This is a genomic window from Streptomyces sp. NPDC051563 (assembly GCF_044454225.1).
Lineage (GTDB): Bacteria > Actinomycetota > Actinomycetes > Streptomycetales > Streptomycetaceae > Streptomyces.
Window position 1 is genome coordinate 370,671 of sequence record NZ_JBITDL010000002.1, and the last position, 53,610, is coordinate 424,280.

The 53,610-nt window shown below is 71.2% G+C and carries 62 protein-coding genes and 1 pseudogene (1 of these 63 cut by a window edge); 32 read left to right on the forward strand and 31 right to left on the reverse strand.

Features of this window, described 5'->3' with window-relative positions:
* Positions 1-20 precede the first annotated feature (20 nt).
* Complete coding sequence (locus tag ACIA8F_RS03890; protein ID WP_399376544.1) at positions 21-419, reverse strand: hypothetical protein; 399 nt, start codon at positions 417-419, stop codon at positions 21-23.
* A 220-nt stretch (positions 420-639) separates the two neighbouring features.
* Here ACIA8F_RS03890 and ACIA8F_RS03895 point away from each other — a divergent pair, with 220 nt between their 5' ends.
* Together ACIA8F_RS03895 and ACIA8F_RS03900 are read left to right on the forward strand one after the other, a co-directional pair.
* A complete protein-coding gene (locus ACIA8F_RS03895) occupies positions 640-1,824 on the forward strand; it encodes a polyprenyl synthetase family protein (protein ID WP_399376545.1) in 1,185 nt (394 codons plus the stop codon).
* Positions 1,821-2,462 (forward strand): biliverdin-producing heme oxygenase, encoded by a 642-nt coding sequence (locus ACIA8F_RS03900; protein WP_399376546.1) that lies wholly within the window; start codon positions 1,821-1,823, stop codon positions 2,460-2,462. Before ACIA8F_RS03895 ends, ACIA8F_RS03900 begins: the two co-directional genes overlap by 4 nt.
* Before the next feature lie 70 nt (positions 2,463-2,532).
* Here ACIA8F_RS03900 and ACIA8F_RS03905 read toward each other — a convergent pair whose 3' ends face one another.
* Positions 2,533-3,744 (reverse strand): pyridoxal phosphate-dependent aminotransferase, encoded by a 1,212-nt coding sequence (locus ACIA8F_RS03905; protein WP_399376547.1) that lies wholly within the window; start codon positions 3,742-3,744, stop codon positions 2,533-2,535.
* A 260-nt stretch (positions 3,745-4,004) separates the two neighbouring features.
* On the opposite strand from ACIA8F_RS03905, the gene ACIA8F_RS03910 reads away from it, so the two are divergent.
* Entirely contained in the window at positions 4,005-4,403 is a 399-nt protein-coding gene (locus ACIA8F_RS03910) for a hypothetical protein (RefSeq protein ID WP_399376548.1), read from the forward strand.
* Between the two features lie 101 nt (positions 4,404-4,504).
* On the opposite strand, the gene ACIA8F_RS03915 is transcribed toward ACIA8F_RS03910, so the two are convergent.
* Both ACIA8F_RS03915 and ACIA8F_RS03920 read right to left on the reverse strand, forming a co-directional pair.
* Positions 4,505-4,729 (reverse strand): DeoR family transcriptional regulator, encoded by a 225-nt coding sequence (locus tag ACIA8F_RS03915; RefSeq protein ID WP_399376549.1) that lies wholly within the window; start codon positions 4,727-4,729, stop codon positions 4,505-4,507.
* Positions 4,730-4,731: 2 nt separating this feature from the next.
* Positions 4,732-5,943 (reverse strand): PTS transporter subunit EIIC, encoded by a 1,212-nt coding sequence (locus ACIA8F_RS03920; protein WP_399376642.1) that lies wholly within the window; start codon positions 5,941-5,943, stop codon positions 4,732-4,734.
* 294 nt (positions 5,944-6,237) lie between these two features.
* Here ACIA8F_RS03920 and ACIA8F_RS03925 point away from each other — a divergent pair.
* Positions 6,238-6,477: pseudogene (locus tag ACIA8F_RS03925) on the forward strand (Appr-1-p processing protein); the annotation flags it as partial.
* On the opposite strand, the gene ACIA8F_RS03930 reads toward ACIA8F_RS03925, so the two are convergent.
* A complete protein-coding gene (locus ACIA8F_RS03930) occupies positions 6,474-6,602 on the reverse strand; it encodes a hypothetical protein (protein ID WP_399376550.1) in 129 nt (42 codons plus the stop codon). The pseudogene ACIA8F_RS03925 and the gene ACIA8F_RS03930 overlap by 4 nt on opposite strands.
* Between ACIA8F_RS03930 and ACIA8F_RS03935 the strand changes: the two genes are divergently transcribed.
* Entirely contained in the window at positions 6,601-7,086 is a 486-nt protein-coding gene (locus ACIA8F_RS03935; RefSeq protein ID WP_399376551.1) for a hypothetical protein, read from the forward strand. The two genes, ACIA8F_RS03930 and ACIA8F_RS03935, sit on opposite strands and share 2 nt — an antisense overlap.
* Before the next feature lie 98 nt (positions 7,087-7,184).
* Here ACIA8F_RS03935 and ACIA8F_RS03940 read toward each other — a convergent pair whose 3' ends face one another.
* The 4 genes from ACIA8F_RS03940 to ACIA8F_RS03955 all read right to left on the reverse strand — a co-directional run bounded on the left by ACIA8F_RS03940 (position 7,185) and on the right by ACIA8F_RS03955 (position 10,603).
* On the reverse strand, positions 7,185-7,670 hold the full coding sequence (locus tag ACIA8F_RS03940) for a nitroreductase/quinone reductase family protein (RefSeq protein WP_399376553.1): 486 nt from the start codon (positions 7,668-7,670) through the stop codon (positions 7,185-7,187).
* 124 nt (positions 7,671-7,794) lie between these two features.
* Complete coding sequence (locus ACIA8F_RS03945) at positions 7,795-7,980, reverse strand: hypothetical protein (protein WP_399376554.1); 186 nt, start codon at positions 7,978-7,980, stop codon at positions 7,795-7,797.
* 66 nt (positions 7,981-8,046) lie between these two features.
* A complete protein-coding gene (locus ACIA8F_RS03950; RefSeq protein ID WP_399376555.1) occupies positions 8,047-9,057 on the reverse strand; it encodes a YdcF family protein in 1,011 nt (336 codons plus the stop codon).
* A gap of 268 nt (positions 9,058-9,325) precedes the next feature.
* Positions 9,326-10,603, reverse strand: a complete 1,278-nt coding sequence (locus tag ACIA8F_RS03955; protein WP_399376556.1) for an amino acid deaminase — start codon at positions 10,601-10,603, stop codon at positions 9,326-9,328.
* A 132-nt stretch (positions 10,604-10,735) separates the two neighbouring features.
* Here ACIA8F_RS03955 and ACIA8F_RS03960 point away from each other — a divergent pair, with 132 nt between their 5' ends.
* The 3 genes from ACIA8F_RS03960 to ACIA8F_RS03970 all read left to right on the forward strand — a co-directional run bounded on the left by ACIA8F_RS03960 (position 10,736) and on the right by ACIA8F_RS03970 (position 13,965).
* Positions 10,736-11,509, forward strand: coding sequence for an IclR family transcriptional regulator (locus tag ACIA8F_RS03960; RefSeq protein WP_399376558.1), 774 nt, complete (start codon positions 10,736-10,738; stop codon positions 11,507-11,509).
* Positions 11,506-11,919 (forward strand): RidA family protein, encoded by a 414-nt coding sequence (locus ACIA8F_RS03965; protein WP_399376559.1) that lies wholly within the window; start codon positions 11,506-11,508, stop codon positions 11,917-11,919. Before ACIA8F_RS03960 ends, ACIA8F_RS03965 begins: the two co-directional genes overlap by 4 nt.
* Before the next feature lie 165 nt (positions 11,920-12,084).
* A complete protein-coding gene (locus ACIA8F_RS03970; RefSeq protein ID WP_399376560.1) occupies positions 12,085-13,965 on the forward strand; it encodes a protein kinase in 1,881 nt (626 codons plus the stop codon).
* A gap of 75 nt (positions 13,966-14,040) precedes the next feature.
* Here the strand turns inward: ACIA8F_RS03970 and ACIA8F_RS03975 are convergent, their stop codons facing one another.
* Together ACIA8F_RS03975 and ACIA8F_RS03980 are read right to left on the reverse strand one after the other, a co-directional pair.
* A complete protein-coding gene (locus ACIA8F_RS03975; RefSeq protein WP_399376562.1) occupies positions 14,041-15,378 on the reverse strand; it encodes a M14 family metallopeptidase in 1,338 nt (445 codons plus the stop codon).
* Between the two features lie 110 nt (positions 15,379-15,488).
* Entirely contained in the window at positions 15,489-17,186 is a 1,698-nt protein-coding gene (locus tag ACIA8F_RS03980; RefSeq protein ID WP_399376563.1) for a chitinase, read from the reverse strand.
* Positions 17,187-17,567: 381 nt separating this feature from the next.
* Here ACIA8F_RS03980 and ACIA8F_RS03985 point away from each other — a divergent pair, with 381 nt between their 5' ends.
* From ACIA8F_RS03985 to ACIA8F_RS04050, 14 genes are all read left to right on the forward strand, one after another.
* Positions 17,568-18,491: a hypothetical protein gene (locus tag ACIA8F_RS03985; RefSeq protein ID WP_399376564.1), complete on the forward strand. Its 924-nt coding sequence runs from the start codon at positions 17,568-17,570 to the stop codon at positions 18,489-18,491.
* Positions 18,492-18,530: 39 nt separating this feature from the next.
* A complete protein-coding gene (gene cpaB / locus ACIA8F_RS03990; protein ID WP_399376565.1) occupies positions 18,531-19,235 on the forward strand; it encodes a Flp pilus assembly protein CpaB in 705 nt (234 codons plus the stop codon).
* A gap of 7 nt (positions 19,236-19,242) precedes the next feature.
* On the forward strand, positions 19,243-20,550 hold the full coding sequence (locus ACIA8F_RS03995) for a CpaE family protein (RefSeq protein ID WP_399376567.1): 1,308 nt from the start codon (positions 19,243-19,245) through the stop codon (positions 20,548-20,550).
* A 57-nt stretch (positions 20,551-20,607) separates the two neighbouring features.
* Positions 20,608-20,931 (forward strand): pilus assembly protein, encoded by a 324-nt coding sequence (locus ACIA8F_RS04000; RefSeq protein WP_399376568.1) that lies wholly within the window; start codon positions 20,608-20,610, stop codon positions 20,929-20,931.
* A 1-nt stretch (position 20,932) separates the two neighbouring features.
* Positions 20,933-21,373: a TadE/TadG family type IV pilus assembly protein gene (locus ACIA8F_RS04005; protein ID WP_399376571.1), complete on the forward strand. Its 441-nt coding sequence runs from the start codon at positions 20,933-20,935 to the stop codon at positions 21,371-21,373.
* A complete protein-coding gene (locus ACIA8F_RS04010; protein WP_399376572.1) occupies positions 21,370-22,752 on the forward strand; it encodes a CpaF family protein in 1,383 nt (460 codons plus the stop codon). The genes ACIA8F_RS04005 and ACIA8F_RS04010 overlap by 4 nt, the downstream gene beginning before the upstream one ends.
* Entirely contained in the window at positions 22,749-23,687 is a 939-nt protein-coding gene (locus tag ACIA8F_RS04015) for a type II secretion system F family protein (RefSeq protein WP_399376574.1), read from the forward strand. The genes ACIA8F_RS04010 and ACIA8F_RS04015 overlap by 4 nt, the downstream gene beginning before the upstream one ends.
* Positions 23,688-23,700: 13 nt before the next feature.
* On the forward strand, positions 23,701-24,591 hold the full coding sequence (locus tag ACIA8F_RS04020; RefSeq protein ID WP_399376643.1) for a DUF5936 domain-containing protein: 891 nt from the start codon (positions 23,701-23,703) through the stop codon (positions 24,589-24,591).
* Positions 24,592-24,594: 3 nt separating this feature from the next.
* Entirely contained in the window at positions 24,595-25,827 is a 1,233-nt protein-coding gene (locus ACIA8F_RS04025; RefSeq protein WP_399376575.1) for a sensor histidine kinase, read from the forward strand.
* A complete protein-coding gene (locus ACIA8F_RS04030) occupies positions 25,827-26,519 on the forward strand; it encodes a response regulator (RefSeq protein ID WP_399376576.1) in 693 nt (230 codons plus the stop codon). Before ACIA8F_RS04025 ends, ACIA8F_RS04030 begins: the two co-directional genes overlap by 1 nt.
* Before the next feature lie 110 nt (positions 26,520-26,629).
* Positions 26,630-26,830 (forward strand): hypothetical protein, encoded by a 201-nt coding sequence (locus ACIA8F_RS04035; protein ID WP_399376577.1) that lies wholly within the window; start codon positions 26,630-26,632, stop codon positions 26,828-26,830.
* 5 nt (positions 26,831-26,835) lie between these two features.
* Positions 26,836-27,435, forward strand: coding sequence for a pilus assembly protein TadG-related protein (locus tag ACIA8F_RS04040; protein ID WP_399376578.1), 600 nt, complete (start codon positions 26,836-26,838; stop codon positions 27,433-27,435).
* A 30-nt stretch (positions 27,436-27,465) separates the two neighbouring features.
* Positions 27,466-28,053 carry a hypothetical protein gene (locus ACIA8F_RS04045; protein ID WP_399376580.1) on the forward strand — a complete coding sequence of 196 codons (588 nt, stop codon included), beginning with the start codon at positions 27,466-27,468 and terminating at the stop codon, positions 28,051-28,053.
* 178 nt (positions 28,054-28,231) lie between these two features.
* Positions 28,232-28,696 carry an OmpA family protein gene (locus ACIA8F_RS04050; protein ID WP_399376581.1) on the forward strand — a complete coding sequence of 155 codons (465 nt, stop codon included), beginning with the start codon at positions 28,232-28,234 and terminating at the stop codon, positions 28,694-28,696.
* 46 nt (positions 28,697-28,742) lie between these two features.
* Here ACIA8F_RS04050 and ACIA8F_RS04055 read toward each other — a convergent pair whose 3' ends face one another.
* The 4 genes from ACIA8F_RS04055 to ACIA8F_RS04070 form a co-directional block, all read right to left on the reverse strand.
* A complete protein-coding gene (locus ACIA8F_RS04055) occupies positions 28,743-29,486 on the reverse strand; it encodes a hypothetical protein (protein WP_399376582.1) in 744 nt (247 codons plus the stop codon).
* Positions 29,459-29,992, reverse strand: a complete 534-nt coding sequence (locus ACIA8F_RS04060) for a serine/threonine-protein kinase (protein WP_399376583.1) — start codon at positions 29,990-29,992, stop codon at positions 29,459-29,461. Before ACIA8F_RS04060 ends, ACIA8F_RS04055 begins: the two co-directional genes overlap by 28 nt.
* Positions 29,993-30,105: 113 nt before the next feature.
* A complete protein-coding gene (locus tag ACIA8F_RS04065) occupies positions 30,106-30,300 on the reverse strand; it encodes a hypothetical protein (protein WP_399376644.1) in 195 nt (64 codons plus the stop codon).
* A gap of 8 nt (positions 30,301-30,308) precedes the next feature.
* Positions 30,309-31,160, reverse strand: a complete 852-nt coding sequence (locus ACIA8F_RS04070) for a helix-turn-helix domain-containing protein (protein WP_399376584.1) — start codon at positions 31,158-31,160, stop codon at positions 30,309-30,311.
* Between the two features lie 250 nt (positions 31,161-31,410).
* On the opposite strand from ACIA8F_RS04070, the gene ACIA8F_RS04075 reads away from it, so the two are divergent.
* Positions 31,411-31,911, forward strand: a complete 501-nt coding sequence (locus ACIA8F_RS04075) for an ATP-binding protein (RefSeq protein WP_399376585.1) — start codon at positions 31,411-31,413, stop codon at positions 31,909-31,911.
* Between the two features lie 27 nt (positions 31,912-31,938).
* Here ACIA8F_RS04075 and ACIA8F_RS04080 read toward each other — a convergent pair whose 3' ends face one another.
* The 8 genes from ACIA8F_RS04080 to ACIA8F_RS04115 all read right to left on the reverse strand — a co-directional run bounded on the left by ACIA8F_RS04080 (position 31,939) and on the right by ACIA8F_RS04115 (position 39,331).
* Positions 31,939-33,975 carry a tetratricopeptide repeat protein gene (locus tag ACIA8F_RS04080; RefSeq protein ID WP_399376586.1) on the reverse strand — a complete coding sequence of 679 codons (2,037 nt, stop codon included), beginning with the start codon at positions 33,973-33,975 and terminating at the stop codon, positions 31,939-31,941.
* Complete coding sequence (locus ACIA8F_RS04085; RefSeq protein WP_399376587.1) at positions 33,972-34,352, reverse strand: hypothetical protein; 381 nt, start codon at positions 34,350-34,352, stop codon at positions 33,972-33,974. The genes ACIA8F_RS04080 and ACIA8F_RS04085 overlap by 4 nt, the downstream gene beginning before the upstream one ends.
* Before the next feature lie 235 nt (positions 34,353-34,587).
* Positions 34,588-34,731 carry a hypothetical protein gene (locus tag ACIA8F_RS04090; protein ID WP_399376588.1) on the reverse strand — a complete coding sequence of 48 codons (144 nt, stop codon included), beginning with the start codon at positions 34,729-34,731 and terminating at the stop codon, positions 34,588-34,590.
* Positions 34,732-34,827: 96 nt separating this feature from the next.
* Entirely contained in the window at positions 34,828-35,973 is a 1,146-nt protein-coding gene (locus tag ACIA8F_RS04095) for an RNA polymerase sigma factor (protein WP_399376589.1), read from the reverse strand.
* Between the two features lies 1 nt (position 35,974).
* Positions 35,975-36,388: a YciI family protein gene (locus tag ACIA8F_RS04100; protein ID WP_399376591.1), complete on the reverse strand. Its 414-nt coding sequence runs from the start codon at positions 36,386-36,388 to the stop codon at positions 35,975-35,977.
* A 187-nt stretch (positions 36,389-36,575) separates the two neighbouring features.
* Positions 36,576-36,980, reverse strand: coding sequence for a hypothetical protein (locus ACIA8F_RS04105; RefSeq protein ID WP_399376592.1), 405 nt, complete (start codon positions 36,978-36,980; stop codon positions 36,576-36,578).
* Positions 36,981-37,256: 276 nt separating this feature from the next.
* Complete coding sequence (locus ACIA8F_RS04110) at positions 37,257-38,621, reverse strand: SH3 domain-containing protein (RefSeq protein ID WP_399376593.1); 1,365 nt, start codon at positions 38,619-38,621, stop codon at positions 37,257-37,259.
* A gap of 131 nt (positions 38,622-38,752) precedes the next feature.
* A complete protein-coding gene (locus ACIA8F_RS04115) occupies positions 38,753-39,331 on the reverse strand; it encodes a TetR/AcrR family transcriptional regulator (protein WP_399376594.1) in 579 nt (192 codons plus the stop codon).
* Between the two features lie 158 nt (positions 39,332-39,489).
* On the opposite strand from ACIA8F_RS04115, the gene ACIA8F_RS04120 reads away from it, so the two are divergent.
* From ACIA8F_RS04120 to ACIA8F_RS04130, 3 genes are all read left to right on the forward strand, one after another.
* Positions 39,490-39,927 (forward strand): nuclear transport factor 2 family protein, encoded by a 438-nt coding sequence (locus ACIA8F_RS04120; RefSeq protein ID WP_399376595.1) that lies wholly within the window; start codon positions 39,490-39,492, stop codon positions 39,925-39,927.
* Between the two features lie 46 nt (positions 39,928-39,973).
* Complete coding sequence (locus tag ACIA8F_RS04125) at positions 39,974-40,375, forward strand: DUF1992 domain-containing protein (protein ID WP_399376596.1); 402 nt, start codon at positions 39,974-39,976, stop codon at positions 40,373-40,375.
* 112 nt (positions 40,376-40,487) lie between these two features.
* Positions 40,488-41,294: a hypothetical protein gene (locus ACIA8F_RS04130; RefSeq protein WP_399376597.1), complete on the forward strand. Its 807-nt coding sequence runs from the start codon at positions 40,488-40,490 to the stop codon at positions 41,292-41,294.
* Positions 41,295-41,309: 15 nt separating this feature from the next.
* Here ACIA8F_RS04130 and ACIA8F_RS04135 read toward each other — a convergent pair whose 3' ends face one another.
* Positions 41,310-41,696: a VOC family protein gene (locus tag ACIA8F_RS04135; RefSeq protein ID WP_399376598.1), complete on the reverse strand. Its 387-nt coding sequence runs from the start codon at positions 41,694-41,696 to the stop codon at positions 41,310-41,312.
* Positions 41,697-41,800: 104 nt separating this feature from the next.
* On the opposite strand from ACIA8F_RS04135, the gene ACIA8F_RS04140 reads away from it, so the two are divergent.
* Complete coding sequence (locus ACIA8F_RS04140; RefSeq protein WP_399376599.1) at positions 41,801-42,154, forward strand: hypothetical protein; 354 nt, start codon at positions 41,801-41,803, stop codon at positions 42,152-42,154.
* A gap of 52 nt (positions 42,155-42,206) precedes the next feature.
* Positions 42,207-42,947: a class I SAM-dependent methyltransferase gene (locus tag ACIA8F_RS04145; protein ID WP_399376600.1), complete on the forward strand. Its 741-nt coding sequence runs from the start codon at positions 42,207-42,209 to the stop codon at positions 42,945-42,947.
* Positions 42,948-42,995: 48 nt separating this feature from the next.
* On the opposite strand, the gene ACIA8F_RS04150 is transcribed toward ACIA8F_RS04145, so the two are convergent.
* From ACIA8F_RS04150 to ACIA8F_RS04160, 3 genes are all read right to left on the reverse strand, one after another.
* Positions 42,996-43,589 carry a phosphohydrolase gene (locus ACIA8F_RS04150; protein ID WP_399376646.1) on the reverse strand — a complete coding sequence of 198 codons (594 nt, stop codon included), beginning with the start codon at positions 43,587-43,589 and terminating at the stop codon, positions 42,996-42,998.
* A gap of 22 nt (positions 43,590-43,611) precedes the next feature.
* Positions 43,612-44,604 (reverse strand): SGNH/GDSL hydrolase family protein, encoded by a 993-nt coding sequence (locus ACIA8F_RS04155; RefSeq protein WP_399376601.1) that lies wholly within the window; start codon positions 44,602-44,604, stop codon positions 43,612-43,614.
* Positions 44,605-44,790: 186 nt separating this feature from the next.
* The gene (locus tag ACIA8F_RS04160; RefSeq protein ID WP_399376602.1) at positions 44,791-45,375 is read right to left on the reverse strand and encodes a TetR/AcrR family transcriptional regulator; all 585 of its coding nucleotides are present in this window, start codon (positions 45,373-45,375) and stop codon (positions 44,791-44,793) included.
* 123 nt (positions 45,376-45,498) lie between these two features.
* Here ACIA8F_RS04160 and ACIA8F_RS04165 point away from each other — a divergent pair, with 123 nt between their 5' ends.
* Positions 45,499-47,088, forward strand: coding sequence for an MDR family MFS transporter (locus ACIA8F_RS04165; protein WP_399376603.1), 1,590 nt, complete (start codon positions 45,499-45,501; stop codon positions 47,086-47,088).
* 263 nt (positions 47,089-47,351) lie between these two features.
* Here ACIA8F_RS04165 and ACIA8F_RS04170 read toward each other — a convergent pair whose 3' ends face one another.
* Positions 47,352-48,545, reverse strand: coding sequence for an Ig-like domain-containing protein (locus tag ACIA8F_RS04170; protein WP_399376604.1), 1,194 nt, complete (start codon positions 48,543-48,545; stop codon positions 47,352-47,354).
* 239 nt (positions 48,546-48,784) lie between these two features.
* Here ACIA8F_RS04170 and ACIA8F_RS04175 point away from each other — a divergent pair, with 239 nt between their 5' ends.
* From ACIA8F_RS04175 to ACIA8F_RS04185, 3 genes are all read left to right on the forward strand, one after another.
* Positions 48,785-49,609, forward strand: a complete 825-nt coding sequence (locus ACIA8F_RS04175; protein ID WP_399376605.1) for a polysaccharide deacetylase family protein — start codon at positions 48,785-48,787, stop codon at positions 49,607-49,609.
* 133 nt (positions 49,610-49,742) lie between these two features.
* The gene (locus tag ACIA8F_RS04180; protein ID WP_399376647.1) at positions 49,743-50,072 is read left to right on the forward strand and encodes a nuclear transport factor 2 family protein; all 330 of its coding nucleotides are present in this window, start codon (positions 49,743-49,745) and stop codon (positions 50,070-50,072) included.
* Between the two features lie 91 nt (positions 50,073-50,163).
* The gene (locus ACIA8F_RS04185) at positions 50,164-50,790 is read left to right on the forward strand and encodes a hypothetical protein (protein WP_399376606.1); all 627 of its coding nucleotides are present in this window, start codon (positions 50,164-50,166) and stop codon (positions 50,788-50,790) included.
* 199 nt (positions 50,791-50,989) lie between these two features.
* On the opposite strand, the gene ACIA8F_RS04190 is transcribed toward ACIA8F_RS04185, so the two are convergent.
* The 3 genes from ACIA8F_RS04190 to ACIA8F_RS04200 all read right to left on the reverse strand — a co-directional run.
* On the reverse strand, positions 50,990-52,300 hold the full coding sequence (locus ACIA8F_RS04190; protein WP_399376607.1) for an extracellular solute-binding protein: 1,311 nt from the start codon (positions 52,298-52,300) through the stop codon (positions 50,990-50,992).
* A gap of 300 nt (positions 52,301-52,600) precedes the next feature.
* A complete protein-coding gene (locus ACIA8F_RS04195; RefSeq protein WP_399376608.1) occupies positions 52,601-53,218 on the reverse strand; it encodes an SMI1/KNR4 family protein in 618 nt (205 codons plus the stop codon).
* Between the two features lie 59 nt (positions 53,219-53,277).
* Positions 53,278-53,610 carry the 3' portion of a DUF192 domain-containing protein gene (locus ACIA8F_RS04200; protein WP_399376609.1) on the reverse strand. 87 nt of this gene lie beyond the right edge of the window, so only the last 333 of its 420 coding nucleotides appear in the window; the start codon falls outside the window, past its right edge; it ends in the stop codon at positions 53,278-53,280.

Here is a 53,610-nt window from a genome sequence, read left to right on the forward strand (position 1 = left end):
GCGGCCCCGGACCGGGGCCGTCAGTGGGCGCCGACGAGGTCGAGCGCGGCGGCGTGCGCGTCCATGCGCTCGGCGGCGAGGATCGCGACCGTGGTGTCGGCGCGGGACGCGGCGACGAGCAGGGCGCGGGCGGCGAGGTCGTGGGCGCGCTGGTGCAGCGCGGCGGCGTCCTCGGTGCCGGGCTCCCGGCCGGGGCGCTGGGCCGCGCGGGCGGGCTGGGAGCCGCGCAGGCGGGTCACCTGGGCGGCGATGACCGCGGCGGCCTCGTCGAGGCCGAGCTCGTCGGTCACGGTGAGCAGCGCCGCGAGGTGCCCGGCGAGCTGGATGTCCAGGGCTTCGGCGCGGCTGCTGCGCGGGTAGTCGCTGCGGTGGGCGCCTATGCGGGGGTCGACCGCCTTGGTGCGAATCGGCTCGTACATGGAGGCCTCCTGCGTGGTCAGGAGACCATCCTACATTGGATTCGTTCTAAAGTTGAGCTGAATCTTGCTCACGTGCGTCAGGTTGAATGTGTCTCGAATCTGCCTTGTGGCGGCCGAAGGGCGCGATCACGCTGCTGCTTTCGGCATCCGTACGGGTGAACCTATTGCGGGCCGACGTTTGTGATGTTCAGAGTGGGTGGGAATGGCTGGGTTTGCGGACATGCCGGGCGTGTCAAAGGTGTCGGACGGATCGGGCATATCCGGGGTCGAGGATCTGGTCAGGAGTGATGCCGCGCTCCTGGAGGACGACCTGGCCGCCTTCCTGGCCTCGCTGACCACCCCGCCCGCGCGGCAGGGGCAGGGGTCGTCCGCGACCGATTCGTTGTACGACGCCGTGCTGGGCCGGTCCCTGTACGCGCCGGTCGCCGACGCCGTCGGCTCCAAGGTGGGCCAGGAGGCGCTGGCGCCCGCCGCGGGGGCGCCCGCGGGCCGGGCCCCGCTGCGGCCCTCGATGGTGTTCTGGGCCTACCGGAACTACCGGGGGTTCCCCGGAGAGGCCGGCGAGGAGGACTCCGGGGCGGACCTGGCCGCCGTGCGCCGCGCGGCCGTGGCCGTGCGCGTGCTGCTGAAGGCGGCGGTCGCCCTCGACGACATCCAGGACGGCAGCGGCATCCGCTACGGCGAGCCCGCGCTCCACGTCACCCACGGCATCCCGCTCGCCCTCAACACGGGCTCGCTGCTGATCACCGCGGCACTGGAGCACGCGGCCGAGCCGGCCGTCGTACGGAGCCTGCTGGAGTCGGTCCGCCGGGGTCTCACGGGCCAGGCCGTCGACGTCTCCACGCGCACCGCGCTCACCCGTGCCGAGCTGGTGGCCGCGCCCCTCGGTGAGCGGATCGCCTTCTGGGAGTCGATGGCCGCGCTCAAGACGGGCACCCTGTTCTGGATGCCGCTGGACGCGGCGGTGGCGGCCCTGGGCGTCGTGGAGGACGAGCGGCGGGTCCTGGACGAGGCCATGCGCGACCTGGGGCTGGCCAGCCAGCTGTTCAACGACCTGACCGACTTCGTGCCCGGGTACGGCGGCCGCCAGACCCACGAGGACTTCGGCCAGCTGAGCAACCGGGTCTTCCTCGAACTGCTCGACTCGGCCCCCGCCGGTCTGCGCTCCTCGGGCGAGCTCGTGGGGGCGCGGCTGAAGGAGTTCGTGCTCGGTCACCCCGACCTGGGCGAGACGCTCCTGCGCCTCGCGGCGGAGGCGGTGGAGCTGAAGCGCTCGGCGATGGAGGCGGTGCGCGGCGTGTGCCGTTCCGAGCGGAGCGCGCGCTACTTCGACGTGACGATCGAACGCAAGGGCCACCTCATCGACCGGCTGCACGCCACGCTGCTGAAGGGCGAAGACGCATGAGTCCCACGGAGGGCCACTCGGTGGTCGAGCGCATACGGGCGAGCACCCGCGGCTGGCACGAGGACCTGGAGGGCACGCCCTTCTCCCGCGCGATGCTCGCCGGAACGCTCCCGCTCGACCGCTACGTCGACCAGCTCGCCGCCTACCGCACGGTCCTGGCGGCCCTGGAGGGCGAACTCTCCCGCGCCGCCGACCCGCGCCTGGCCTCGGTGTGGTCGGCGGACCTGGTCAAGCTCTCCCACATCGACCGCGACCTGATGTACTTCGCCGAGGACGGGGTCTTCCCGGCGTCCACCGCGGCCGCACCCGCGGACGCCTTCGCGCGCGAGATCCGCGGCGCCGCCGCCTCGGACCCGCTGGCCCTGCTCGGGTTCCTCTACGTACTGGAGGGCTCCACGCTCGGCGGCATGATCCTGCGCCGGTACGTTGCCGAGGCCTACGGGCTGCGCGACACGGACGGCGTGGCGTACTACGCCAGCGGTGACCGCGAGCGCTGGGCCGGTTTCACGGCGCGGCTGAACGGGGCGCTCGCCGGGCCGGGGGAGCCGGACCGGGTGATCACCGCCACCGCGCGGGCCTACCACCACGTTGCCGCGATCTCCGTGGCACTGTCCGCGGGACTGCCCGCAGCCCCGTAGAACGGCGCGGCCCCCGCGCGCGGCCCGTGGGTACGGGGCTGCGTGCGGGGGCCGTCGGGCCGGGGCCGTCCTACGGCTGGCTGTAGCCGTCGAGGAAGTTCCCGATGCGGGTGACCGCGTCCGCGAGGTCCTTCGCGTTGGGCAGGGTGACGATCCGGAAGTGGTCGGGCTCGGGCCAGTTGAAGCCCGTACCGTGCACGACCATGATCTTCTCCTCGCGGAGCAGATCGAGGACCATCTGCCGGTCGTCCTTGATCTTGTAGACGGACGGGTCCAGCTTCGGGAACAGGTACAGCGCGCCCTTGGGCTTCACGCAGGTGATGCCGGGGATCTGCGTCAGCAGCTCGTACGCGGTGTCGCGCTGCTCCAGGATCCGCCCGCCGGGCAGCACCAGGTCGTTGATCGACTGCCGTCCGCCGAGCGCGGTGGCGATGGCGTGCTGGGAGGGCATGTTGGCGCAGAGCCGCATGTTCGCCAGGATCGTCAGGCCCTCGATGTACGACGAGGCGTGCTTCTTGGGCCCGCACACCGCCATCCAGCCGGACCGGTAGCCGGCGACGCGGTAGTTCTTCGAGAGCCCGTTGAAGGTGAGCGTCAGCAGGTCCGGCGCGATGACGGCGGTGTTGGTGTGCGTGGCGCCGTCGTAGAGGATCCGGTCGTAGATCTCGTCGGAGCAGACGACCAGGTTGTGGCGGCGCGCGATGTCCGTGAGCCCGCGCAGCATCTCGTCGTCGTAGACGGCGCCGGTCGGGTTGTTCGGGTTGATGATCACGATGGCGCGGGTCCGGTCGGTGACCTTGCGCTCGATGTCGGCGAGGTCCGGCATCCAGTCGGACTGCTCGTCGCAGCGGTAGTGCACGGCGGTACCGCCGGCGAGGCTCACGGACGCGGTCCACAGCGGGTAGTCCGGCGCCGGGACGAGCACCTCGTCGCCGTCGTCGAGCAGCGCCTGCATCGACATCTGGATCAGCTCGGAGACTCCGTTGCCGATGTAGATGTCCTCGACGTCCAGGTCGATGCCCTTGGTCTGGTAGTGCTGCATGACCGCGCGGCGCGCCGAGAGCAGGCCCTTCGCGTCCCCGTAGCCGTGGGCGTTGCCCAGGTTGCGGAGCATGTCCTCAAGGATCTCCGGCGGGCACTCGAAGCCGAAGGCCGCGGGGTTGCCGGTGTTGAGCTTGAGGATGCGATGACCTGCTGCTTCGAGCCGCATCGCCTCTTCGAGGACGGGTCCGCGGATCTCGTAGCAGACATTGGCGAGTTTCGTTGACTGGATCACCTGCATGACGGGAGCTTACGGCTCCGGGTGCGGGCGCGCCCCGCTATTCGTGCCGGAACGGAGGGCCGGGCGGCGGCCCGTTATGTCCCCTTTCGCGCAAAGCTTGGGTGCGGGCGTCGAGACCCCTTGGAAATCGGGGCCGGTACACCGTTCCGGCCTGCGGAATGGGTGGGCCGGGCCGAGGGCGCCGCAACGGTGTTGCGCTCGTCACCCTCTCGGCTCCTAAGGTGACCGCGGCGCGCGACGGTGATCAAGGAGAGCGGGGCATGCGGGAGATGGACGACGCGGGAGCGGGCGGCACGGGAGCGGGCGGCCCGAAGGCGGACCTCGCCTCGGTGCTGCGCTTCGCGACGGAGCTGTGCGCCTGGGTGGCGGCCCCGTGGGCGCTGGCCGGCTGGTCGGTGACGGCGGCGGTGGCGAGCGTGGTGCTGCTGATCGCACTGCCCACGGTGTTCTCGACCCCGGGGGACAAGGCGCAGGTGATCGTCGCGGTCCCGGGCGGGGTGACGATCGCGCTGGTGCTGCTCCAGCTCGTCGTGGCCGTGGCGGCGTCCTGGTCCGCCTGGCCCGCAGGGGCGGCGGCCTCGGTGACGGCCCTCGCGGGGGCCTGCCTGTTCACGGAGCGCTCCCGGTGGCGCGGACTGCTGGCACCGGCGCGGGCCTGAGGGACCTCGGACGCGAAACCCGGGGGCCGCGGACACGCGGAAAAGGGGCGGGGCACCACCGGTCGGTCGGTGGTGCCCCGCCCCCGCTCTCGGGGTGGTGCTCAGGCCGCGACGGGCATCGCGGTGGCGCCGGAGCGGATCCGGCGGACTCGGCCCTGGGCGTCCAGGTGCTGGAGGTCCCGGTGGATGGTCATCCGGCTGACACCCAGCTCCCGTACGAGATCGGCGACCCGTACGCGGCCCCTGGCCCGCACCGCTCCCGCGATCAGCTCGCGCCGCTCCTCGCACGGCGTTCCCTGCCCGGGAGTGCGCTGCGCCGCGGGCACGGTTACTTCGCCTCGGCCTTGAGGATCTCGGCGAGCTCCTCGTCGGACTCGCGGCCCGGCGTCGGCAGGTTCCACTTGGTGATCGCGAAGCGGAAGATGAAGTAGTACAGCGCCGCGAAGCAGAGTCCGATGCCGGCCAGGCCCCACGGGTTCGACGCGATGCCGAGGTTGAGGAAGAAGTCGATCGCGCCGGCCGAGAAGCCGAAGCCGTCCTTCATGCCGAGCGACCAGGTCAGTGCCATGGACACACCGGTCAGGACCGCGTGGATCGCGTACAGCACCGGGGCGATGAACATGAAGGTGAACTCGATCGGCTCGGTGATGCCCGTGACGAAGGCGGTGAGCGCGAGGGAGAACATCATGCCGCCGACGACCTTGCGGCGCTCGGGGCGCGCACAGTGGACGATCGCGAGGCAGGCCGCCGGGAGGGCGAACATCATGATCGGGAAGAAGCCGGTCATGAACTGTCCGGCGGTCGGGTCGCCGGCGAGGAAGCGGGCGATGTCGCCGTGCTTGCCGTCGAACTCGCCCGCCTGGAACCACGGGAAGGAGTTCAGCAGGTGGTGCATGCCGACCGGGATCAGCGCACGGTTGGCGACACCGAAGATGCCCGCGCCGACGGCGCCGGAGTTGACCAGCCACTCGCCGAAGCCGTGGATGCCCTTGCCGAGGACCGGCCAGATCAGGCCCATGACGATGCCGATGACCAGACCCGCGAGGGAGGAGAGGATCGGGACGAGGCGGCGGCCGCCGAAGAAGCCCGCCCAGTCCGGCAGCTTGGTCCGGTAGAACTTCTGGTACAGCAGGGCCACGACGATGCCCATGATCACACCGCCGAGGACGCCGGCGTTGACGGGCGCCTCGACCAGGGCGACCTTGTGGTCGACGACCGCCTCGATCTTCGGCACGTTGCCGTCGGTGAAGGTGCCCAGCACCTTCGAGAAGACCAGGTAACCCGCGACGGCCGCGAGGCCGGTGGAGCCGTCGGCCTTCTTCGCGTAGCCCACCGCGATGCCCACGGCGAAGAGCAGCGCCAGGTTGTCGAAGATGGCCCCGCCGCCGGCGGCCATGTACTTGGCGATCTCGTTGCACCAGCCCGGCAGGGACGCGCTGCCCAGCATGTCCTCCTGGCCGAAGCGCATCAGCAGCGCGGCGGCCGGCAGCACGGCGATCGGCAGCATCAGGCTGCGGCCGAGGCGCTGCATGACCGCCATGGCGGCGGAGTTCTTCTTGGCAGACGGGGCCGTCTGCTCGGCTGTACTCACGGTTGCTTCCTCCAGAGGAAACGGGGTGTGTTGCCAAGGCAGGCAGCGCTTGTGTGGGCTGGGCAACAGCGAAGGAAAATGCGCCGTTTGCAGCGCGATGTTCCAGTTGTAACACGGTTAAAACCACATAAACCCATGGTCGAACAGACTGCGGACCTACGACCCGAAGGCTGAGGTCCCAAGCCCCCCGAAGCGCATGCCTTCCGGCGATGTCAGAGGGTCCGGATACCTTCGGGGGGGGGCGCGAACATGGTGGGCCGGCACGGCATGCGCACCGGCAGCGGCGGCCCGCCCGTCCGCTACGAGGCGATCGAGCGCTGCCTCGCACGCCTGGCCGCGCACGCAACCGAGTTGGGGGCCTCCGTCCACATGCCCCGCATCGGCTGTGGCCTCGCGGGCGGTACGTGGTCCCGCATCGACCCGCTGATCCGCGACGGCCTGTGTGCGCAGGGGATAGCCGTCACGGTGTACGACTTCGGCTAGACCGCCGGGCCCTTGCGATCGGGCGGTCCGAAGGGCACGGGTCTGGTCCATACCGGGTGCGCGGGGCCGGTCGTGGGCGTGGGGTGGGGGTGAGGGGTGCGCAGGGTGCCACGCTCGTCGGTCATGGATGTGAGCACCTTCTACGCCCTCTTCTCCGCCACCTGCTTCACCCTGGTGGGCCTGTGGTGGAACGTGGTCCAGAGCCACCACGACTGGATGCGCGACGCGGCACAGCGGCGGGTCGTCGGCGGGATCTACCTGTCCTTCCTGCTGCCCGCCCTGATGGGCCTGTTCGCCCAGGTCGGCGGTGTGGAGCAGCCGCAGGTCTGGCGTGCGGCCTTCGTCGTCCTCGCGGTGGTCGGCTGCGCGTCCACCCTGCGGCTGCTGGCCCAGGTGCGCGGCGACCGCTTCCTGACCTGGCAGCAGGCCGCCGCCGCCCTGCTCTACGCCCTGATCGCCGTGGTCGGCGCCTTCCCCGAACTCGCCGACCCGGCCGGGCTGCGCCCCATCCAGGCCGAGGCCCTGATGCTGATCTGCCTGATCGTGCTGGGCCACGCCCTGGTCTGGCGGTTCATGGCCGGCGAGGGCAGGGCCGCCGAGGAGCAGTAGTACGGACACCCCCTAGGGGGCCGGGGGCCGGGTGGTCGAGCGGGTCCGTCGTGCCCGCGCGGGGGCCGGGGGTGAAGCCCTTGGCCGTCCCCGAACGGTCAGCGTTCGATGATGACCAGGGGGATCTCGCGGGGTGCGGCCGCCGACTGGTGGTCCTCGTAGGCGGGCCACAGGGCGGTCATGGCCTCCCAGTACGTCTCGCGCTCCGCCGGGGTCGCCGTGCGCGCGCGGGACTGCGCGGTCAGGGCGCCGACCTGGAGGCGGACCTCGGGGTGGGCGGTGAGGTTGCGGTACCAGGAGGGGACGCCCGGCGTGCCGTCGGCCGCGGTGGCCAGGACGATGTGGCGGCCGTCGTCCTTCGCGTAGATCAGCGGGGTGCGGACGGGCCGGCCGGAGAACCGGTCGACGGTGGTCAGCAGGAGTGTCGGTACCCCGTGCCACAGGTGGCCGTCGGCGCCGGAGCTGTCCACGTAGGCGCGCACGTGCGTGGAGAGCTGTCCCGAGGGCGGATCGGCGGGGTGGTCCCAGTCGACGCTCGTGGCGGACCGGGCGGACTGGGTGTGGGAAGCGGCCTGGGCGCGCATCGTTGTCGTCCCTTCGGAATCGGCCCCCGCGCGGGCTAACGAGCATCCACCGATTCTGGATGCGCAGCGGCCCGCACGCACCTCGGGGCGGACCGGGAGCCGGTCCGCCCCGCTCCGGGCCCGCCTACGGGAGGTAGCGTTCGAGGGCCCTCGCGCCCTCCTTCTCGATCATCTGCCGAGCCTTCTCGACCCGTTCCGGCGTGACGTCCTGGCCGCGCGCCATGACGAGGTCCTCGGGGTCGAAGGGGTGCTCGGACCCCGTGTAGAGGTGGGCGGGGCGCTGGGGCTGCTGGTCCGATTCACTGTCCATGGCTACCTCCTGCTGTGTCCCCCTGGCCCCATCCTCCGGCCGCACCCCCATGAACGCACCTCGGCGTCACGTCGACAGGGCCAGCGCCGCCGTCAGGGCGACGATGGCGCCGCAGATGCTGAGGTTGGCGGTCCTGTGCTCCCAGAACACCGCCACGAACTCGCGGATCGTCGCGGTCGGCCAGAAGTACCGCGCCGTCGGCGATCCCAGCACCTGGCCGTTCACCCCGGCCTTGCGGGCCATCATCGCGGCGCGGAAGGCGTGGAAGTTGTTGGTGACCACCACGCAGCGGTAGCCGGGGTCCTCCGCCTCCATGATCTCCCGGCTGAACAGGAGGTTCTCCTCCGTCGTGCGGGAGCGGTCCTCCAGCTGCAGGTGCTCCGGCGCCACGCCGCCCTCGGCCATCAGCCAGTCGGCCATCGCCCGGGCCTCCGCGAGCTTCTCGTCCGTCCCCTTGCCGCCCGAGGCCAGCAGCAGCGGAACCCGTCCGCCCCGGGCGATCTGGGCGTCGTGGATCTGCTGCCCCTTGCGCAGCCGCGAGGCCAGCAGCGGCGGGACCCGGTCGCCGCCGATCAGACCGGAGCCGAGCATCACCACGTAGTCCACGTCCCCGCGCACCTTGATCCGGCCGTAGAGGTAGGCGTAGGCCAGGAAGCAGACGAAGAGGAAGGAGACGTACGCGACGAGGAGGACCAGCCCGGCCACCACGGCGTCCATGGCGGGCGGTCCGGTGTCGGCCGCCACGAAGATGAAGGCGATGAGGAGGAAGATCGCCACGCCCGCGGCGAACGACAGCAGGTTGCCCGGCCGGCGGCCCTCCTTGCGGATCATCGTCAGACCGTTGCCGATCAGGAAGACGCCGAGGGCGAGCGTGCCGACCGTGGGCACCAGGAAGACCGCGAGGATCACGGTCTCCGCCAGCACGGGCGGCAGGTGCCCGACCTGGAAGAGCAGGCCGAGCGAGGTGAAGATGAAGGTGAGGCCCAGGTAGACCGCGTTGCGGAAGCGTCGGCGGTCCTCCCGGACGCTCACGCCGAAGAGGACGAGGAAGAGGGCGGCGGGTACGAAGGCGTACATGCCGCTCATCGTAAGTGTGGAATACGCCTGTTCAGCGGCCCTCGTGCGGTGTGCGGCGGACGGCCCGCCCGGCCAGGACGTCCGTCCTGAGGCCGTCCGGGACGACGAAGCGCCCGTCGATCAGGACGTGCGGGATCCCGTGCGGCAGTCGACGATGCGGCCCTCGTGGATCCCGACGGCGGCGATGCAGGAGGGCCCGCCCGTGCCGTCGACGACGCGGGCCCCGCGGATGACCAGGTCCGTGGTGGTGGGAAGGCTCCTCTGAGGCTTAGAAGAACGTCCGGACGTACTCGGTGACCGTGCCGTCGGCCGCCACCACCGGGATCAGCGGCCACTTCTCGAAGATCGTGCACGGATGGGACATCCCCAGTGCCACCCAGTCGCCGACCTGCACGTCGTCGGCGGAGTCGGTTTCCAGCCAGGCGTGCTGGTCGGAGAGCTTGAGGACCCGGATCCCGGTGGCCGGGCGCTCGGCGCCGGTGAGCGGGTCGCGGACCAGCTCGGCCTCGGGCAGTCCCAGGTCGTAGGCGATGTCCCGCTTGCCGGCGTTGACGAACGCCTGGGTGGGGGAGGGGCGGGAGACCACCTGTGTCCAGAGCCGGAAGGCCGGGCGCAGGCCGCCCTCCTCGGGGATCCGGTTGAAGGGGGTGAGGCGGGTGTACCAGCCGTGGTCGTGGGAGACGTACGCCCCCGAGCGCAGCAGCTTCAGGACCGGCCGGGAGAGCTCCGGGAGCTCGGCGAACACGTCCGCGACGGCGTCGAACCAGGCCGAGCCGCCCGCGCTGACGACGATCTCCTCGATCCCCCCGAACCGTCCGGCCCCGTCGAACTCGACGGCCAGTGCGGTGAGCCGGCGCAGGTAGGCGTGCACGGAGTCCGGCTCGGCGCCGGGCACCTCCGCCTCGTACCCGGCGATGCCGACCAGGCGCAGGGTGTCCGTCCCCGCCACCGCGTCGGCGACGGCCCGGCAGTCCTCGTCGGTACGGGCCCCCGTGCGGGCCCCCTCCCCGGCGCCGAGCTCGACGACCACGTCGACCCGCTGCGGCTGCCCCTGCAGGGCCCGGTCCATGAGGTGGACCCCGCGCACGGAGTCCACGTAGCAGACGAAGCGGAAACCGGGGTCCGCGGCGAGCTCGGAGGCCACCCAGCGCAGGGCGGCGGCGTCGACGAGCTCGTTGGCGAGGAAGATCCGCTGGATGCCGAACGCCCGGTAGACGCGCGCCTGGTGGGGGACGGCTGCGGTGATGCCCCAGGCCCCGTGCTCCAGTTGGCGGCGGAACAGCTGCGGGGCCATGCAGGTCTTGCCGTGCGGGGCGAAGGCGAGGCCGTGGCGGGCGGCGTAGGTGCCGAGGGCGGCGAGGTTGTGGCTCAGCGCCTCGGCGTCGAGGGTGAGCACCGGGGTCGTGAACCCGCCGGTGTAGAGGCTCCGTCGCTGGGCGGTCAGCTCTCCCACGGTCAGGCCCGCCTGTCCGGCGTCCGGGGGGAGGCCCTTGAACCGGTGGTCCACCGGCTCCTGGGCGAGGGCCTGGACGGGGTCGCTGGGCATGTGCGTGTGCCTCCCGGGGCATTGCGGATGTTGCGTACAGTGCAACAGTCGTTGCGTGCACCGCTGCATGCTGTCTAACATCCCGGATGACGACGGGTCAACGGGTCCGGGTTCCGTACGGAGGTACGCGCAGTGAGCCAGTCGGTGGAGCGGGCGCTGCGGATCCTGCCCGCCCTGGCCAAGGGCCCGGCCGGGCTCGGCGAGGTCGCCGAGGTGCTCGCCGTGCACAAGAGCACGGCCCTGCGGCTGCTGCGGACCCTCCAGGAACACGGCTTCGTGTACCGGCAGGGCGACGGGCGCTACCGGCTCGGCGCCTCCCTCTTCGCGCTGGCCGCCGAGTCCATCGAGAACCTCGACGTGCGCGACGTCGCGCACCCGCACCTGCTGGAACTGAACCGGGTCACCGGGCACACCGTGCACCTCGCCCTCCACCAGGACGACGAGGTCGTCTACGTGGACAAGGTCGACAGCCGCTACGCGGTGCGGATGTACTCGCGCATCGGCCGGCCCGTCCCGCTCACCGTCGCCGCCGTCGCGAAGCTGCTGATCGCCGACCTGCCGGAGGCGGAGCGCCGGGCTCTGGCCGCACGCATCGACTACCCCGCGTACACCCCCCGCTCCACCCCCGACGCGGCCGCGTACCTGCGCGAGCTGGACCTCGTACGCGCCCAGGGGTGGGCCACCGACATCGGCGGCCACGAGGAGTCCCTGAACTGCCTCGCCGCCCCCGTCCGCGGACCCGACGGCCGCGTGGTCGCCGCGATGTCCGTCTCGGCCCCCGGAGTGGTCCTCTCCGTCGCGAGCCTGCTCGAACTCCTCCCGCTCGTACGGCAGACCGCCGACGCCATCGGCCGCGAGTACTCAGGCTCGGGCCCCGTACCGGAACCGGAAGAAGACAGGCCATGACCGACAAGATCGCGATCGTCCCCGCCACCCACACCGAGCCGCCCGCGAGGTTCTCGCACGGCGTCCGCAAGGGCAACATCCTCCAGGTCGCCGGCCAGGTCGGCTTCCTGCCGCACGTGGACGGCCGGAAGCCCACGCCGGCCGGCCCCACCCTGCGCGAGCAGACCCTCCAGACGCTGGAGAACGTCCGCTCCGTCCTGGAGGCGGGCGGCGCGACCTGGGACGACGTGATGATGCTGCGCGTCTACCTCACCGACACCACGCACTTCGAAGAGATGAACGAGATCTACAACGCCTACTTCGAGGAGCAGAACCTCAAGGCGGCCCCCTCCGCCCGCACCACGGTGTACGTGGGCCTCCCCGGCGACCTGCTGATCGAGATCGACGCCCTCGCGGTGCTCGACGCCTGACCCGGCGCACCGGCCGGCGGGGCGGGGCGGACTCGCGTGCCGCCAACGCCCGTCGCCGGGCCCGCGGTCCGGGGCCGGGCGGCCGCCGCAGCGCATTGGGTACCCTCACGGGTGACTTCGGGGCGCCGGCGGGGGCCGGGACGCCGTTAGCAGGGACGGATCCTCATGAGCAGCGCACCTTCGCCAGGCATCTTCCAACCGCTCAAGGCGGACGACCCGGAGGTGGTGGGCGGCTACCGGCTCGCGGCGGTGCTCGGGGCGGGCGGCATGGGCAAGGTGTACCTCTCGTACACGCCCGGCGGCCGGCCCATCGCCATCAAGGTGATCCGCTCCGAGTTCGGCGAGGACCCCGAGTTCCGGCGGCGGTTCCAGCAGGAAGTGCGCTCCGCCGAGCGGGTCCAGGGCCTCTACACCGCCCCGGTCATCGACTCCGACACCGAGGGCGCCCAGCCCTGGCTGGCCACCGCCTACGTGCCCGGTCCCTCCCTCGCGCACGCCGTGGCCCACCACGGCGCACTGCCGCCGCGCAGCGTCCTGCTGCTGGCCGTCGGGGTCGCCGAGGCCCTGACCGTCATCCACGGCGCGGGCATCGTCCACCGGGACCTGAAGCCCGCCAACGTCCTGCTCGCCTCCGACGGCCCGCGCGTCATCGACTTCGGCATCGCCCGCGCCGCCGACACCACCGCCCTGACCAGCACGGGCGTCAGCATCGGCACCCCGGCGTTCATGGCCCCCGAGCAGGCCTCGGCGGGCACGATCACCCCGGCCACCGACGTCTTCGCCCTCGGCCAGATCGCCGCCTTCGCCGCGATCGGCTCCTCCGTCTACGGGGACGGTCCCTCGCACGCGGTGCTCTACCGGATCGTGCACGAGGCCCCCGACCTGGGCGGGCTGCCCGAGGAGCTGCGGCCCCTGGTGACCCGCTGCCTCAGCCGCGACCCGGCCGACCGCCCGGCGCTGACCGAGGTCATCGCGCTGTGCAACGAGGCCGCGGGCACCGAGCCGCTGCGCCAGGGCGAGGACTGGCTGCCGCGCGCGGTGGCCGGTTCCATCACCGAGCGGGTCCAGCTGCTGCCCGCCCCGGCGCCCACCCCGCCGCCGCGGCCGGCCGCTCCCGTGCCGACGGAGGTCTCGGCGCAGCCGCCGGCGCCCGGCTACACCCCCACCGGCCTGGCCGCCGCCGCTCCGCACGCCGCCCCGACGCACGCCGCCGCCCCGACGCACGCCGCCCCGACGCAGGCCGCTCCGGCGCAGCCGGGGCCGAACACGCCGCCGCCGGGCTACGGGACGCCGCCGCCGTACGGGCAGCCCACGCAGCCCTCGTACCAGCAGCCCTCGTACGGGTACCCGCAGCAGCCGCGCCCGCAGCCCGCGTACGCGCAGCCGACGTACAGTCAGCCCGGCCCCACCCAGCCCGGCTGGGGGCAGCCCGGCTACCCGCCCGCCCCGGCCAAGCCCAAGCGGACCGGCCTGATCGTGACCCTGTCCGTCGTGGGCGCGGTCATCGGGCTCGCCGTCCTCGGGTCGCTGCTGCCCGACTCCGACAAGGGCGGTACGGGCGCGCAGCCCAAGGGCGGGTCGAGCGCGAGCGCCGCGCCCGGCGGGTCCGAGCAGCGGACCGACCCGCAGCCGGTCGCGTACAAGGGCATCGACGTGCCCGAGAACCACCAGCTGATGCTCGCCGACAATCCGCCGCGCCCGGCCAAGAAGGAGGGCGGCGGGGGAGTGATGTACGACGGCGGGGACCTCTACTACTACCGCGACTCCATGTTCGGCGACGAGAAGTTCGGCAGCGCGAACGGCAAGCTGGTCCTGCTGAACAACGCGGAGAAGGGCTCCCTGGAGACCTGCCGTGCGGTGACCCGCTTCACCGAGAAGATCGGCCTCGATCAGCTCACGGACGGTTCGCAGGTCTGCGTCCTGAGCGACGCGGGGCACATCGCGGTGGCGACCTTCCGCGGGAGGTCGGGTGCGAAGGAGCCGAGCCGCTACATCACCCTCGACCTCCAGATCTGGCGCAACGCCGAGGAGGCGAAGAAGGACTAGCCGCGGCCGGCTCCCGCGCATGCGAAGGGGCGCCCCCCTGGCGGTAGGGCGCCCCGGTTCACGGGGTGACGGGCGCTACGGGCAGTACTGCGCCTGCTTGCCGATCGACCGGTACATGCAGTCCGCGTTCTCCAGGAGCTGCAGCACCGCCTCCTTGTTGCGCGTCGTCTCGCGGTCGATGACCTCGTCCGGCGGGTAGAAGCCGCTGCTGCCGGAGTCCGTCGGGTACATCTCGAAGGTGTAGGCGAAGATCTTCTGGTTGCCCCACAGCCAGTCGTCGATGGTCCCGTCCGTGATGTACAGATCGCTCGACTGCTCCGGCGTGTAGCCGTTGCTGGCCGCCATGCTGGTGCCGATCTTCTTGTACACGGCCAGGTCGTCGGTGGTCAGTCCGGGCGCGGTGTCGTTGTAGGTCCACCCGAACGGCCACAGCACGAGCTCGCTGTACGTGTGGAAGTCGATGGCGGCCTTGATCTGCTGCTTGCCGCCGATCACCCGGCTGCGCACGAAGTCCGAGACCACCTTGGCCTCGGGCGTCGACTCGGCGGCCGCGCCCCGGTAGGTCTCGGAGCTCTTGCTGCTGCTGGAGCCGCCGCAGCAGCCCCACTTGTAGTTCCAGTTGCGGTTCACGTCCGTACCGACGTAGGAGGAGCCGGAGTTCGGCTGCCGGTTCTTGCGCCAGGAGCGGTACGAGCCGGAGGCGATGTCGTACTCGCCGCCGTCCGGGTTGAGGTCCGGGACGATCCAGATCTCGCGTCCGTTGACCATGTTGGTGATGCGCGAGTCCGTCCCGTACTTGGAGCCGAACTCCTTGAGCAGGTACAGGGCCATCTCGACGGTCAGGTGCTCGCGGGCGTGCTGGTGCGCGGTGAAGAGCACCTCGGGCTCGGCCTCGTCGGTCCCGACGTTGTCGCTGATCTTGATCGCGACCAGGTCCCGGCCCTCGTACGACTTCCCGATGACCTGCTTGCTCATGATGGCGGGGTACTGGGCGATGCGCTGGTTGATCTCCGCGTTCGCCTCGGCGTAGTTGTGGTAGAGCGCGTCCTTCGACGGGAAGTCGTTGATCCCGGCGGCGATGTCGCGCTGGTCGCGGCGGTCCGGCGGTCCGGGCAGCGCGGTCAGCTTGTAGCCGAGGGCGCGCAGCGCGGTGGCCTGCATGGGGTCGGCGCTGACGACGACCGAGCGGGCGTCCACCTCGTCGATGGAGACGCCGGTACGGAGCAGGGCGGTGCGTTCGGCCGCCGTGGCCGGGCCCTGGATCTCGTACTGGCCGATCGCCTCGTCCTGGGTGGCGGTCGACGGGGTGGGCGGCGGGGCTGCCGTCGCGCTCAGGCCGTAGGCGGGTGCGCCGAGCGCGAGCGCGAGAAGGGCCGCCGTGACGGCGGCCCTTCGGCGGTGGTGGAGCCGCATGCGTTCTCCTGGGTGGGAGTGTGGGGGTAGCCGTGCGGACGCGCACAGCGTGCTCTCATGGCATGTCCGGGTCAAGAACCTCAAACCAGCCACCCCCACACACCTACCGGCTACGGCAGGCCGTGGACCTTCGGACCCACCGCGTTGGACCAAGCGCCACCCGCTTTGGCGTCCCAGTTGGTCGACCAGGTCATCGCGCCGCGCAGCCCCGGGTAGGTCTTCGACGGCTTGAAGGTCCCGCAGCCCGTACCCCGGGCCAGGCAGTCCAGGGCGTTGTTCACGATGGTCGGCGAGACGTAGCCGCTGCCCGCGCCGCTGGGGGAGGCCGGGACCCCGAGGCCCACCTGTGAGGGGTCGAGCCCGCCCTCCAGCTGGATGCAGGCCAGCGCGGTGAGGAAGTCCACCGAGCCCTGGGAGTAGACCTTGCCGTCACAGCCGAGCATGGCGCCGGAGTTGTAGTACTGCATGTTGACGACGGTGAGGATGTCCTTCACGGCGAGCGCCGTCTTGAAGTAGCCGCCCTGCGTCGACTGCATGTCGATGGTCTGCGGGGCCATGGTGAGGACGAACGAGGGGCCGGCCTTCGCCGCCAGCGCGCGCAGCGCCTGGGTCATGTAGGTCGGGTTCAGGCCGTTCTCCAGGTCGATGTCGATCCCGGTGAAGCCGTACTCCTGCATCAGCGCGTACGCGGAGTTCGCGAGGTTGGTCGCGGACGCCGAGTCGTTGACCGAGATGGTGCCCTTCTCGCCGCCGATGGAGAGGATGACGGACTTGCCGGCCGCCTTCTTCGCGGCGATGTCCGCCTTGAACTGGGGGACCGTGTAGCCGCCGAGGCCGGCCGAGTCGAGGTTGAAGGTGATGCCGCCGGGCGTGCTCGTGGCGTCCGCGAAGGAGACGGCGATGATGTCGTACTGCGCGGAGACGTCGGAGACCTTCTGGACGGTCGCGCCGTTGTTGAAGTTCTGCCAGTAGCCGGTCACCGCGTGCTTGGGCACCGACGGGTTCGGGTTGCCGCCCCCGCCGCTCGTGGTGGTCCCGGTGACGGCCGCGCCCTTGGCGCCCTCGCCGGCCGCGTTGTACGCGCTCACCTGGAAGGAGTACGAGGTCGACGCGGCGAGCCCGGTGATCTGCGCGGAGGTCCCCGAGGTCACGGTCTGGACGCGGACGCCGTCCTGATACACGTAATACCCGGCGGCCCCGCTGACCGTGTTCCACGAAAGGGTGAGCCCGCTGGAGCTCTGGCCGGAAACGGCGCTGCCGGACGGTGCGCCGGGGATGGTCGGCGAGGGGTCGGTGCCGCCTCCGCCGTCGGGGCCGAAGACGCTGAACTCGTCGACCACGAAACCGGGCTGGCCGTACCAGCCGTGGGTGTAGACGGTGACCTGGGTGGTGCTCGGACCGGTGGTGAAGGTGGTGGACAGCTTCTGGAAGCCGCCGCCGGTGCCGGGGGTCCAGGTGGAGACGTCCTGCGTGCCGGTCCCGGTCGCGCCGAGGTACACGTACGAGCCGTTGACCTGCTCGCTGAGCGTGTAGGTCGAGTTCGGCTTGACGGTGACGACCTGGCTGCACCGGGCGTTGTCCTGGCCCGACGGGGTGGCCTTGAGGGCGCCGGCCCCCGCGAAGACGGGGGAGGAGACGACGGCGCCGCTGCCGGACGCGCACGTCCAGTTGGCGAGGCCGGACTCGAAGCCGCCGTTGCGGACGACGTTGACGTCGGCGGCCTGGGCGGTGCCGGCGGCCAGGGCGCTGAGCCCGGCGGCGGCGAGGGTCACGGCGAGCGGGATGGCGAGGGAGCGTATGCGGTTCACGTGGGCTCCGGTGGGGGGAGTGGGGAAGTGAGGACGCGTCGGAACGGGTCGTGGAGCTGGTTCGGGGCAGGTGTGGGGCAAGTGGGGTGCCCCGCAGCCAAGTTGGTCTAGTCCAATGTCCCTGTCAAGAGTGTTTGCAATATGGCTTGAACTGATCGACCCGCACGCCGTCTTGCGATCCTTGATGTCCGGATTTTCCCGCCCTCCGTGACACGTGCCCGTGGCACGGGAATGTGCAAGGCCCTGCCCTGTCAGGAAGGACGTGGATATGGTGCTGGGGCAAGGGGGAAGGGTGTTGATCGTTTGCGGTCGCGCAGCACGCGCGCACCGGCCACGGTCAGGGGAACGCCCGTGGATGTCCGGGTGAACGGGGGGATGCGCATGCCGATCGCCATTGCTGTCACCAGCGCCGATCTGGTGCTGCCGGCCCCGGACCGGCACACCCCGTCCGCCGCCGTGCTGCCGCCGCCCGAGGAGCTCGACCTGGAGGGCGCGCTCGCCCAGACGGCCGGCCTGCTGGAGCGCCACGGCCACCTGGTGGTGCTCGTGCCGACCTGGCTCCGCGCCTCCGCCGTCCGCCGGCTGCACACCGTCCGGGCCATCCTGGAAACCGACCGGATCGCCCTCGTCGACGTCGATCTCCCGCCCCTGGGCACCGCCCTGCTGGTACGTCAGCTGCGCCAGCTGAGCGTCTGCGACTTCAGCCCCGGGGTGCTGGCCTCGGCGGCCCGGCTGCTCACCCACTACATCTACGCGGGCGCGCTGCTCGGCTCGGTCGCCAAACTGGACCGGGTGCCCGTCGGCCTGAAGGCGCACGCCAAGTCCTGGTCCCCGAGCGCCCAGTTCGCCGTACTGGCCCATCCGGTACCGCACCTGGTCAAACTGGGCTCCGGCTCCGGCGGCGCCCACGGAGGCGGCCCCGCGCTGCCCCCGGGCCCCGACTTCGCCACCCACCTCACCTTCGCCCGCGGCCAGCTCACCTCCGACTGGGTGGCCTCCGAGCTCGCCCCCGCCTGGCGGGTCCAGGGCGTCATGGAGAACCCGCTGCCCGCCGACTCGGCCGCCTGGTGGGCCACGCCGAAGCTGGTGGAGTTCGCGGCCGCCATCCCGGACCCCTCGGTGCTCTACCAGCTCGTCGCCTCGGTCCGCCGCGAGGAATGCCGCTGGTGCGGCTTCGAGCTCATCGGCGACCGCTGCGGCTTCTGCGCCGCCCCACTTCTCGCACCGCAGCCGCCCCCGACGGCACCGGCAGGCGATGCCGCGGCCGCGGCCCGGCTCCGCCCCAGATCCAGATCCAGACACTGACCGGCCCGAACGAATGAAGAACGGCGAGGTAAGACGGCCATGAACTCACGCCAGCGCCGCGGCGTCATCCTGCTGATCCTGTCGGTCCTGTGCGCCCTCGCCGCCTTCGGCGGCGTCCTCGTCGTGGTGGGAGACGTCAACTCCAAGGTGGGCAACGAGGTCGTCGCCTACCGGGTGAAGAGCGACATAGCCCCGTACACGCCCCTGGCGGCCGCCCAGTTCGAGCAGGTCACGGTCCCCAAGCGGTGGCTGTCCGAGACCGCCGTCACCGACCTGGGCACGCTCAAGGACAAGCTGGCGCTCACCTCCCTGAAGAAGGGCTCGCTGCTCCAGAGCGACATGTTCGTCGACAAGCCGAAGCTCCAGGCCGGGGAGCAGGAGATCGCGATCATGATCGACTCCTCCACCGGCGTGGCCGGAAAGGTCACCCCCGGCGCCAAGGTCAACATCATCGGCACCTACAAGGGCAAGAAGCCGACCGACCCCGACGTGTCCGTGCTCATGGTGGCCAACGCCCGCGTCATCAACGTCGGCAAGCTCACCCCCATCGACAGCAAGGACCCCGACAAGAAGAGCCCCGTCGACGCCGTCCCGATCACCTTCGCCCTGTCCACCAAGGACACCCAGCGCGTGGCCTACGCCGAGTCCTTCGCGGTGCACGTACGCCTGGCCCTGGTGGCCCCCGGCACCGACTCGGCGCCCAGCCCGGGCGACCACTTCTACACCCTCGAAGGGGACCGGTGAGGCGCCGATGACCACCCGAATCCTCCCCGCGGTCGGCGACCCCGAGTCCGCCCGCGTCATCGCCACCCTGCTCAGCCAGCTCCCGGGCGCCGAACCGGCCGCCCCGGTGCCCGACTCCACCTTCCTCCTCGACACCCTCGCCCGGTACGCCGGAGAGTCGATCGACGAGCTGCCCGAGGTGGTCCTGGTCCACGAGCGGATCGGTCCGCTGCCCGCCCTGGACCTGATCCGCGAGGTCGCCCTGCGCTTCCCCGCGGTCGGCGTCGTCCTGCTCACCTCCGACGCGAGCCCCGCCCTCTTCTCCGCCGCCATGGACTCCGGCGCCCGCGGCCTGATCGGCCTGCCCCTCGCCTACGAGGAGCTCGCCGCCCGCGTCCAGGCCGCCGCCCAGTGGTCCGTGGGCGTACGCCGCCACCTGGGCCGGGGCCCGGACCTGCCCAGCGGCCCGGGCGGCAAGGTGGTCACGGTCACCGGGGCCAAGGGCGGGGTCGGCGCCACCTTCGCGGCCGTGCAGTTCGCACTCGCCGCGGTGGCGGCGGGCCGCCGTACCGCCCTGCTCGACCTGGACCTCCAGGCCGGCGACGTCGGCTCGTACCTCGACGTGCAGTTCCGCCGCTCCATCGCCGACCTCGCCGGCATCCAGGACATCTCCCCGCGGGTCCTCCAGGACGCCGTCTACGACGACCGCACCGGGCTCGCCCTGCTCCTGGCCCCGGCCGAGGGGGAGCGCGGCGAGGAGGTCGACGACCGGGCCGCCCGGCACGTGATCGCCGCCCTGCGCGCCCGCTACGAGGTGGTGGTCATCGACTGCGGCACCCAGATGACCGGCGCCAACGCGGCCGCCGTGGAGCTCGCCGACACGGCCGTGCTGGTCGTCACCCCCGACGTGGTCGCGGTACGGGCCGCCAAGCGGATGGTCCGGATGTGGGAACGGCTCCAGGTCAGGAAGGCGGAGGAGACGACCATGGTGGTCAATCGCTGGTCCAAGCAGACCGAGATCCAGCCCGCCCTGATCGAGAAGATCACCAAGACCCGGGCGGTGCGCACCCCCGTGCCGGCCGCCTTCAAGGAGCTCCAGGCCGTCGTCGACGCGGGCCGGGTACAGGACCTCGACAACCGTTCGACGGTCAAGCAGGCCCTGTGGGCGGTGGCAGGCGAACTGGGACTGCTGACCGCCCCGGAGACCGGGGACGCCCCGCCGGCCGAGCCCGGCGCGGCCCTGGCCGTACGCGGCTCCGGTCCGGTGGCACGCCTGCGCGGCCGGGGCGACCGGGGCTCCGTCGCGCCGTGGTCGCGGCGCGGGCGGGAGGGCTGAGGGGTGGCGGGTCGCAGACGGTTCCGGTGGCGGGAGCGGGGGGACCAGGGGCAGGTCGTGTTCGAGTTCGTCGGCATGCTGCCCTACATCCTGCTGACCGTGGTGGCGGTCTGGGAGATGGTGCTGATCGGCTACGCCTTCTCCCTGGCCGGGAACGCCGCGGACGAGGCGGCCCGGGCCGGCGCGGTGCACGGCGCCGGCGCGTGCCAGGAGGCGGCGGGCGAGCACATCGGTGGCGCCTGGACCATGACCGCTACCTGCACCCCGTCCGGGAACCTCTACACGGCCGAGGTCAGTCTCAACCTCCCCGTCCTGTTCCCGGGGTTCAACATCGGCGTCCCCATCACCGGCACCGGCGGTTCCCCGAACGAGGAGAGGTGAGATGAACCGGATCCGGATCAGCGGGCTCATCGGTCTCAGCGGGCTGCGTGGTCTCCGCCGTCTCCGCGGGCTGCGCCGCGGCGACCGCGACAGCGGTCAAGTCGCCCTGGAATACATCGGCTTCCTCCCCATCCTGCTGCTCGTCGGACTCGGCGCCATGCAGCTGGGCTGGTCCGCTTACGTGGTCCAGCAGGCCCAGACGGCCGCCCGCGCGGCGGCCCGCGTGGAAGCCCGCTCTCCGGGTGACGGCGCGGCCGCCGGCCGTGCGGCGATCTCGGACAACCTCGCGCGGGGAGCGCGGATCGAGCGGGCCAGGACCCGGGACGCGGTCAGGATGACGGTGACCCTGACGATCGAATCGGTCGTGCCCGGCGTGGCCGACCGGACGGTCCGCCGGAGCGCCGTCATGCCCAACGACGACCTCGAGGTGACCGGACCATGAGCCTTCGTTCCCGGGTCAACACCCCCGACGAGCGGCACAATCCGCGCGAGGACGGCCGCCTGGTCTCCTCGTACCGGGCCAAGCTGCTGGAGGAGATCGACCTCGCCGAGATGTCCGCGCTCGCGCCCGCGGAGCGCCGCGCGCGCCTCGAGCGCGTGCTCGGCCACATCATCAGCCGCGAGGGACCGGTCCTCTCCACCGTCGAGCGGGCCCAGCTCATCCGCCGCGTCGTCGACGAGGCCCTCGGCCTCGGCGTGCTCGAACCGCTCCTCGAAGACCCCACCATCTCCGAGATCATGGTCAACGGCCCCGACCAGATCTTCGTGGAACGCTCCGGCCGCGTGGAGCAGCTCCCGCTCCGCTTCGCCTCGCACGAGCAGCTGATGCAGACCATCGAGCGCATCGTCTCCACGGTCAACCGCCGTGTGGACGAGGCCAATCCGATGGTCGACGCCCGCCTGCCCAGCGGCGAGCGCGTCAACGTGATCATCCCGCCGCTCTCCCTGACCGGCGCCACCCTCACCATCCGCCGCTTCCCCCGGGCCTTCACCCTGCACGAGATGATCGGGCTCGGCTCGCTCGACGAGCAGATGCTGATCCTGCTGTCCGGCCTGGTGACCGCCAAACTGAACGTGATCGTCTCCGGGGCCACCGGCACCGGCAAGACCACCCTGCTCAACTCCCTCTCCGGACTGATCCCGGAGGGCGAGCGCATCATCACCATCGAGGACTCCGCCGAACTCCAGCTCCAGCAGGCGCACGTCATCCGCCTCGAATCCCGCCCGCCGAACGTCGAGGGCAAGGGCCAGATCACCATCCGCGACCTGGTCCGCAACTCCCTGCGCATGCGCCCCGACCGCATCATCGTCGGCGAGGTCCGCGGCGGGGAGACCCTCGACATGCTCCAGGCGATGTCCACCGGCCACGACGGCTCGCTCGCCACCGTGCACGCGAACAGTGCGGTCGACGCCCTGATGCGCCTGCAGACCCTCGCCTCCATGTCGGAGGTGGAGGTCCCCTTCGAGGCGCTCCAGGACCAGATCAACAGCGCCGTCAACGTCATCGTCCAGCTGACCCGCTTCGGCGACGGCATGCGCCGCATCACCGAGATCTCCCTCCTCGACTCGCACGGCCGCGAGCCCTTCCGGATCACCACGGTCTGCCGCTTCGCCGCCCAGCCCATGGGCCCCGACGGCCGCGTCCACGGCCGCTTCGAGTACTACCCGCTGCCCCGCTGGCTCGCCGACCGCCTCTACATGAACAACCAGCCGATCCCGCAGGCCTTCGGGGTCGCACCGGCGGACGCCCCCTTCGCCGACCCGCTGACCGATCCGCTGGCCGGCCCCCTCCCCGCCCGCATCACCCGGACCGCCCTGTGAACCCACTGATCTCCCTCACCCTCGGCGCCGCACTGCTGACCTGCGTGCTGGCCGTCCTCGGCATCCACGCCTACGCCACGGGCCGAGCCGAGCGCGCCGCCCTCATCGAGCGGCTCTCCGCGACCGGCCTGCCGGCCCCGCTCGGCCGCCGGCGCCGCTTCCCGGGCGTGGACCGGCGCCTGCGCAGGACCAAGCTCGGCCGCACCATCGAGCGCAAGCTCGCCGTGACCGGCCTGGACCTCACCGTCGGCGAGTACTTCGTCTACATGCTCGCCACGGTCGCCGGGATCTGGCTGGTCGCGGCCTCCTTCCTGGCCCCGTTCTTCGGCCCGGTCGCCGGACTGATCGCCCTGTGGGGGGCCAACGCCTTCCTCAACTGGCAGCGGGCCCGGCGCACCGAGCGGTTCATCAACCAGCTGCCCGACGTGGCCCGGATCCTCGCCAACGCCACCCAGGCCGGCCTCGCCCTGCGCACCGCCATCGGCATGGCCGCCGAGGAACTGGAGGCACCGGCCGGCGAGGAACTGGCCCGCGTCGCCGACCGGCTCGCGGTCGGGCACTCCATGGAGGAGGCCCTGGGCGAGATCGAGGAGCGGCTGCCCTCGCGGGAACTGGTCGTCCTGGTCTCCACCCTCGTCCTGTCCGCCCGCGCGGGCGGTGCCATCGTCGGCAGCCTGCGCAACCTGACGGTCACCCTGGAACAGCGCAAGGAAACCCGCCGCGAGGTCCGTACGCAGCTGTCCCAGGTGACGGTCACCGCGTACCTGGTCCCGGTCATGGGCGTCGGCTCGCTCCTGCTCGTCGACGCGATGATGCCCGGGGCCCTGGACCGCATGACGGGATCCGTCGTCGGACAGAGCGCCGTCCTGATCGCCCTCGGGCTCTTCGCGCTCGGCTTCGTCTTCATCCGCCGCCTGACCAAGATCGCCGTCTGAGGAGGCCGGAATGATCGCGCTGCTCCTCGCCCTGGCCGTGGCCCTGTCGGTCCTCGGCGTGTTCCACGGCATCCGGCTCTACCGCGCCGACACCAAACTCCCGAGCGACCTGATGCTCGCCCTGGAGGTCGGCGCCACCCGTACGACGGCCGTCGGCTCCCTCATCGACCGCGCCGGAATCCGCTACGCCCCGCTGATACTGCGCCTGATGGGCCCGGACCGGGTGGCGCGCAAACGCCGCCAGATCGACCGGGCCGGCAACCCCTCCGGCCTGACCATCGACCGCTACGCCGCACGCCGCGCCGTCTACGCCTTCCTGGGCGGCCTCGGCGCCTTCGCCATGCTGATCAACGGCCAGCTGGTCCTCGCGCTGGTCATGATCGCCTTCGGGGTGTTCTGGATCGAGGCGGGCCTCTGGTCGGCGATCCGGATCCGCCGCGACCACATCGAGCGGACCCTGCCCGACTTCCTGGACGTCCTGGCCGTGGTCGTCAGCGCCGGGATCGGCTTCCGGCCCGCGCTGGAGCGGGTCGCCGCCAAGTACGAGGGCCCCTGGTCCGACGAGATCCGGATCACCCTGCAACAGATGACCATGGGCGTCAGCCGCCGGCAGGCCTTCGACGACCTGCGCCGGCGCAACGACTCCGAGCAGGTCGCGCAGTTCGTCACCGCCCTCCAGCAGGGCGAGGAACTGGGCTCCCCGATCGTCGACACCCTGATCGCCATCGCCGAGGACATGCGCCGCACCGACGCCCAGAACGCCCGCCGCCGGGCCGCCCGGGCCGTCCCGCGGGCGACCTTCGCCGTCACGACGTTCATGCTGCCGGGAACGATGATCCTCCTCATCGGCGGCTTCGTGTACGGAGCCGACGTCGACTTCAGCGGCCTGTTCGGGGGCGGGTGAGCCATGACCGCCTCGCTGGACGTCACGGCGTTCTCAGCCGTGCGGGACCGGCTGACCGCACGGCCCGCGGCGCAGCTGCCGATCGCCCTCCAGGTCAACGCCCTGCAGGCGCTGTGCCGCCAGGTCTTCGCCTTCCGCCTCGTGATGATCGCCCTCGGCACCCCGGTGGTCCTGAGCCGCACCCCGCCCGGAGCCCCGACGCACCTGGCCGGCGGCGCCGTCCTGCTCACCTTCATGCTGTCCTACCTCCTGTTCCGCGACTGGGAGCGCTTCGGCCCCCTGCTCCTGCGCCACCGCTGGCCCCTGGCCGTCGACTGGATCTTCAGCGGCCTCCTCCTCATCACCGCCACCCCCGGCTCCCCGCTCCTCCTCGCCTCCGTGTGCACCCCGCTGCTGGCCGGGATCGTCTACGGCTGGCGCGGCTCGGCGGTCTACGCCGGCATCCAGGCGGCCGTGGTGGCCGTCGTGGCCGAGGCCCTGATGCTGTCGATGCTCTGCGTCCTGGCCGGCGCGGTCGGAGCCAGCCTCCGCGACCTGCTCCTCCGCTTCGGCACGGCCGGCCAGGCCCTGCTGGAGACCCGCGCCCGGCTGGCCGTCGCCGAAGCGGTGCAGGCCGAACGGGACCACCTGGCCCGGGAGCTCCACGACTCCGTCTCCAAGACCCTGCACGGCCTGGCCCTCGCCGCCGACTCCCTGACCCGCACGACGGACCCGGCGGCCCTCCGCAGCCGGGCCGACCTGGTGGCCGGGGCGGCCCGCCGCGCGGTCGCCGAGTCCCGGGAGGTACTGGCCGACCTGCGGCGGGACCTGGACGCGCCGGGGGTGTCCCTGGCCACGGAACTCCGGGCCCGGGTCGACCTCTCGGCCGCTGAGCTGCGCGTGAGCGGCACCCTCCCGGTGGTGCCGTCCCCGGTGGCCCGGCACCTGCTGGCGATCGCGGGGGAGGCGGTCGAGAACGCCCGCCGCCATGCCGGCGAGGCCCGGATCACGGTCGAGGCGGCCGCCGACACCGCCGACCTGGTGCTCCTGATCGAGGACGACGGCCGCGGCCTCCCGGGCGGCGTCGACCTCGCAGCCCTGCCCGGCGCGGGCCGCTACGGCCTGCTCGGCATGACCGAGCGGGCCGCCGCGATCGGAGCCCGCATCGACATCGGTGCCCGTCGGGATGGACGGCCGGGGACCCAAATCCGGCTGACCCTGCCCCTGTCCGCCCTCCCCGCGGGGAGGGAAGCCTGATGGCGGCGGCCCCGCTGCGCGTGCTCATCGCCGACGACAACCCGGTCGTACGGGCAGGCCTGGCCGCCCTGCTGGCCACGGTAGGCGGCATCGAGGTCGCAGCCGAGGCCGCGGACGGCCGCGAAGCCCTGCACCTGACACGGCTCCACACCCCCGACGTCATCCTCCTCGACGTCCGGATGCCCGGCGTGGACGGCATCTCGGCACTACCGCACCTCGTACGGCTGGCACCGGTGCTGATGCTGACGTACAGCCGGGAGTCGGAGATCGTCCGCGAGGCCCTGCTGCTGGGCGCGGGCGGCTACTTGGTGCACGGCGAATTCACGCCGGACCACCTGGTCGCAGCCGTCCGCGACGTCCGCGCGGGCCGCGCCCACTTCAGCCCGACGGCGGCGAGCGCGGTGCTCACGGAACTCCGGGCCTCTTCGCATCCGCAACGAACTGTGGGACAGTCTACGGAGCGTCTTCCCAACCATGCTGTCTTCGGGCTGAGTTCGCGTGAGGAGGAGGTCATGGATCTCATCGCTTCCGGCATGAGTAACCAGCAGATCGCGGCGAGTTGCTTTATCAGCGAGAAGACGGTCAAGAACCACATCAACCGGATCTTCGCGAAGCTCCAGACCGCCACGAGGAGCGAGGCGATAGCCCGTTGGCTGGGAACCGCCCGTCCGGGGGTGGCTGGCCATGGGTAGACGCTGTGCGCAGTGGGTCCGTAATTGGGTCCCGGGACCCTTTGCAACTGCTGGTGTCACGACGTACCGTCCGCGGATCGACATCGGCGCCAGGTCTGGAGAGGACTCCCATGCAGAACCTCAAGCTGCTCAAGGCGATCGTCGAACGGAAGAACCGGCTGCGGCGGGGTGCGGACGAGGGGCAGACGGTCTTCGAGTATCTGGGGATCATCGTGATCATTGCGTTGATCATTGCGGCGATCATCGGGTCTGGGCTCGCGGCCAACATCGCGAACGCCATCTCAGCGGTATTGACCGATATCACCAGCTGATAGGCGTGACAGCCTCGCGTGATCGGGGCCAGGTTCTCCCCTTCTACGCTGCGATGATGGCATGCCTGCTCTTCGCTGCGTTGGCCTTCGTCACCGTCGGGATGGCGGGGGCCACGCGCAGCGATGGGCAGGGCGCCGCCGATGCGGCGGCACTCGCGGCCGCCCAGGAGGTCAGGGACAACGCGCTCACGGGCTGGAATCTCCTCATCCTCACACCAGAGGATTGGGAAGCGATTATCAGGGGTCGTCGCCTCGTAACCGAGGGTGCCTGTTCCAGGGCAAGCGATTTCGCCAGTACGAACGAAGCAACTGTTTCGGAATGTGACGTCGACGTACCGGAGTTCACCGTCTCTGTGACGACGAGCCGCGCGGTCGGGGACTCGGTCATCCCGGGGACCGAGAACATGCGTGGCCAAGCCACGGCAACGGCCGTGATCGAACCGCGGTGCTCCCTACAACCCGCGTCCACCCCGCCACCGCCCGAGGGTGGCGGGGCTGTCGACATTAAATGCCGTGACGGCTCGGTGATCATCGTGAATCCGTCAGATCCTGGATCTTTGTACGAGCTGGCGAGGAAACTCTTCGTTGTGCGACTGAGCGACTGACACCGAACGAGAGACAAGGAAACGGCGTACATGAGCATGCGGCAGAAGGCGAAGGTCCGCGGGGGAGCGGCCGTTGTGGTTGCGGCGGTCTTGGCCCTCGTGTTGGCCGGGTGCGGAGGTGGCGACGACCAGGCAAAGGAGCCGCAGAAGTCCGCTACTCCTCAGAGCCAGGGAAGCGACGCTTCGCAGCCCGCACCCGCCCAGTCGAAGGGATCGGAGTCTGTTGAGGTCATAGCCACATCGCAAGGCCCAGCGGGTGTGATCTTGGAGATCAACTCGGCTGTGCGCAACCAAGACGGATACCTCACCGTCACCGGACGGATCAAGAACACGGGCTCCTCGACGTTCTCGCAGATGGCTACATGGCGTGGTGACGAGAAGACTGCCAGCCCGGCATCGATCGCTGGGGCCACTGTGGTCGATACGGCAGGCAAGAAGCGGTACTACGTGCTGCGTGACACTGAGGGTAGGTGCGCGTGCACCACCGGCCTGACGCCTATCAAGGCCGGGGAAAGCGTCCCCATCTTCGCGCAATACCCTGCGCCGCCGACAAGTACGACCGAGGTCGCGTTCGGCTTGCCGAGCTTCGCCGCGGCCACCGTCAAAATCTCCGGGTGACTCCATGACTCAACGCCATCGCACCACAGCTGCAATAGCCGTCGCCGGCCTCGTCATCGCAGGGGCCCATTTCGTTGGCGCGACCAGCGCCTACGCGGACGATGTCACGCCGTCTGTGCCTCCCGGTACTGAAGCCTCGGCCTCTGCGCCGACGCCCGTCAAGTCCGACTCCCCAGGGTTGAAGCTCCCCCAGGGCGGCATCCTCGCGGCCCCCAAGGTCCTCGACATGGTCGAGGTGGTCGAGGACATCGGCGGCGAGGAGCGGCGCCAGGAGACCAACCAAACCGTCATGATGGCCCTGCAATCCGAGGTGATGTTTCCCGAGGACAGTGCCATCTTCAACGCCCAGGCCGCCGCCCGTATCCAGGCCATCGCGCAGGAGATCAACTCCCAGAAGGCCACCACCGTCCGGGTCTTCGGTTTCACCGATGACCAGGGCACGTACGAGCACGGCAAGGAACTGTCCAAGAAGCGCGCCGACGCGGTCCAGGCCGAGCTGGCCAAGACGGTGACCAACCCCGGCGTCACCTTCGACGTGCGCGGCTACAGCGAGGACTACCCGATCGCCGACAACGGCACCGAGGAAGGCCGCAAGAAGAACCGCCGCGTGGAGATCACCTTCCCGCGCAGCACCGGCCAGTAGCTGGATCCGTAGACCTGGCCGCGGCGGACGAACCACCGCGGCCGGGTCAGCGGAGCAGGTCCGGCCGCTGGGTCCAGACGCAGAAACTGCTGTCATCGGGCTTGCAGACGTGGGAGTACGTGTTGCCCGTGATCTGGAGGGTGCTGAGCAGGCCGGCCACGTTGAGGATCAGCGCGCCCCATGCCAGGCCCTTGTTCAGCGGGAGCCGTACGCTCCACAGGCGCTGGACGGGCAGGGACAGGACCGCGGCGCCCAGGGACCAGCAGGCGACCCCCACGACCGGCCACAGGTTGTCGCCGAGAGACATGAGCATCGACAGGTAGAACGCCACGGGCGCCGTGGCGGACGCGAGCGCGATCCGCAGGTTCCGTCTCCTCTGCCAGCGGGACATGCGGGGCGCCGATGCCGGCACCGGCCGCCGGGCTGCCGTACGCGTCCTGGCCCGCGCCCGTGAGGCGCGTACGGCGGCGACGCCCTTCCGGTAGGCCCTGACGGGCCATGGCGGGCCCGTACGCGGTTCCGGTGTGGGCACCCGGCTGGATTCGGGGGAGGTCTGCCATCCGTGCCGGGGGCGGAGCGCGACGCGCATCTCGTGCGCGCTCTGGTACCGGTCCTCGCGCCGTTTGGCCAGGGCCCGGTCGAGAACGGCCTGCATCACGGGCCGGCCCGGCAGGCCCGCCTCGGCGAGGGTGGGCGGGCGTTGGTTCTTGTGGAGGTGGCCGACGAGGAGCTGGTTCGGCTCGGGGAAGACGCGCCGGCCGGTCAGCATCTCGAACAGCAGGAGTCCCACGGCGTACAGGTCGTGCCGAGCCGGTAGCCGCTCCTGGTCAGGGCCGCGGCGTCCGAGAGGACGGAGCGGGCGAGCCCGAAGTCGGTGACCTTCGCCCTCCCTTTTACGGTCAGCAGGACGTTGGCCGGTTTGATGTCCCGGTGCACCACGCCGCGCGCGTGGCTGGCAGCCAGGGCGTTCAGGATCTCGTCGGTGATGCGCACCGCCTCCGCGAACGGTAGGGCTCCGCTGCTCTGGATCCGTTGGTCGAGTGACTGCCCGTCGACGAGTTCCATGACCATGTACGGCACGGGAGGCCCGTCCGGGCGGGGTTCGAGGCCCGCGTGGTGGACGGTGACGATGTGGTTGTGCTTGAGGGTGGCCATGGTGTGCGCCTCCCGCCGGAACCGTTCGACGGTCGCGCGGTCCGAGGCGGGGCCGGGCAGCAAGGTCTTGATGGCGACCTGTTGTTCCAGCCGGGTGTCCCAGCCGCTCTGGACCTGAGCCATCCCGCCCATGCCGAGCAACCCGGCGACACGGAACCGTCCTTCGGCCAGATGCTCGCCGAGTGCGAACCCCAGTTCCCCCCATGGAGTCGATGATCCGACGGTCCGCTTTCCGTCGGCAAGTGGCGTGCCGGTCAGTCCAGCAGGTGGTCTGCCTTGCCGGCCTTGATGTCCCGGATCAGCTGTTGCAGGGCCTCGCGCGTGTCTGTGAGGTACGAGTCCTCCTGGCCGGAGAGGGCTATGTAGCTGTTGCCGTCCCTGTCCACCCCGATCCGGTAGCAGGCGCTGGCCTCAGCGCAGTAAGGGTCTTCCCAGGTGATGTCGGCCATTGTTCCCCTCATAGTTGGCGCGCCAGATGGTGGATGAAGTCACGGGACTTGTCGGGCGCAAGGCTGAGCCGCTCCGTCCAGTCCAGTTGGGCACGGTACTTGGACAGTTGGTCCTCAGCGTGCAGAAAGTCGGGCCCGTGCGTGTTGTCGCTCTGCACGGTGTCGAGCTGCGGAACCGGCCCCTCTAGATAGTTGACCGTCTGGCCGGCGCCGGGGAATCCTCCGGCCTCGAAGGTGAGGACGCGGACGACGACGTTGTCCCGTTCGGAGCGCTGGAGCAGGTGCTCCAGTTGAGCCCGCGCGACTCGGCGGCCACCAAACTGCATCCGCAACGCCGCTTCGTGCAGGACGGCGATGTACTCGGGTGCCGAGTCGCCCTCCAGCACCTGCTGCCGTTCCAGCCGATGCGCCAGCCGGAGCGCGGCATCTGGTTCGGGCAGGGCCGGTACCGCAAACCGGAAAACGGCGAGTGCGTGATCGCTGGTTTGCAGGAGGCCCGGGATGTGTACCGAATGCGCGCACCGGATCCGGCTCGCATGCGATTCGAGCTCCGCGATGTCGAGGATCGCCGACGACAGCTTGCCCCGGTAGCGCTCCCACCAGCCTCGCCTTTGCGGTTGAGCCATGGCGACGAGTGCGTCGATGTACCGCTCGTCGGCACAGCCGCAGCGATCGGCCAGCGACCGGAGGCGATCTTCACTGATGGTGCGGATGCCCTGCTCGATGGCGGAGATCTTGGAGCGGTCGATGCCGAGGAGTTCTGCGGCGGACTCGGCGGACACGTCTGCTGCCAGCCTCAACCTGCGGAGCTCGGCACCCAGTCGCTTCTGTCGTTCGGTCGGCGAGGTCCTTGGGGGCATGGCTGCAGTCTGCCGTGCCAGGGGCCTGCCGATCCACAGTGGGCTAACTTCCCGACTTCGGTGGCGAATTGACCACACTCTTCGCTACCTTGGGTAGTGCACCGCTCACGCATGGGAGTTGGAAGTGCATCGCCGCAGCATGCCTCGGCCTCGGCGACGAGCCACTGCCCCCACGCACCGCGAGAGCAACCCGTGCGCGTCGAGCTCACCGAAGCTGCGTCCTCATCCGCGTCTCGCCAGGGAGTCCGTCATGCTCAGCCCCTTCATGCCCCCCAGCCCCGGCTGCTTCGATGCCTGCCCGCCGGCCGACGAGCCGCCCTCGCCCGACGAGCTGTCGTGCAGCCTGACCGTGCCGGGGGAGCCGTACAGCGCCCAGATCGCGCGCAGCACCGTACGGTCCGTGCTCCACGCCCACCACCTCGACCGGGCCGTGCCCGCCGCGGTGCAGGTCGTCGGGGAACTCATCGCCGCGGCCTGGTATTTGGACCCGGGCCGGAGCCTCTACCTCGCCCTCCGCCACCGCGAAGACGCCCTCCGCCTCACGGTCTACGACGGGCACACCCCGCATACCCACCCCCGCCTGGCCGCCCACTGCGAAGCCCGCCGCAGGGCGGCCCTACGGGTGATGGCCGCCGTGGTGCGCGACTGCGGCGGAGCCTGGGGCTTCGGCGAGTCCAGGGAACCCGGCGGCGGCACCCGGACCTGGGCGAGCCTCCCGGTCGCCGGCGCCGCCGGGTACCTGGCTTCCTAGGGACGCTGTGACCGACGGCGCGTACCGTCACGAAGGTCGGCGTCTGGACCGCCTTGCGGACCGCGCTTCTTCCAGGTTCGTCCTCACCACGTCAGTTATCGGATGGCCGGAGCTGAGTGCGCGCTCGCAATCTGCGAGGGTGCGCTCGTACAGCGCTATGGCTCGCTCCAGATGCCCCACAGACGTGTACGCGTGCGCGAGATTGTTGCGGGAGATAAGTGTGTTGGGGTGGTTATCGCCTAGCACAAGCTCGAAGTTGGCGAGGGTGTGCTCGTACATCGGCATGGCCCGTTCCAGATCCCCGCCCGCCTCATACGCGTGCGCGAGGTTGTTCAGGGAGGTCAGCGTATGGGGGTGGTCATCACCCATCAGGCGCTTGCGGTTGGCGAGGGCTTGCTCGTACATCGGGACGGCCCGTTCCAGATCCCCACCCGCCTCATACGCGTGCGCGAGGTTGTTGAGGGAGGTGAGTGTCTTGGGGTGGTCGTCACCCAGCAGGCGCTTGCTGTCGGCGAGGGTTTGCTCGTACATGGGGATGGCCCGTTCTAGATTCCCCGCCGACTTGTACGCGCCCGCGAGGTTATTGCGGACACCAAACGTGTAGGGGTGGTCCTCGCCGCTCAGTCGCTCGAAGGTGCTCAGTGCGCGGAGAAAGACTTCGATGGCAGGGGTGAGCGCGCCCTGTTCACGCCGGTAGTTGGCCGCGCGGTTGAGAGCCAGGGCCGTGTGGATGGTGTCGTGTTCAGGTGCGTGCAGGCTGGTGAGGGTGTCGGTGTGGGGGAGGAGCGCTCGACACGTCGCCCAGTTGGCCGGGTCGTCGACGTTGGACGGGAAGGCGTCCGAGAGGAGTTCCGCGGCCCGGTCCCGGGCCTGGTCGATCGCCTGGTGTTGCCGGTGGGCATCGGCCGGGTCAGGGGTGCGGGCGAGGGTTTGGACGAGGCGGTGTACGGCCAGGGTGCCGTCGTGGTGGTCGGTGATCATGCTGTGCGCGGTGCGGCGGCCGATCGCGGTGGGGAGTTCGGGGGCTTCGGCGAGGGGGGTGAGGAGGGTGCGGGGGATGTGGTCGGGGGCGTACCAGGCCAGGATCCGCAGGATGTCCACGGCGAGCGGGGTGGTGGCGAGGGTGTCCAGGGTGATGCGCCAGGCCCGGGCGATGGTGCGGTCGGGGTCGCCGCCCTCGGTGCCGGCGGCGAGCGTCGCGGCGGGGCGGTGGGTCAGCATGGCGAGGTAGGCGCGCGGGCTGGTGCCGGTCTCGGCGCAGTAGGCGGCGGCCAGTTCCACGGCCAGGGGAAGGTCGCCGAGTTCCGCGCAGACCTCGGCGGCGCCCGTGGTGTCGCGGGCCGCGCCGTCGGTGAGGACGCGGACGAACAGGTCCAGGGCCTCGTTCCGGGCGAGGACGTCGAGGCGCACGGAGGTGGCGGTGTGGTGCCAGCCGGTGGCGCGACGGGTGGTGATCAGGAAGCGGCCGGTGCCGACGCGGTCGAGGAGTGAGGTGATGTCGGCGGGGCGTTCGACGTTGTCCAGGACGATGAGCCAGTCGTCGTGGGCGGTCAGCCATTGCAGTGCGCGTTCCACGAGGAACGCGGGGGGCATGACGGCCAGCGCGGGCTGGAGGGACCGGGTGAGGTCGGCCAGGCCGGTGTCGATGGCTTCCCGGCTGTCGGCGGTGATCCACCAGCGGGGGTTGCCGGTGTGGTGCCGGCGGACCCAGTGGGAGGCCGGGCTCGACTTCCCGATCCCGCCCAGGCCGTGCACGGCCTGCACGACGACCTCGCCGGGTGTCGCCAACGCGGCGTCCAGCAGGGTGAGGGCCTCGGCGCGGCCGACGAACAGTTTCGTGGCGGGCGCATTGCACAACCCGGCGGGTGCCTGGACGTCGGCGACCGGCCCGTACGCCTCCTGCGGCAGGATCGTGCCGTTCTCGACGTAGAGGGCGACCGAGTTGAGGATGTCCCGGCCCGCGGCGATCGACCCCCGGTCGGCGTCCACCGCCGGTTGCGACGGTCCCTCGGTCGTCGGCGGGCCGCCCTTCCCCGGGGGCTGCCCGAAGCTCGGGAGCTTCACGCTCCCCTCTGGGCGGTCGAACCGTCGACGTCACCACCGGCGGCGATCGCTCCTCCGCTCGCGGATATCCCCGGGCCGGCCGTGGGCGCCGGTGCGCTGCCTGCGGACGGGGAGGTGTCACGGGCCTGCGCGTTGCGGACGGTGCCGCGCGCGGCGATGGCCCCGCCGTTCGCGTGTACCGGCGGTACGGGTGCGGCCGCGGCGGCCGACGCCCGCAGCTGGAGGAGGCCCACCACCAGGGCGCCCAGCCCGGCCACGGCTCCGGCGATCCCCCACACCTGGCTGGACCGCTCGAGGTCTCCCGCCGTCACCCAGACCAGCAACGTGACCGCAGCCACCGTCCCGGCCACCGCCAAGGTCCACCACAAAGCCCTCATGGCCCCATGCTCTTCCACCCACAAGATCAAAGGCCTGGATTCGTCGAACTCAGGGCCGAGGCCGGCGCGGGTCGGCGCCCAGGCTGGTCCAGTACTTCGTCCCGCGGATGATCCGGCCGTCGCGGACGGGTCGGGGGACAGAGCAGGAGGCCGAGGGCGGTCACCAGCATGACCGCGGCCGTCACGGCGTGGACGCCGTACGCGAGGGCCTTCGGGCCGCCGCTGCGCACCACGATCAGGGTGTCCGCGGATCGTCGACCGGGGTGTCGGGAATGCCGAAGCCGGTGGCGTTCCGCGGCTTCGCGAAGACCAGCGCGCCCATGGCGATGAGGGCCGCGCCGAGCAGACCGGCGAGAACGGTGGCGAGGGTGGTGAGCATCGGCTGTCCTGTCCTGTCCTGTCCTGTTCGGTGAGGGAAGCGCTCTGAACGCCGAGGTGGCGGTCAGGGGTACGCCCACGGGCCGGGCTGAGGGGATCAGCCGCGGCGGGCGGAGTTCAGGCGGGCGGCCTGGCGGGTCAGGTGGTCGCGTTCCGCGAGGTTGGGGGCCCGGTGGGCCGCCTCGGCGTACAGGCGGGCCGCCGTGGCCGGGTCTCCGTCGCGCTCGTGGAGGTACGCGGCCACCGCGGTGTGGCGGGGGAGGGCCGCGTCCAGCTCCGCCAGCGCCGCCAGACCCGCGCGCGGGCCGTCCGCCTCGCCGACCGCCACCGCCCGGTTGAGGCGGGCGATCGGGCTGTCGGTCAGGCGGACCAGCTCGTCGTACCACTCCACGATCTGCACCCAGTCGGTCTCCTCGGTGCTCTGCGCGTCGGCATGGAGCGCCGCGATGGCCGCCTGCGCCTGGAACTCGCCCAACCGGTCCCGGGCGAGGGCGGGATGCAGGATGCCGATGCCCTCGGCGATCAGCCGCGTGTCCCAGCGGCCGCGGTCCTGCTCGGCGAGCGGCACCAGACTGCCGTCGGGGGCGGTCCGGGTCGCACGCCGGGCGTGGTGGATCAGCATCAGGGCCAGGAGCCCCGACACCTCGGGATGGTCGATCGAGGCCGCCAGGCCGCGGGTGAGGCGGATGGCCTCGGCGGCGAGGTCCACATCGCCGGAGTAGCCCTCGTTGAAGACCAGGTAGAGCACGCGCAGGACCGTACCGACGTCGCCCGGGCGGTCGAAGCGGACGGCGGATACGGTGCGCTTGGCCCGGCTGATGCGCTGCGCCATCGTCGCCTCGGGGACGAGGTAGGCCGCGGCGATCTGGCGCGTCGTGAGCCCGCCGACCGCGCGCAGGGTGAGCGCGACGGCCGAGGACGGGCTCAGCGACGGGTGGGCGCACAGGAAGTAGAGCTGGAGCGTGTCGTCCACGGCGGTCGCCGGACCCGGCGCCGGCTCCTCCTCCACCCGATCCTCGCGCCGGCGGCGGGCGGTGTCCGCCCGCGTCGCGTCGAGGAACCGGCGCCAGGCCACCGTGACCAGCCATGCCTTCGGCTCCCGCGGAGGCTCCTCGGGCCAGACGCGCACCGCCTCCAGCAGGGCCTCCTGGACGGCGTCCTCGGCCGCCGCGAAATCTGCTCCGCGGCGGACGAGGATTCCGAGGACCTGCGGGGTGAGGCTCCTGAGCAGGGCCTCGTCCATGTCAGTGGCACTCGGGGACGGTCGGGGGCGCGGCCATGAACGGGCGCAGCTCCAGCCACTCGTGGATCGGCTTGCCGCCCGCACCGGGGGCCGCCGACAGCTCCCCGGCGAGCTCGACGGCGCGCTCGTAACTGTCCACGTCGATCACCATCCAGCCGGCGATCAGGTCCTTGGTCTCGGCGAAGGGGCCGTCGGTGACGGGCGGGCGGCCCTCGCCGTCGTAGCGGACCCAGGTCCCCTCGGGGGCCAGCGCCTGACCGTCGACGAACTCGCCGGTGCCCTCCAGCTTCGCCGCGAAGTCGTGCATGTACTGGATGTGGGCCGTGATCTCCTCGGGCGTCCACTCGCTCATGGGGACGTCGTTGGCGCAAGCCGGGGCGCCGCGGTAGTGCTTCAGAAGCAGGTACTTGGCCATGATGGTCTCCTCCGTGCGGTGCGGCCATTGTGGCCGCTTCCGCAGAGGAGACGGAGCGGGGCACGGGTTCTCGACATCGCCGGCGAAGTTTTTTCCACGGGAAGTCGACGGGACTCCGGCGGGCCCGGACCGGGCGGTCGTGCCACCCGGTCCGGGCCGTGTTTCCAGCTGTTCGGGCGCGGCCGGCTCAGATGCCGTGGGCGCGGCCGCCGAACTGGCCGAACCAATTGCTGTAGCCGTGCCCGTGCCCGTGCCCGTTGCCGTGCCCGTTCCCGTGGTCGCTGCCGTAGCCGTACCAGTAGGTGTGGCAGTGCCACCGGCCCCAGCTCTGGTGGTGGCCGTGCTGGGTCCAATGGCAGTAACGGACGCGGTAGCCGTCGCCACCGTGATCGCGATCGCGATCGCGCTGACCGTCGTGACCGGACGCCGGCGCGGTGACGCTGGTGGCGGGGCCGGCCTGCGGCGCCGTCACCGGTGCGGCGAGGGCCTGGGAGGGCAGCAGCGCTCCTGCCGCGGCCAGAGCGGCCGAGGCGAGGAGGACGGCGATGCGTCTTCGGCACGGTCCGCGGGGTACGCGGGGTGTGTCGGTCATGAGAATCCACCTCCGGCGAGCAGACAGGGACAGGGACAGGGTCGGGAACGGAGGGGGCGGGGATCGCCTGCTCTCCGCGATCCCCGCCCCCTCCGTTCCCACTGAACCCCGGCCGTCGCACGCCGTCATGCCCCTGATGTTCGGGGCTTGACGGGTAGCGCGTCCTGCGCCTCGTCCCGCCGGCGGAACTGTCCCGCCGGCGGAAACGACTTCGGTGCGCACCGGGCCGGGGAGGGCTCGATGCGCACCGAAGGAGGGTGGTGCCGGGTCAGCGGGTCAGCAGGTGGGGATGCGGTTCAGGTTCGCGGCGTAGCGGGCGGCGATCCAGCCGCGGCCGTCGGCGAGCTTGTACCAGATCGCGTTGCCGTCGACCTCGGTGCCGTTGGTCTTGCACATCACCTGGACCTCGGTGCCGTACTTGACCACGCCGGCCTTCTTGTACTGCGTGCCGGGGCCGGTGCGCACGTGCAGCTTGTCGCTGACGATGCGGGCCGTGGGCTTGCCGGGCTTGTCGCCCTTGCCCCCGTGGTCCTTGCCGCCGTGGTCTTTGCCGCCGTGGTCGTTGCCGCACTTGCACGCGCCGGGCTTGCCCTGGTCGCCCTTCGGGCCCTTCGGGCCCTGCTCGCCCTTCGGGCCCCTCGGGCCCTGCTCGCCCTTGGGTCCGCCGGGGCCGCGGTTGCCCTTCGGGCCCTGCTCGCCCTTGGGGCCGACCGGTCCGCGCGCTCCCGTCGGGCCGGCCGGTCCGCGCGCTCCCGTCGGTCCGGCCGGTCCGGTGTTCCCGCGCCCGCCCTGGTTGCCCTTGTCGCCCTTGTCGCCCTTGGGGCCCGCGGGACCGGTGTCGCCCTTGGGTCCGCCGGCCGGGCCCGTGTCGCCCTTCGGGCCGGGTGCGCCCGTGTCGCCCTTCGGCCCCTGGGGGCCTCCGGCCGGCCCCTGGTCGCCCGTCGGGCCCGTGGGGCCGGTTTCGCCCTTCGGGCCCTGGTGGCCCTTGTCGCCCTTCGGACCCTTCGGCCCGGTGTCGCCCTTCTCGCCCTTCTCGCCGCGCTCGCCCTGGTCGCCCTTGTCGCCCTTGGGACCGGGGCGGCCCGGCTTGCCGTGGTGACCGGGCTTTCCGTCGTGGCCCGGCTGGCCGTCGTGCCCGTCGTCGCCCTTGGGGCCCGTCACCGGGGTGGACACCGCGTACAGACCGCGCGAGGAGCCGTCGGCGGCCCACTCGCCCCCGTCGAGGGTCGTCCCCTCGGGAGCGTCCGCGTCCACCCGTACGAGTACGCCCAGCCGGGTGCCGCCCTCAGCCGGGAAGGCGAAGCCCGCGCGGGTGCCCGCGTCGCAGGTCAGCTGGCGGGCGTTGCCCGAGAGGGTGCAGGGTGCGGCCGCACGGTCACCGTTCCAGTAGAAGCGCGCCTCGGGGAAGGTCGTCCGCTCCGGCGCGGTGATCCGGAAGCTGCTGCTGAGGGCCGGATCGCCGCCGGTCTCCGCCACGATCACCACGCGGCCGGTCTTTCCGGCGGCGATCGAGGGGACGTACGGCTGGGAGAACCGGATGTGCGGCGAGCCGGCGGCGAAAGCCGGCACGGCCGGCAGCAGGCAGGTCGCGGTGACGGCCGCGACGACCAGGGCGGCCGACGTGCAGCGGGAAGCAGACAAGGGTGTTTCCTCCGCGAGGAAAAGCAACGGAACCGGAGGGCGACCGCCGAATGCGGTCTTCCGGTGGACAAAAGTCCCAACACCAGTTAAAAGCTGACAATGCGACCTGGTTGTGTACGACGCGTAACCGATCACTCGGCAGCCGCGTGAATCCCTCCGCCCGCCCGCATCAGGACGTACGCCGCCTCGCGCGCCCGCACCGCCGCCCCCGGGCCCGGTTCCAGGGCCGCGACCACCGTGGCCCCCTCGACCAGCAGCAGCAGGTGATCCGCCAGGTCCTCCCGGCCCGGACCGGCGATGCCGGCCAGCAGCGCCCGTAGCTCCGCCTTGTGGCGGCGTACGACGTCCAGCACCCCGGCGGGACCCGCGCCCAGCTCCCCGTACGCGTTCAGGAACGCGCAGCCGCGGAAGTCCGGCTCCGAGAACCACCCCGCGAGCCACTCGAAGACCGCCCCGACCGGGTCGGGCCGCCCGGCGGCGGCCGCTGCGCTCAGGCTCGCCATCCAGCGGCGGTCACGGCGCTCCAGATAGGCGGTGACCAGCGACTCCTTGGCCGGGTAGAGGCGGTAGAGCCGCTTGAGCGGGATGCCCGACCGGGCCCGGATGCGGTCCATGCCCACGGCCTGGATGCCTTCGGCGTAGAACAGCGCCTCCGCGGCGTCCAGCAGGCGGGTGCGGGCCTCTTCGTCGTTCATCGGGGCGGCGGGCATGCGAGCAGCGTAGACCAGGATCCCTTGCGCCGAGAACGGGCGTTCTCTAGGCTGACGCCCACACCGAGAACGACCGTTCTCCGCACTCCCGCCCGCCCGTCCGCCCCACTCCACCCACCCACCCACCCACCCGTCCGTACAGCCGAGAGGTCCCCGCCATGACTGCCTCCCCTGCTCCTGCCGCCGGTTCCGTACGGCCGCCGCTGCCGCCCTTCACCGAGGAGTCCGCCCGCGCCAAGGTGCAGGCCGCCGAGGACGCCTGGAACAGCCGCGACCCCGAACGCGTCGCCCTCGCCTACACCGAGGACTCCGCCTGGCGGAACCGCGACCGCTTCCTGAACGGGCGCGCCGAGATCCGCGCCTTCCTCGCCGACAAGTGGGACCGGGAGCTGGAGTACCGGCTGCGCAAGGAGCTGTGGGCCTACACCGAGAACCGCATCTCGGTGCGCTTCGAGTACGAATGGCACGACACGAGCGGCCAGTGGTGGCGCAGCCACGGCAACGAGCAGTGGGAGTTCGACGCCGCGGGCCTGATGCGCCGCCGCGAGGCCAGCATCAACGACATCCCGATCGAGGAGTCGGACCGCCGCCTCTGAGCCGGATCCGCCGAGTTAGGCTGAAGGCAACCTCCGGGGAGGCAACGTGACCGAGCGCAAACCGCCTGGCGTCAGCTTCGAATCCTTCGTGGACCGCCAGATCAGACAGGCCGGGGAACGCGGCGACTTCGCGGAACTGCCCGGCTTCGGCAAGCCGCTGGCCTCGCTCGACGCCCCGTACGACGAGCTGTGGTGGATCAAGGGCAAGCTCCACCGCGAGGGCTTCGCGGTCCTCCCGCCGGCGCTCGCGCTGCGCAAGGAGGCAGAGGACGCCCGGGAGGCGCTCAAGGCCGCCCGCACCGAACGCCAGGTCCGCGACCTCCTCACGGACATCAACGACAAGATCCGCGCGGCCCTCCGCCGCCCCCCGCCGGGCCCCCCGCTGAACCTTGGGGAATTCGACGTAGAAGCCGAACTCACCCGGTGGCGGGAGTCCCGGGAAACCTGAGGATCCCGGAAGTCCTGAGGGTCCGGCATCGGCACGAGCCGAGGGGCGCCTGCCGCCGCGGGGCGGGCAAACCCGATGGCACGGACGGCCTTCGGGCGACGAGACTGCGTCGGTGAAGCCCCTCCCCTCGGCGCCTCTGCCGGACCCGCGCAACCGCTGTCTCGTTCCCGACTACGAGGGCATGCATGTGCTCGTCGCGGAGCTGGTGGTGCCCGGCGACGCGTCGATGTACGTCATGAGCGCGCTGGAAACCTCCCGCGAGCTCCTCCGGCACTCCTACTTCCGGTACGAGTTCGCCACCGCGGCGGTCACGCACTCCCTGTTCGCCCTGGAGCACGTCCTCGCCGAACGCCTTGCCGTCAAGGAGCCGCTCCACGCCCTGATCGAGCGGGCCACCGACACGGGGCTCGTCCCGGCCGACCTCGCCGCACGACTCGACCGCAGTCGGCAACTGCGAGACGAGCTTACGCAGGGCGCCGTCACCAGCGCCGATCTCAACCCGACCAGGGGCATCGCGCTGCTACGCGCCGTCTTCGACGCCGTAACCCTGCTCGTCGGCCCCCGGCCTGCGGCGCAAGGCGCGGAAGGGGAGGCAGCGGACCCGGGAACGGAGCCGCTCGAAGCCCGGCTCGCCCGGCTTGCCGAGGAACACAGGCGTGCGCTGTACCCCGACAGCTTCCGCGGCGTGGACATCGGAGGCGTGGAACTGATCCTCCTGGACGCGGACGTCGCCGGCCTCGTCCACACCGAGCTGAACGGCGGACTCGACGACAACGGCATAGCCGCCCTTTGGGGCTGCATCGCCGACCTCGACACGCTCGAGCCGCTGATCGACTCGGAGTACTGCGCCTCGTACTTCGGCAGACTCCGGGCACTGGCCCGACTCGCAGTGGCGCGCCACATCCCCGCCGCGACCTGACGCTCGCAGAGCGGGCTACGGCGCGTGCGCGGCGGCCCGGTCCGACTCGCTGCGCAGGACGCAGAACTCGTTGCCCTCGGGGTCGGCGAGGACCGCCCAGCCCGAACCGTCGGGGTTGCGGTGGTCGCCGACGAAGGAGGCCCCGAGGCCCAGGATGCGGTCCACTTCCTCGTCCCGCGAGGTCTCGGGGCGCAGGCACAGGTGGATCCGGTTCTTGACCGTCTTCGCCTCGGGGACCTGGTTGAAGTACAGCACCGGGCCCTCCGCCAGCGGCACTTGCGCATCGAGGGCGCCCGGCCGTGCCCCCTCCGGAAGCGGACGGCCGGTCACCCGGCTCCAGAACAGGGCCAGCTCATAGGCGTCCGCACAGTCGATCGCCACGTTCTGCACTACCGAAACCATGGCCCGAGTCTTCCCGATCCCCCCACCGGACGCCACGCAGCCCCACCGGACCGGACCGGACCGCACCGGACCGGACCGGATCGGAGCGGCCTAGTCTTCGGCGGATGACGTACTTCCACGAGGACCTGACCCAGCACGCGCGCTGCATCTACGGGGACGAGTACGGGCCGACGCCGCCGTGCGGCCTGGAGCACTTCGAGTACCTCTTCGTCGAGCAGCTCACCTTCGCCGACGCGGACGAGATCACCGGCATGCTGCACGCGCTCTCCCCGCACCTGGTGGACGGTCTGCTCCCGGTCTGGATACGCAACCTCGCCTACCGCCTCGCCACCCTCCAGCGACCTGAAGACGCACCCCTGCTGCGCGAGGCGGCCGGCAGCCTCTACGCCTACGGCCCGAGCTGGGACGACACCGCCGCCGAGCTGACATCCAGAGCCGACACCCTGGAAGCCCGCTAGGCACGGTGCAATCCCGTTGACCGCCCCCGGCAGGCGGTGCTTGAGTCGGCGGGTGGACAGCATTCCCGGCAACAGGCGGTTCTGGAACCAGATCAGCAGCACCTACCAGCGCGAGCACGACCCGCAGATCGGCGCGGCGCCCCGGCTCTGGGGCACGTACGCCATCCCCGACGCGCAGCTGCACGCCCTGGGCGAGGTCGCCGGCCGGCGCGTCCTCGAACTCGGCTGCGGCGCCGGCCAGTGGTCCAGGGTGCTCGCCGCCGAGGGCGCCGCCGTGGTCGGGCTCGACCTGTCCGAGGCCCAACTCGCCGCGGCAGCCCGCGCGAGGGGAGCGGCCCGCTACCCGCTGGTGCAAGGCGCCGCCGAGCAGCTCCCGTTCGCCGCCGACAGCTTCGACCTGGTGTTCTGCGACTACGGCGGGCTCAGCTGGGCACCCCCGCACCTGGCCGTCCCGGAGGCCGCACGCGTCCTGCGCCGCGGCGGGCGCCTGGTCTTCAACGTGGCCAGCCCATGGTTCGAAGCCTGCTACGACGAAGCCGCCGGCCGCGCGACCACGACCCTGCACCAGGACTACTTCGGGCTGAACACCATCGCCGAAGGCGACGGCGCGACCAGCTACCAACTCACCTACGGCGACTGGATCAGGGTCCTGCGCGGGGCGGGCCTCGTCATCGACGACCTCATCGAACCGCGCCCGGCCCCCACAACCCCCAACGGCTACAACCCAACGGACCCGCCGGACTGGGCCCACCGCTGGCCGGCGGAAATGCTCTGGCTCACCCACAAACCGTAAACACCACCGCCCCGACACCCCGCCCGATCCACGGTTGACCAGGAGCCCTCAGCCGTGGATCGGGAAGGATGCCTGGAATGCCAGACGCTCGTCAGCGGCGTCGCCGATGAGAGCGAGAAGCCCGTCGAGCGCGATGAACTCTTCCCATGGCGCACGGCCGGTCGCCCGGGCCAGGTGCGCCACGACCAGGTCCTCCAGGTCGGGGACGCGCTTGTTCTTCCAGATCTTGTCGGCGAGGCTGACCAGCAGGTCCTCCAGGCCGACCCGCGCGTCCGCCCAGGACGCGTGAGTCGCCGCGAAGCGCGCCAGCTCCGGGCTGAAGCCGTGGCCGATCAGGAGAGCTTGCCCGGCCTCCTCGTGCGCCGATCCGGGCCCGGAGAGTTCGGCGACGTGCACCGTCTTTCCCACGTCATGCGTGGCCGCCCCGAAGAGCACCGCCTCGCGGTCGAAGATCAGGGCGGGGCAGTGCCGTTCCACCCAGTCGACCAGCTGGTGTGCGACGTCATGGACGGCACGCAGATGCGCTGCCAGTCGCGGCGGGCTTCCCAGGTCCGAGAGGAGCGCTGCGACACGAGCCGGCAGAGGCAGCAGTGCCGGGTCGGCAATGCCGCTCGCGGCCCGCGACAAGAGGGTGTTGGCCATCACCGCGTCAGGGTAACGACGGTCAGGTTCTGCGCGCCCCCAGCGCGGTCAGGGCCTCGGTGACGCGGTCCGCCTGGTGGGTGGCGCCGCGGAGGTTGGGGTGGAGGACGGTGCAGGCCTCGCCGCGGGCCGGGATGGAGCGGCAGAGCTCGGAGGGTGGGTCGCTCTGCTCGCCCGGCCCGGTCAGGGTGTCCTTGATCCCGTACATCCAGCGCTGCTCGGCGCCCGCGCACACCCCGTGGCCGGTGCTGGAGGAGTACGTGTCCACGTACACCGCGCCGTTGCTGCGGGCCTGCTCCCGCAGGAGGGTGTTGAGCCGGCGCTCCACGGAGTCGAGCCAGGGCATGTCGCCCTTGGCGACGGTTCCGAGCTGGTGCCAGGACCCCCAGCCGCATCCCGCGGAGCTGTCGACGATGGCCGGATATCCGACGACCGCCACCCGGGCGCGCGGAGCGCGCGTGCGGATCTCCTTCAGCAGGGCCGTGAAGTCGGCCTCCAGCGCGGTGAACCGGGCGTCGAGCCCCGCGGCGCCGCCGCCCCGCGCGTAGTGATCGGTGCACGGGGTGCCCGTACCGAAGGAGGCCAGACCCCGCTTCACGCAGGTCTCGACGATCTCGGAGAAGCCCACGGAGTTGCCGCCGGCGCCGACCGTCACGAGATCGGCGGCCGCCGTAACGGCCTTGACCTGCGCCGCCTTTGGAGCCCAACCGCCCGGTGGTGGCACGGACGGCGGCCCCTTCAGCTCGGACTGCGGGCCCAGCAGCCCCGCTCTGACCTCCGCGCCGGAGCAGGTGACATCGGTGAGCTTCAACCCCAGCCGCCGCGCGGCCTGGTGCGGATAGTCCTGCTCGGAGCGGCCGCATCCGTCGGTGTTCCAGGGCCGCACGAAGGAGGCGGCGCTGTAGGAGTCCCCGAGGGCGACATAGGAGAGGGGAGTGGGCGCCTGCGGCGCGAGAGCGGTCGCGAGGACGGCGGCCGCCGCGGCGGCGACGGTGGTGAGGGCGAGACGCATCATGACGGCGGTACCTCCGGCTCGGGCGCCGCCACAGCCGTTCCGCAGCGCGCATCACCAAAAGTAGCCGACATGACTACGGAGAGTAATCGTTCGGGGTGGGGTTCGTTCGATCGAGTGAACGGGAGAGGGGGAGGGGCGGGGGGAGGGGGTGGGGGGTGGGGGGTGGGGGTGCGGATGCGGGTGGGGCTACGCCTGCCCGTGTGCCTGGGTGATCAGGTCCGTCGCGACCTCCAGGGCGGCCTGGCGGGTCTCCTCCGGGTCCCCCTCGACGTGCTGGAGGAACATCATTCCCGCGTGCAGGGTGAACAGGGCGCTCACGCACCGCACCTGGTCGGCCAGTGGGGCGTCCTCCTGGCCGGTCCGGAGCAGCTCGACCAGGGCGAAGAGCCGCTTCTTCACCGTCTCGCCGATGGCCAGCTCCCGCAGCGAGGCCTGGTTCTCCTGCATGAAGCGGTACAGCGAGGCGCCGCCGGCCATCGCCTCGCTGTAGCGGCGCAGGACCTCCCGCTTCATCTCCAGCGAGCGCGGCTGCTCCTCCGCCCACTGGATCAGCTCGTCGATGGGCCGGGTCAGGTCCTCGAACAGGCTGATGATGATGTCTTCCTTGGTCTTGAAGTGGTAGTACAGCGCCGCCTTCGTGACCCCCAGCGCCTCCGCGATCTCCCGCAGCGACGTCTTCTCGTACCCCTGCCCGGCGAAGAGTTCCAGTGCGACGTCCTGGATGCGCTGGCGCGTATCGCCACGGCGCTGCTGCGGACCGCTGCTGGACATGACTCTCCCCTGACTACTTACTTGACGCCCGGCTAGTTACGGGTCTACCTTCCACAGTGTAGTCAACTAGCCGGTCGGCAAGTAAGTCCCAGGGCCGGTGCGTATGCGCCAGGGGAGTGGAACATGGTGGAAATCAAGAAGAACGCGGACACCTCGGAGGAGGTGAAGCCGCGCAGCGTGCGTGTCGTCCTGATGGCGCTCATGATCGCGATGCTGCTGGCCATGCTGGACAACATGATCATCGGCACGGCCATGCCGACGATCGTCGGCGAGCTCGGCGGGCTGGAACACCTCTCCTGGGTCGTCACCGCCTACACGCTGGCCACCGCCGCCTCCACTCCCATCTGGGGCAAGATCGGCGACATGTACGGGCGGAAGGGTTCCTTCCTCACCTCGATCGTCATCTTCCTGATCGGCTCCGCGCTCAGCGGCATGGCCCAGGACATGGGCCAGCTCATCGGATTCCGCGCGATCCAGGGCCTCGGCGCCGGTGGTCTGATGGTCGGCGTCATGGCGATCATCGGCGACCTAATCCCGCCCCGCGAGCGCGGCAAGTACCAGGGCATGATGGCCGGCGTGATGGCCCTCGCCATGATCGGCGGACCGCTGGTCGGCGGCACCATCACCGACCACATGGGCTGGCGCTGGTCCTTCTACATCAACCTCCCGCTCGGCGCCGTGGCCCTGGCCATGGTCACCGCGGTGCTGCACCTCCCGAAGAAGAGCGGGGCGGAGCGGCCCAAGATCGACTACCTCGGCGCGGCCCTGCTGACCATCGCGATCACCTCCACCGTCCTGGTCACCACCTGGGGCGGCACCGAGTACGCCTGGGGCTCCGCCGAGATCATCGGCCTGATCGCCGTCGGCATCGCCTCCATCGCCGGCTTCCTCTACGCCGAGACCAAGGCCGCCGACCCGGTGATGCCGCTGCACATCTTCCGCAGCCGCAACTTCACCCTCATGTCCGTGATCGGCTTCCTGGTCGGCTTCGCGATGTTCGGCGGCGTGCTCTACCTGCCGCTCTTCCAGCAGTCGGTCCAGGGCGCCTCGGCCACCAACTCCGGCCTGCTGCTCCTGCCGATGCTGCTCTCGATGATGGTCGTCTCGCTGGTCGCGGGCCGGATCACCACCAGCAGCGGCAAGTACAAGATCTTCCCGATCATCGGCGGCGGCCTCATGGTCGTCGGGCTCTTCCTGCTCGCCACCATGGACACCGGGACGAGCCGCCTGATGTCCGGCGTCTACATGGCCGTCCTCGGCGCCGGCCTCGGCTTCCTGATGCAGATCACGATGCTGGTCGCGCAGAACAGCGTCGACATGAAGGACATGGGCGTCGCGTCCTCCTCGGCGACCCTGTTCCGTACGCTCGGCGGCTCCTTCGGCGTGGCGCTGATGGGCTCCCTGTTCACCAGCCAGGTCACCAGCACCATGACCGACCGGCTCGGCCCCGAAGCGGCGGTCAAGGCGGGCTCCGCCCAGCTCGACGCGGCGAGCCTGGCGAAGCTCCCGGAAGTCGTCCGGGACGCCTACCAGCACGCGGTGGCCGCCGGTACGCACTCGGCGTTCCTGCTGGGCGCGGGCATCGCGGTACTGGGCTTCGCAGCCGCCTGGTTCGTCAAGGAAGTCCCCCTGCGGGGGGCCGGGCCGGCCGGTGCGGCCGGCGGTGGCTCGGCGAAGGCGGAGGTCGCTCCGGAGGCGGCCGTCATGCACTGAGTTGCTCACGCTCGCGTGGGTGGTGGGCCCGGGCCGGAGGATCTACGGATCCTTCGGGCCGGGCCCATCGGCTTGCCCCGGGTGGGGCGGCTGAGGCCGGGGGCGGGGCCGCTGCGCGGGGCCTTCCCCCACCCCGCCCCTTCCCGAAACCGGGGGCTCCGCCCCCGGACCCCCGCTCCTCAAACGCCGGAGGGGCTGGGGGTGGCCGGGCTGGGGGTGGCCGGAGGGGCTGGGTGCGGCCGGAGGGGCTGAAAAGGGGTCGGCTACTTCACGGCCGAGAGCTTCTGCCAGGCCTCCCATGTGAGGTTCCACTCGCCGAAGCCGTTGCCGGCGGCCACCGTTTCCTTGCCGCCCGTCACGTCGAAGACGTCGCCGATCTGGGCCTGGTCGTAGAACCACGTGGCGTCGGCCGGCTTCATGCCGATGCAGCCGTGGCTCCTGTTCGCCGAGCCGATGTAGCCCTCCGCCCATTCCGCCTGGTGCGCGTACGTGCCGGAGACCGTCAGCCGCATCGACTTCTGCACCTGCTGGTCGTAGCCGGTCAGGCCGACCGAGGAGGCCTTCATCCGGATGGTGCCCTCCTTGGACATGAGGGGCATCTTCCCGCTCCACGTCGGCGTCTTCGCCGGATCGCCCGCCGTGATCGGTATCGACCTCACCACCTGCCCGTCGTGCTCCACCGTCATCTCGTGGGAGGTGATGTCCACCTTCGCCATCCGGCTCTGCCCGATGGTCGCGGAGGTCGAGTACGACTTCGTCAGGTAGCGGCCGCTGCCCGTGGCCACCCCCGACAGGGGAGCGTCCAGGGTCACCTGCGTGCCCGGCTTCCAGTACTCCTTCGGCCGCCAGTCCACCCGGTCCTTGCCGGTGAGGGTCTCCGTCAGCCAGCCCCACGAGCCCTCGGTGCCGTTGTTCGTGGTCACCTTCAGCCGGCGCTCGACCGCCGCCTTGTCCTTCACCTCGTGGTCGAAGGTGAGGGAGAGGGGCTGGCCCACGCCGACCGTCGTGCCGCCCGCGGGCAGCACCGTCACCGTCTCCGTCTGCTCCTTGGAGGGTGCGAGGGTGCGGAAGGCCGACTCGGACACGGTCTCCTTGCCGTCCTGCGAGCCGGCCGTCGCCCTCACCTTGTACGCGGTGTCCACCGCCAGGCCGTCCTTCGGCGTGAACGCCCCGTCCTTGAGCGTGCCCTCGGCCTGCTTCCCGTCGGGTCCGGTCACCGTCAGCGCCGTCAGCCGGCCGTGGTCCACCCGCGCCGTCAGCGGTGCGTCGGGCTTGACGTCCTTCGCCCCGTCGGCCGGGTCCAGGCTCACCTCGGTGGCCGGCCGTGAGGGCGCCGCCGGCTCCGCGCCCCCGCCGCCTCCGGCGCCTGCGCATGCCGTCACCGACAGGGCGATCAGGATGAGCAGGGCCGGCAGCGCGTGCGGAGCGTGCGGGCGGGTCGTTGCTGCCTTGCGCATGGGTGGGTGAACCTCCGGCTAGAGCCCGGGTCTTGGGACCGGGATGTCCGGTATGAGGCCGGTCCGGCGCTGCTCGGTTTCAGCCGGGACGGAATTCGGGACGATGGAGGACCAAAGTCCTACAAGCCGGAATTTATGGTCCATTCGGCTGGAACCCCGCATCCACGGCCGACGTCCTGACCAGTGCGGGGTCACACGGCGGACGTGGATATGGGGAGTTGAGACAGCACATGGGGTTCATGACGCGCAGGCAGATGCGGGGTACGAAGGCACGGATCGCCGTCGCCGGAGCCGTGGCGGCGGTGGCCGCGACGGCGTGGGGGGTGACGGCGCTCGTGGACCCGGGCCACGACACCAACCACCAGAACGTCTCCCGGCGGACCGACGACCCCGCGAAGGGAGGCGACGCCGAGCCGCAGGCACCCGGGAAGCCGGGCGGGCAGGTCCCCGACGGCATAGCCCACGCGTCGGAGAGCGGCGGCGACGCGGTCAACATCACCATCGACGACGGACCCGACCCCAAGTGGACCCCGAAGGTGCTGGAGGTGCTGGAGAAGTACGAGGTGAAGGCGGTCTTCTGCATGATCGGACCGCAGGCCAAGGACCACCCCGAGCTGGTCAGGAAGGTCGTCGCGGGCGGCCACCGGCTCTGCGACCACACCATGGACCACAACACCGGGATGGACAAGAAGCCCTTCCCCTACCAGCAGCAGCAGATCCTGGACGCGAAGAAGCAGATCGAGGAGGCCGCGGGCGGCGGGGCCAAGGTGCAGTACTACCGGGCCCCCGGCGGCTCGTTCACCCCCGAGAGCCGGGCCCTGGCCGCCGCCAACGGCATGCGCCCGCTCGGCTGGAACATCGACACCAAGGACTTCAGCAAGCCGGGCGTGGCCGCGATCGTGGGCACGGTCAAGAACGAGATCGGCAACGGTCCCACCATCCTCTTCCACGACGGCGGCGGCGACCGCACCCAGAGCGTCGAAGCCCTCGACCAGGTCCTCGCCTGGCTGAAGGAGCAGGGCCGGCCCACCGGCTTCCCCGTGGTCACCGGCCCCAGCGCCTGACACGCCGTCCGGTGGCGAACGGGTGAGGGTCGACGCCCCGCCGCCGCCCGGGGTGTTCGCTGGTCGCGCACGCAAGCCCGTACGGGCGCAGGCACGCGCCCGTACGCCCCGTACGCCCGACCAGGAGGTCTCCGTGGCCATCGCCCCCGGGAAGCTGTCCGACCCCGTCGTCGGCGCCCTCGTCAGCGCGGTCAACGCGCACGACAGGGACGCCTTCCTCGCACTCCTGACCGCCGACGCGACCATGTCCGACGACGGAAACGAGCGCGACCTCCACGAATGGATCGACCGGGAGATCTTCGACTCCGGCGGCCACATGGACGTCCAGTCCGAATCGGACGGCGGCCGCACCCTGACCGTCGGCTACCGCAACGACACCTGGGGGGAGATGCGCACCTCCTGGCGGTTCGTCATCGCCCCCGGCGGCGGCCGCATCAGCCGCTTCGAGACCGGTCAGGCCTAACACGCGTCCACCGCGGCCCGGCCGGATCCCGTACGGGTGAAAGGGCGCCCGGTGTCGTTCCGGCCCGCCGGAGGGGCCCGTTGGTCCGGGCATGAACCGCACCCGCACCGCCGCCCTCGTCCTCGCCGCCGCCGCGGCGGCCCTCGCCCCGGCCCTCTCGGGCCCGGCCACCGCCGCGGACGGCGGCGCGTACCTCCAGGACCCGAGCGGAGGGGAGAAGTCCATGAAGTCGAAGTGGACCAAGGACGACATGCACAAGGTGGAGGCGCAGTTCCGCTTCTTCCCCTCGATCCAGTACAAGACCATCACCCGCCCCGGCCCCAAGGGCGCAGAGGAGTACGAGCGCAAGATCGGCGACCCCACGACCCTGGCCTGGGAACCGGCGTACGAGTTCGCCTGGTCGGTGGCGGATTCGCAGGGGGTCAAGAAGGTGCTGACGACGAAGGACGGCAAGCAGGTGCTCGTCCTGCACGCCGTCCTGCGCGATGCGCGGCGTACGGAGGTGGCGCAGGTGCACCAGGAGCTCAAGAACCGGCCCGCGACGGGCCGTACGAAGATCCCGGGCGGCAAGCGCATCGCATGTGACACCGGGACCTACACGGTGCAATGGTCGGTGACCCGGACCGGCTACGGCACCCTCACCGGATCCCTGCCGTGGGACTCCAGCTGCGAGCAGTGGCGGACGGCCTTCACGCCGAAGAACCAGGGCGCGAGCTGATCTCACCGGATCGCGCACCCGAAGGAGGTGGGCCGGCCGCCCCGCGCGCCTTGTGGGCGCTCGCGGGCGACTGGGCCTCGGCCTTGGATCAAAGCCGTACCAGCCATCATGCCTCCCGGGGTGAGGGACGGCAGGGGGCGAAGGTCCCTTTCGACAGGGGCGTTCGGGCATTTCTCCGCGCCGGACGGGCGGCGCCGGGTCAGCGCGCCTTCTTGGCCTCGTTGGCCTTGGCGGCGATCTCCTCCAGGACGGCCTTCGGGTCACCGGAGGGGTCCACGGCGCGGCCGATGTTGCGCTTGATGGTGTCGCTGATGACGACCCAGGACGGGTCGTTGACCGGGTAGAGCTGCGCACCGCGCAGGGCGTTCAGGAACTGCTGGTCGTTCTTGTCCATGCCCGAGGAGCCGGCCAGCGTGCGGGAGGCCGAGACGGTGGACGGCAGCAGGTGGTAGCGGCCGGCGAAGTCCGCGAGGTTCTTGTCCCGGTAGACGAAGTCGAGGAACTTGCCGATCTCGTCGCGGTGGCCGTTCTGCTTGAAGGCCATCATCCAGTCGGCCACGCCCACGTTCGGCGGGACCTCCCCGGAGCCCAGCATCTCGGAGGGGGGCATGGCCACGGTGCCGACCGTGATCCCCTTGGAGCGCGCCTCGTGGGCGAGCTGGGGGTAGCCGTTGAGCATGCCGACCTCGCCGCGCGTGAACGCCGCGAAGGCGTCGGCTCGGTTGAGCTGGGACGGGGGAACGGGGCCGACCAGTCCGGGTTCGACCAGGTGCTGCTTGATCCACTTGAAGGTCGTGATGTTCTGGTCGGAGGCCAGGCTGTAGTTGCCGCTGCTGTCGGCGTAGCCGCCGCCGTTGCTGAGCTCCCAGATCATCGCCTCGGCGTGCGCCTCCTCCGGGCCCAGGGGCAGGGCCAGGGGGGTCTTGACCCCCTTGGCCTTGAGCGCCGTGGCGGCGGCCTTCAGGTCCGTCCAGGTCTTGGGCTGCCAGCCGTTCTTGGAGTCCTTCGGGATGACCCCGGCGTCGGTGAGGAGCTTCTCGTTGTAGAAGAGCAGGCGGCTGCTCGCCACGAAGGGCAGGCCGTAGAGGGTGTTGTGGACCGAACCGGCGTCGGCGAGGGGCTGGAGGAAGTTCGCCTCGGCGGTGACCGAGAGCAGCTCGGGCGCGGAATAGAGCTTGTCCTGCGCCGCGAAGTCCGAGTAACCGCCCATGAGGGCCATGTCCGGGGCGTTGCCGTCCTTGACCATGCGGGAGACTTCGCGGTCGATGTCGGCCCACGGCAGGAGCTGGACCTGCACCTTGATGTCCGGGTTCGAGGCGGTGAAATCGGCCGTCACCTTGTCCCAGAAACCCTTGGAACTGGTGGCGGGGTTGTCCCCGTACTCGGCGGCGACGAGGCGGATGGTACCGCCGTCATCAGCGCTTCCGCCGGAGCTGCCGCAGCCGGCCAGCGGTATCAGCAGACCGAGCACGACCGTGGTGGCGGCCGCGCTGAAGATTCTTCGTCGCACGGGTGGATTCCCCTGATTTTCTTTTGAGTCCCGTTATTACTTATGAGTTACTCCGGGCTGTGGTGTCCCTCGTTGGCCCGTTGGCCGGAATTCTCTCCTGAGGGAGGGCGGTTGGTTCCATTGGGGCGGCACTTGTGGTCAATGCTCCAACTGCGGCATTTCAGAATGGTGTTTTCCGATATGTGATCAACAATTCGGACGCGCGTAGACGTGCCGAAACGCCCGTTTCCGGTCAGGGAACGGGTCGGAACGGCCGGAACGGTCCGGCGGGGGAGGGGAGGAGGGGGCGGGCGGCCGGACTCAGTCCGCGAAGTCGCCCGCGTACGGATCGGGCTCGCCCGTTTCGGGGTTGCGCCCCTCCTGCCAGCGGCGCTGGGCCTTGCGCCAGTGCACGAAGCTGAGGTGGCCGCCGTCCCAGAAGGTGATGCCGACCGGGCTCACGTCGAACTCGTCGTTGCACAGCAGGTAGAGGAACTCGGCCATGCCGTACGGGTACACGGCGAAGGAGTCGGCGGTGTGCCGGCCGACCACCAGAACGGGCCAGCGGTCGGGATCGGGGTCGGTCGTCAGCCAGCACAGGATGTCGGAGCCGCCGGTGACGCCCCAGGCGAGGATCGACTCCGGGTCCACGTCGAAGGCGGCCCGGCCGCCCTCCGCCTCCCAGGCCTGGCGGGCGTTGGCCGTCTCCTCCGCCATCTGGGCCGGGTCCCACTGGAGTCCGGGCTTGGGCAGCGGCAGCAGCACGCTGGCCTCGCCGTTGATCGAGCCCGCGCCGTAACGGCCCATGAAGGCGATGAAATCGGCGGGGAAGCGGCTGCCCCAGACGGCCTCGGCCGCCTGCCAGTCGATGTCCTCGTCGGCTCCGTGGGTCGCCGGCATGATCTGCTCCAGCGCTTTGATGCGCGCGTTCTCGGTCATGCCGCTCCCCTGCCACCCCAGCTCAACCGCCCCAACCTACCGCCGGTGCAGGGTGGCGCCTAGCTGGTGGTGAGACGGACCCGGAGCGGGGAGCCGACGCGCAGGCCCCAGGCGGCCATGGCTCCGGCCTCCGCCTCCAGGACGTGGCGGGCGCGCAGCCGGGGGAGGCCGAGGCGGCCGGGGGCCATGGTGGTCAGCGCGATGACGGTCAGCCGGCGGTCGAGGTGGGCCACGTCGATGGCGAAGCGCATCCGGAAGGTGTGCACGCTCGACGCCGGGGTCAGGAGCATCGCCCCCTCGATCCCGTCCCGCCCGAGCAGCCCCCGGGTGCGGGCCCGGTAGGACGCGGCCACCTCCACGGGCACCTCCAGCGGCACCTCCGGCTGCGCCTC

Excerpts from the sequence above, each read along its gene's own strand:
- ACIA8F_RS03945 (WP_399376554.1), bottom strand. The coding sequence starts at position 7,980 with ATGGACAGTGAATCGGACCAGCAGCCCCAGCGCCCCGCCCACCTCTAC.
- ACIA8F_RS04170 (WP_399376604.1), bottom strand. The coding sequence starts at position 48,545 with ATGCGCAAGGCAGCAACGACCCGCCCGCACGCTCCGCACGCGCTGCCG.
- ACIA8F_RS04090 (WP_399376588.1), bottom strand. The coding sequence starts at position 34,731 with ATGCTCACCACCCTCGCCACCGTTCTCGCCGGTCTGCTCGGCGCGGCC.
- ACIA8F_RS04035 (WP_399376577.1), top strand. The coding sequence starts at position 26,630 with ATGCAGAACCTCAAGCTGCTCAAGGCGATCGTCGAACGGAAGAACCGG.
- ACIA8F_RS04165 (WP_399376603.1), top strand. The coding sequence starts at position 45,499 with ATGGTGGAAATCAAGAAGAACGCGGACACCTCGGAGGAGGTGAAGCCG.
- ACIA8F_RS04155 (WP_399376601.1), bottom strand. The coding sequence starts at position 44,604 with ATGATGCGTCTCGCCCTCACCACCGTCGCCGCCGCGGCGGCCGCCGTC.
- ACIA8F_RS04175 (WP_399376605.1), top strand. The coding sequence starts at position 48,785 with ATGACGCGCAGGCAGATGCGGGGTACGAAGGCACGGATCGCCGTCGCC.
- ACIA8F_RS04150 (WP_399376646.1), bottom strand. The coding sequence starts at position 43,589 with ATGGCCAACACCCTCTTGTCGCGGGCCGCGAGCGGCATTGCCGACCCG.
- ACIA8F_RS03900 (WP_399376546.1), top strand. The coding sequence starts at position 1,821 with ATGAGTCCCACGGAGGGCCACTCGGTGGTCGAGCGCATACGGGCGAGC.
- ACIA8F_RS03965 (WP_399376559.1), top strand. The coding sequence starts at position 11,506 with ATGACCGACAAGATCGCGATCGTCCCCGCCACCCACACCGAGCCGCCC.
- ACIA8F_RS04105 (WP_399376592.1), bottom strand. The coding sequence starts at position 36,980 with ATGACCGACACACCCCGCGTACCCCGCGGACCGTGCCGAAGACGCATC.
- ACIA8F_RS04025 (WP_399376575.1), top strand. The coding sequence starts at position 24,595 with ATGACCGCCTCGCTGGACGTCACGGCGTTCTCAGCCGTGCGGGACCGG.
- ACIA8F_RS03970 (WP_399376560.1), top strand. The coding sequence starts at position 12,085 with ATGAGCAGCGCACCTTCGCCAGGCATCTTCCAACCGCTCAAGGCGGAC.
- ACIA8F_RS03930 (WP_399376550.1), bottom strand. The coding sequence starts at position 6,602 with ATGACCGACGAGCGTGGCACCCTGCGCACCCCTCACCCCCACCCCACG.
- ACIA8F_RS04100 (WP_399376591.1), bottom strand. The coding sequence starts at position 36,388 with ATGGCCAAGTACCTGCTTCTGAAGCACTACCGCGGCGCCCCGGCTTGC.
- ACIA8F_RS03985 (WP_399376564.1), top strand. The coding sequence starts at position 17,568 with ATGCCGATCGCCATTGCTGTCACCAGCGCCGATCTGGTGCTGCCGGCC.
- ACIA8F_RS03950 (WP_399376555.1), bottom strand. The coding sequence starts at position 9,057 with ATGTACGCCTTCGTACCCGCCGCCCTCTTCCTCGTCCTCTTCGGCGTG.
- ACIA8F_RS04030 (WP_399376576.1), top strand. The coding sequence starts at position 25,827 with ATGGCGGCGGCCCCGCTGCGCGTGCTCATCGCCGACGACAACCCGGTC.
- ACIA8F_RS03910 (WP_399376548.1), top strand. The coding sequence starts at position 4,005 with ATGCGGGAGATGGACGACGCGGGAGCGGGCGGCACGGGAGCGGGCGGC.
- ACIA8F_RS04095 (WP_399376589.1), bottom strand. The coding sequence starts at position 35,973 with ATGGACGAGGCCCTGCTCAGGAGCCTCACCCCGCAGGTCCTCGGAATC.
- ACIA8F_RS04135 (WP_399376598.1), bottom strand. The coding sequence starts at position 41,696 with ATGGTTTCGGTAGTGCAGAACGTGGCGATCGACTGTGCGGACGCCTAT.
- ACIA8F_RS04010 (WP_399376572.1), top strand. The coding sequence starts at position 21,370 with ATGAGCCTTCGTTCCCGGGTCAACACCCCCGACGAGCGGCACAATCCG.
- ACIA8F_RS03955 (WP_399376556.1), bottom strand. The coding sequence starts at position 10,603 with ATGCCCAGCGACCCCGTCCAGGCCCTCGCCCAGGAGCCGGTGGACCAC.
- ACIA8F_RS04120 (WP_399376595.1), top strand. The coding sequence starts at position 39,490 with ATGACTGCCTCCCCTGCTCCTGCCGCCGGTTCCGTACGGCCGCCGCTG.
- ACIA8F_RS03995 (WP_399376567.1), top strand. The coding sequence starts at position 19,243 with ATGACCACCCGAATCCTCCCCGCGGTCGGCGACCCCGAGTCCGCCCGC.
- ACIA8F_RS04065 (WP_399376644.1), bottom strand. The coding sequence starts at position 30,300 with ATGGCCGACATCACCTGGGAAGACCCTTACTGCGCTGAGGCCAGCGCC.
- ACIA8F_RS03905 (WP_399376547.1), bottom strand. The coding sequence starts at position 3,744 with ATGCAGGTGATCCAGTCAACGAAACTCGCCAATGTCTGCTACGAGATC.
- ACIA8F_RS03895 (WP_399376545.1), top strand. The coding sequence starts at position 640 with ATGCCGGGCGTGTCAAAGGTGTCGGACGGATCGGGCATATCCGGGGTC.
- ACIA8F_RS04070 (WP_399376584.1), bottom strand. The coding sequence starts at position 31,160 with ATGCCCCCAAGGACCTCGCCGACCGAACGACAGAAGCGACTGGGTGCC.
- ACIA8F_RS04195 (WP_399376608.1), bottom strand. The coding sequence starts at position 53,218 with ATGACCGAGAACGCGCGCATCAAAGCGCTGGAGCAGATCATGCCGGCG.
- ACIA8F_RS04115 (WP_399376594.1), bottom strand. The coding sequence starts at position 39,331 with ATGCCCGCCGCCCCGATGAACGACGAAGAGGCCCGCACCCGCCTGCTG.
- ACIA8F_RS04075 (WP_399376585.1), top strand. The coding sequence starts at position 31,411 with ATGCTCAGCCCCTTCATGCCCCCCAGCCCCGGCTGCTTCGATGCCTGC.
- ACIA8F_RS03890 (WP_399376544.1), bottom strand. The coding sequence starts at position 419 with ATGTACGAGCCGATTCGCACCAAGGCGGTCGACCCCCGCATAGGCGCC.
- ACIA8F_RS04085 (WP_399376587.1), bottom strand. The coding sequence starts at position 34,352 with ATGAGGGCTTTGTGGTGGACCTTGGCGGTGGCCGGGACGGTGGCTGCG.
- cpaB (WP_399376565.1), top strand. The coding sequence starts at position 18,531 with ATGAACTCACGCCAGCGCCGCGGCGTCATCCTGCTGATCCTGTCGGTC.
- ACIA8F_RS03935 (WP_399376551.1), top strand. The coding sequence starts at position 6,601 with ATGGATGTGAGCACCTTCTACGCCCTCTTCTCCGCCACCTGCTTCACC.
- ACIA8F_RS03940 (WP_399376553.1), bottom strand. The coding sequence starts at position 7,670 with ATGCGCGCCCAGGCCGCTTCCCACACCCAGTCCGCCCGGTCCGCCACG.
- ACIA8F_RS04140 (WP_399376599.1), top strand. The coding sequence starts at position 41,801 with ATGACGTACTTCCACGAGGACCTGACCCAGCACGCGCGCTGCATCTAC.
- ACIA8F_RS04185 (WP_399376606.1), top strand. The coding sequence starts at position 50,164 with ATGAACCGCACCCGCACCGCCGCCCTCGTCCTCGCCGCCGCCGCGGCG.
- ACIA8F_RS03920 (WP_399376642.1), bottom strand. The coding sequence starts at position 5,943 with ATGGCGGTCATGCAGCGCCTCGGCCGCAGCCTGATGCTGCCGATCGCC.
- ACIA8F_RS04160 (WP_399376602.1), bottom strand. The coding sequence starts at position 45,375 with ATGTCCAGCAGCGGTCCGCAGCAGCGCCGTGGCGATACGCGCCAGCGC.
- ACIA8F_RS03975 (WP_399376562.1), bottom strand. The coding sequence starts at position 15,378 with ATGCGGCTCCACCACCGCCGAAGGGCCGCCGTCACGGCGGCCCTTCTC.
- ACIA8F_RS04005 (WP_399376571.1), top strand. The coding sequence starts at position 20,933 with ATGAACCGGATCCGGATCAGCGGGCTCATCGGTCTCAGCGGGCTGCGT.
- ACIA8F_RS04045 (WP_399376580.1), top strand. The coding sequence starts at position 27,466 with ATGAGCATGCGGCAGAAGGCGAAGGTCCGCGGGGGAGCGGCCGTTGTG.